Annotated in this window: 56 protein-coding genes (2 of these 56 only partly in view); 37 read left to right on the top strand and 19 right to left on the bottom strand. The window is 60.6% G+C overall.

All coding sequences use genetic code 11. From position 1 onward, the window contains the following. On the top strand, nt 1-1736 hold the 3' portion of the coding sequence (htpG, locus tag HJ583_RS10060; RefSeq protein ID WP_170021786.1) for a molecular chaperone HtpG. The gene continues 184 nt to the left of window position 1, outside the view; 1736 of the gene's 1920 nt are visible here — the last part of the coding sequence; the start codon falls outside the window, past its left edge; the stop codon is at nt 1734-1736. 210 nt (nt 1737-1946) lie between these two features. After that, nucleotides 1947-2096, top strand: coding sequence for a hypothetical protein (locus tag HJ583_RS10055; protein ID WP_170021785.1), 150 nt, complete (start codon nt 1947-1949; stop codon nt 2094-2096). Nucleotides 2097-2107: 11 nt separating this feature from the next. Here the strand turns inward: HJ583_RS10055 and HJ583_RS10050 are convergent, their stop codons facing one another. Then, entirely contained in the window at nt 2108-2356 is a 249-nt protein-coding gene (locus HJ583_RS10050; RefSeq protein WP_101942485.1) for a SemiSWEET transporter, read from the bottom strand. Nucleotides 2357-2426: 70 nt separating this feature from the next. Next, the gene (locus tag HJ583_RS10045) at nt 2427-3038 is read right to left on the bottom strand and encodes an HNH endonuclease (RefSeq protein WP_101942486.1); all 612 of its coding nucleotides are present in this window, start codon (nt 3036-3038) and stop codon (nt 2427-2429) included. 64 nt (nt 3039-3102) lie between these two features. Between HJ583_RS10045 and HJ583_RS10040 the strand changes: the two genes are divergently transcribed. Then, nucleotides 3103-3738: an energy transducer TonB gene (locus tag HJ583_RS10040; protein WP_170021784.1), complete on the top strand. Its 636-nt coding sequence runs from the start codon at nt 3103-3105 to the stop codon at nt 3736-3738. Nucleotides 3739-3753: 15 nt separating this feature from the next. Here the strand turns inward: HJ583_RS10040 and HJ583_RS10035 are convergent, their stop codons facing one another. Together HJ583_RS10035 and HJ583_RS10030 are read right to left on the bottom strand one after the other, a co-directional pair. Beyond that, a complete protein-coding gene (locus HJ583_RS10035; RefSeq protein WP_170021783.1) occupies nt 3754-4935 on the bottom strand; it encodes a HAMP domain-containing sensor histidine kinase in 1182 nt (393 codons plus the stop codon). Between the two features lies 1 nt (nt 4936). After that, nucleotides 4937-5620: a response regulator transcription factor gene (locus HJ583_RS10030; RefSeq protein WP_170021782.1), complete on the bottom strand. Its 684-nt coding sequence runs from the start codon at nt 5618-5620 to the stop codon at nt 4937-4939. 244 nt (nt 5621-5864) lie between these two features. On the opposite strand from HJ583_RS10030, the gene HJ583_RS10025 reads away from it, so the two are divergent. Together HJ583_RS10025 and HJ583_RS10020 are read left to right on the top strand one after the other, a co-directional pair. Next, a complete protein-coding gene (locus HJ583_RS10025) occupies nt 5865-6377 on the top strand; it encodes a Spy/CpxP family protein refolding chaperone (protein ID WP_170021781.1) in 513 nt (170 codons plus the stop codon). Nucleotides 6378-6862: 485 nt separating this feature from the next. Further along, nucleotides 6863-7498, top strand: a complete 636-nt coding sequence (locus tag HJ583_RS10020) for an EF-hand domain-containing protein (RefSeq protein WP_170021780.1) — start codon at nt 6863-6865, stop codon at nt 7496-7498. A gap of 78 nt (nt 7499-7576) precedes the next feature. On the opposite strand, the gene HJ583_RS10015 is transcribed toward HJ583_RS10020, so the two are convergent. Together HJ583_RS10015 and HJ583_RS10010 are read right to left on the bottom strand one after the other, a co-directional pair. Further along, the gene (locus tag HJ583_RS10015; protein ID WP_170021779.1) at nt 7577-9211 is read right to left on the bottom strand and encodes a methyl-accepting chemotaxis protein; all 1635 of its coding nucleotides are present in this window, start codon (nt 9209-9211) and stop codon (nt 7577-7579) included. Nucleotides 9212-9299: 88 nt separating this feature from the next. Continuing rightward, the gene (locus HJ583_RS10010; RefSeq protein ID WP_170022014.1) at nt 9300-9848 is read right to left on the bottom strand and encodes an NUDIX hydrolase; all 549 of its coding nucleotides are present in this window, start codon (nt 9846-9848) and stop codon (nt 9300-9302) included. 120 nt (nt 9849-9968) lie between these two features. Here HJ583_RS10010 and HJ583_RS10005 point away from each other — a divergent pair, with 120 nt between their 5' ends. From HJ583_RS10005 to HJ583_RS09920, 18 genes are all read left to right on the top strand, one after another. Continuing rightward, on the top strand, nt 9969-11549 hold the full coding sequence (locus HJ583_RS10005; RefSeq protein ID WP_170021778.1) for a GGDEF domain-containing protein: 1581 nt from the start codon (nt 9969-9971) through the stop codon (nt 11547-11549). Nucleotides 11550-11657: 108 nt separating this feature from the next. Continuing rightward, the gene (locus tag HJ583_RS10000) at nt 11658-13613 is read left to right on the top strand and encodes a sensor domain-containing diguanylate cyclase (RefSeq protein ID WP_170021777.1); all 1956 of its coding nucleotides are present in this window, start codon (nt 11658-11660) and stop codon (nt 13611-13613) included. A gap of 300 nt (nt 13614-13913) precedes the next feature. Next, entirely contained in the window at nt 13914-14228 is a 315-nt protein-coding gene (gene flhD, locus HJ583_RS09995) for a flagellar transcriptional regulator FlhD (protein WP_170021776.1), read from the top strand. 17 nt (nt 14229-14245) lie between these two features. After that, nucleotides 14246-14791 carry a flagellar transcriptional regulator FlhC gene (gene flhC, locus HJ583_RS09990; protein ID WP_170021775.1) on the top strand — a complete coding sequence of 182 codons (546 nt, stop codon included), beginning with the start codon at nt 14246-14248 and terminating at the stop codon, nt 14789-14791. A 230-nt stretch (nt 14792-15021) separates the two neighbouring features. Then, on the top strand, nt 15022-15876 hold the full coding sequence (gene motA, locus HJ583_RS09985) for a flagellar motor stator protein MotA (RefSeq protein ID WP_170021774.1): 855 nt from the start codon (nt 15022-15024) through the stop codon (nt 15874-15876). A gap of 33 nt (nt 15877-15909) precedes the next feature. Continuing rightward, nucleotides 15910-16968 carry a flagellar motor protein MotB gene (gene motB / locus HJ583_RS09980; RefSeq protein ID WP_170021773.1) on the top strand — a complete coding sequence of 353 codons (1059 nt, stop codon included), beginning with the start codon at nt 15910-15912 and terminating at the stop codon, nt 16966-16968. A gap of 15 nt (nt 16969-16983) precedes the next feature. Then, nucleotides 16984-17397, top strand: coding sequence for an Hpt domain-containing protein (locus HJ583_RS09975; protein ID WP_170021772.1), 414 nt, complete (start codon nt 16984-16986; stop codon nt 17395-17397). Continuing rightward, on the top strand, nt 17384-18391 hold the full coding sequence (locus HJ583_RS09970) for a CheR family methyltransferase (protein WP_170021771.1): 1008 nt from the start codon (nt 17384-17386) through the stop codon (nt 18389-18391). Before HJ583_RS09975 ends, HJ583_RS09970 begins: the two co-directional genes overlap by 14 nt. 7 nt (nt 18392-18398) lie before the next feature. After that, nucleotides 18399-19463, top strand: a complete 1065-nt coding sequence (locus HJ583_RS09965) for a protein-glutamate methylesterase/protein-glutamine glutaminase (RefSeq protein WP_170021770.1) — start codon at nt 18399-18401, stop codon at nt 19461-19463. A 120-nt stretch (nt 19464-19583) separates the two neighbouring features. Further along, nucleotides 19584-19889: an STAS domain-containing protein gene (locus HJ583_RS09960; RefSeq protein WP_170021769.1), complete on the top strand. Its 306-nt coding sequence runs from the start codon at nt 19584-19586 to the stop codon at nt 19887-19889. A 320-nt stretch (nt 19890-20209) separates the two neighbouring features. Continuing rightward, nucleotides 20210-21175 (top strand): chemotaxis protein, encoded by a 966-nt coding sequence (locus HJ583_RS09955; RefSeq protein WP_170021768.1) that lies wholly within the window; start codon nt 20210-20212, stop codon nt 21173-21175. A gap of 19 nt (nt 21176-21194) precedes the next feature. After that, nucleotides 21195-22142: a chemotaxis protein gene (locus HJ583_RS09950; RefSeq protein ID WP_101942504.1), complete on the top strand. Its 948-nt coding sequence runs from the start codon at nt 21195-21197 to the stop codon at nt 22140-22142. Between the two features lie 17 nt (nt 22143-22159). Then, a complete protein-coding gene (cheY, locus tag HJ583_RS09945; RefSeq protein ID WP_216821720.1) occupies nt 22160-22549 on the top strand; it encodes a chemotaxis response regulator CheY in 390 nt (129 codons plus the stop codon). Nucleotides 22550-22632: 83 nt separating this feature from the next. Continuing rightward, nucleotides 22633-23529, top strand: a complete 897-nt coding sequence (cheZ, locus tag HJ583_RS09940; protein WP_170021767.1) for a protein phosphatase CheZ — start codon at nt 22633-22635, stop codon at nt 23527-23529. Nucleotides 23530-23591: 62 nt separating this feature from the next. Beyond that, on the top strand, nt 23592-25520 hold the full coding sequence (locus HJ583_RS09935; protein ID WP_170021766.1) for a chemotaxis protein CheA: 1929 nt from the start codon (nt 23592-23594) through the stop codon (nt 25518-25520). Between the two features lie 141 nt (nt 25521-25661). Further along, the gene (locus HJ583_RS09930; RefSeq protein WP_170021765.1) at nt 25662-26927 is read left to right on the top strand and encodes an RsmB/NOP family class I SAM-dependent RNA methyltransferase; all 1266 of its coding nucleotides are present in this window, start codon (nt 25662-25664) and stop codon (nt 26925-26927) included. 12 nt (nt 26928-26939) lie between these two features. Beyond that, nucleotides 26940-28178: a mechanosensitive ion channel family protein gene (locus HJ583_RS09925; RefSeq protein ID WP_170021764.1), complete on the top strand. Its 1239-nt coding sequence runs from the start codon at nt 26940-26942 to the stop codon at nt 28176-28178. Between the two features lie 25 nt (nt 28179-28203). After that, complete coding sequence (locus HJ583_RS09920) at nt 28204-29034, top strand: mechanosensitive ion channel family protein (RefSeq protein ID WP_170021763.1); 831 nt, start codon at nt 28204-28206, stop codon at nt 29032-29034. Nucleotides 29035-29106: 72 nt separating this feature from the next. On the opposite strand, the gene leuA is transcribed toward HJ583_RS09920, so the two are convergent. Continuing rightward, the gene (gene leuA / locus HJ583_RS09915; protein WP_170022013.1) at nt 29107-30750 is read right to left on the bottom strand and encodes a 2-isopropylmalate synthase; all 1644 of its coding nucleotides are present in this window, start codon (nt 30748-30750) and stop codon (nt 29107-29109) included. A 209-nt stretch (nt 30751-30959) separates the two neighbouring features. Continuing rightward, nucleotides 30960-31100, bottom strand: a complete 141-nt coding sequence (locus HJ583_RS09910; protein WP_170021762.1) for a hypothetical protein — start codon at nt 31098-31100, stop codon at nt 30960-30962. Between the two features lie 132 nt (nt 31101-31232). Here HJ583_RS09910 and HJ583_RS09905 point away from each other — a divergent pair, with 132 nt between their 5' ends. From HJ583_RS09905 to HJ583_RS09885, 5 genes are all read left to right on the top strand, one after another. Beyond that, complete coding sequence (locus HJ583_RS09905) at nt 31233-31688, top strand: MarR family winged helix-turn-helix transcriptional regulator (protein WP_170021761.1); 456 nt, start codon at nt 31233-31235, stop codon at nt 31686-31688. After that, a complete protein-coding gene (locus tag HJ583_RS09900; protein WP_170021760.1) occupies nt 31685-32770 on the top strand; it encodes an HlyD family secretion protein in 1086 nt (361 codons plus the stop codon). Before HJ583_RS09905 ends, HJ583_RS09900 begins: the two co-directional genes overlap by 4 nt. Nucleotides 32771-32774: 4 nt before the next feature. Then, a complete protein-coding gene (locus HJ583_RS09895; protein ID WP_170021759.1) occupies nt 32775-34295 on the top strand; it encodes a DHA2 family efflux MFS transporter permease subunit in 1521 nt (506 codons plus the stop codon). A gap of 85 nt (nt 34296-34380) precedes the next feature. Next, nucleotides 34381-35793, top strand: a complete 1413-nt coding sequence (locus HJ583_RS09890) for an MBOAT family O-acyltransferase (protein WP_170021758.1) — start codon at nt 34381-34383, stop codon at nt 35791-35793. A gap of 152 nt (nt 35794-35945) precedes the next feature. Further along, entirely contained in the window at nt 35946-36989 is a 1044-nt protein-coding gene (locus HJ583_RS09885; RefSeq protein ID WP_235943822.1) for an SGNH/GDSL hydrolase family protein, read from the top strand. Nucleotides 36990-37004: 15 nt separating this feature from the next. Here the strand turns inward: HJ583_RS09885 and HJ583_RS09880 are convergent, their stop codons facing one another. Next, on the bottom strand, nt 37005-38063 hold the full coding sequence (locus HJ583_RS09880) for a hypothetical protein (protein ID WP_170021756.1): 1059 nt from the start codon (nt 38061-38063) through the stop codon (nt 37005-37007). Nucleotides 38064-38133: 70 nt separating this feature from the next. Next, entirely contained in the window at nt 38134-38340 is a 207-nt protein-coding gene (locus HJ583_RS09875; RefSeq protein ID WP_101942515.1) for a cold-shock protein, read from the bottom strand. Between HJ583_RS09875 and HJ583_RS09870 the strand changes: the two genes are divergently transcribed. Continuing rightward, entirely contained in the window at nt 38339-38617 is a 279-nt protein-coding gene (locus tag HJ583_RS09870) for a hypothetical protein (protein ID WP_143707410.1), read from the top strand. The two genes, HJ583_RS09875 and HJ583_RS09870, sit on opposite strands and share 2 nt — an antisense overlap. Here the strand turns inward: HJ583_RS09870 and rquA are convergent. Continuing rightward, nucleotides 38586-39329 carry a rhodoquinone biosynthesis methyltransferase RquA gene (rquA, locus tag HJ583_RS09865; RefSeq protein ID WP_217423363.1) on the bottom strand — a complete coding sequence of 248 codons (744 nt, stop codon included), beginning with the start codon at nt 39327-39329 and terminating at the stop codon, nt 38586-38588. The genes HJ583_RS09870 and rquA overlap by 32 nt on opposite strands. A gap of 164 nt (nt 39330-39493) precedes the next feature. Between rquA and HJ583_RS09860 the strand changes: the two genes are divergently transcribed. Further along, nucleotides 39494-41722, top strand: coding sequence for a PhoX family protein (locus HJ583_RS09860; protein WP_170021755.1), 2229 nt, complete (start codon nt 39494-39496; stop codon nt 41720-41722). A 47-nt stretch (nt 41723-41769) separates the two neighbouring features. Here the strand turns inward: HJ583_RS09860 and HJ583_RS09855 are convergent, their stop codons facing one another. The 5 genes from HJ583_RS09855 to HJ583_RS09835 are packed head-to-tail and all read right to left on the bottom strand — an operon-like array spanning nt 41770 to nt 47731. Beyond that, a complete protein-coding gene (locus HJ583_RS09855; RefSeq protein ID WP_170021754.1) occupies nt 41770-44241 on the bottom strand; it encodes a sensor histidine kinase in 2472 nt (823 codons plus the stop codon). After that, entirely contained in the window at nt 44238-45254 is a 1017-nt protein-coding gene (locus HJ583_RS09850; RefSeq protein WP_170021753.1) for a TRAP transporter substrate-binding protein, read from the bottom strand. The genes HJ583_RS09855 and HJ583_RS09850 overlap by 4 nt, the downstream gene beginning before the upstream one ends. A gap of 17 nt (nt 45255-45271) precedes the next feature. Further along, nucleotides 45272-46057 carry a transporter substrate-binding domain-containing protein gene (locus HJ583_RS09845; RefSeq protein ID WP_170021752.1) on the bottom strand — a complete coding sequence of 262 codons (786 nt, stop codon included), beginning with the start codon at nt 46055-46057 and terminating at the stop codon, nt 45272-45274. Beyond that, a complete protein-coding gene (locus tag HJ583_RS09840; RefSeq protein WP_170021751.1) occupies nt 46054-46869 on the bottom strand; it encodes a transporter substrate-binding domain-containing protein in 816 nt (271 codons plus the stop codon). Before HJ583_RS09840 ends, HJ583_RS09845 begins: the two co-directional genes overlap by 4 nt. A gap of 40 nt (nt 46870-46909) precedes the next feature. Beyond that, nucleotides 46910-47731, bottom strand: coding sequence for a transporter substrate-binding domain-containing protein (locus HJ583_RS09835; protein ID WP_170021750.1), 822 nt, complete (start codon nt 47729-47731; stop codon nt 46910-46912). Nucleotides 47732-47921: 190 nt separating this feature from the next. Between HJ583_RS09835 and HJ583_RS09830 the strand changes: the two genes are divergently transcribed. The 5 genes from HJ583_RS09830 to ftsB all read left to right on the top strand — a co-directional run bounded on the left by HJ583_RS09830 (nt 47922) and on the right by ftsB (nt 52516). Further along, the gene (locus tag HJ583_RS09830; protein ID WP_170021749.1) at nt 47922-49553 is read left to right on the top strand and encodes a CTP synthase; all 1632 of its coding nucleotides are present in this window, start codon (nt 47922-47924) and stop codon (nt 49551-49553) included. Continuing rightward, a complete protein-coding gene (kdsA, locus tag HJ583_RS09825) occupies nt 49553-50392 on the top strand; it encodes a 3-deoxy-8-phosphooctulonate synthase (RefSeq protein WP_170022011.1) in 840 nt (279 codons plus the stop codon). The genes HJ583_RS09830 and kdsA overlap by 1 nt, the downstream gene beginning before the upstream one ends. Then, nucleotides 50389-50682: a Dabb family protein gene (locus HJ583_RS09820; RefSeq protein WP_170021748.1), complete on the top strand. Its 294-nt coding sequence runs from the start codon at nt 50389-50391 to the stop codon at nt 50680-50682. The genes kdsA and HJ583_RS09820 overlap by 4 nt, the downstream gene beginning before the upstream one ends. 149 nt (nt 50683-50831) lie before the next feature. Then, nucleotides 50832-52121: a phosphopyruvate hydratase gene (gene eno / locus HJ583_RS09815; protein WP_170021747.1), complete on the top strand. Its 1290-nt coding sequence runs from the start codon at nt 50832-50834 to the stop codon at nt 52119-52121. A gap of 101 nt (nt 52122-52222) precedes the next feature. Beyond that, complete coding sequence (ftsB, locus tag HJ583_RS09810) at nt 52223-52516, top strand: cell division protein FtsB (RefSeq protein WP_101942526.1); 294 nt, start codon at nt 52223-52225, stop codon at nt 52514-52516. A gap of 32 nt (nt 52517-52548) precedes the next feature. Here ftsB and HJ583_RS09805 read toward each other — a convergent pair whose 3' ends face one another. The 3 genes from HJ583_RS09805 to HJ583_RS09795 form a co-directional block, all read right to left on the bottom strand. Next, nucleotides 52549-53061, bottom strand: coding sequence for a C40 family peptidase (locus HJ583_RS09805; protein ID WP_170021746.1), 513 nt, complete (start codon nt 53059-53061; stop codon nt 52549-52551). Nucleotides 53062-53144: 83 nt separating this feature from the next. Further along, complete coding sequence (gene dtd / locus HJ583_RS09800) at nt 53145-53582, bottom strand: D-aminoacyl-tRNA deacylase (protein WP_170021745.1); 438 nt, start codon at nt 53580-53582, stop codon at nt 53145-53147. Beyond that, entirely contained in the window at nt 53579-54106 is a 528-nt protein-coding gene (locus HJ583_RS09795) for a gamma carbonic anhydrase family protein (RefSeq protein WP_170021744.1), read from the bottom strand. The genes dtd and HJ583_RS09795 overlap by 4 nt, the downstream gene beginning before the upstream one ends. 305 nt (nt 54107-54411) lie before the next feature. Here HJ583_RS09795 and HJ583_RS09790 point away from each other — a divergent pair, with 305 nt between their 5' ends. Both HJ583_RS09790 and HJ583_RS09785 read left to right on the top strand, forming a co-directional pair. After that, nucleotides 54412-54816, top strand: a complete 405-nt coding sequence (locus HJ583_RS09790; protein ID WP_170021743.1) for a pilin — start codon at nt 54412-54414, stop codon at nt 54814-54816. An 87-nt stretch (nt 54817-54903) separates the two neighbouring features. After that, on the top strand, nt 54904-55068 hold the 5' end (the start) of the coding sequence (locus HJ583_RS09785) for a hypothetical protein (protein ID WP_170021742.1). It continues 1725 nt past the right edge of the window; the window shows 165 of its 1890 coding nt (coding positions 1-165); the start codon lies at nt 54904-54906; the stop codon falls past the right edge of the window.

Below are 55068 nucleotides of genomic sequence, written 5' to 3'. Positions count from 1 at the left end.
TCGAGAGCGACTCCGAACTGAAGATCCGTGTGCGCTTTGACAAGCCTTCGCGCACGATCACGATTTCGGACAACGGCATCGGCATGAGCCGTGAGGAAGCGATCAACCATCTGGGCACCATTGCCAAGTCCGGCACCAAGGAGTTCTTCTCCAAGCTTTCCGGCGACAAGCAGAAGGATGCCAACCTGATCGGCCAGTTCGGCGTGGGCTTTTACTCGGCCTTCATTGTGGCCGACAAGGTGACCGTGCTGACTCGCCGTGCCGGTGACGCCGCCGAAGCCGGTGTGAAGTGGGAGTGCTCGATGGCCGGCGACGAAGCCGGTGAATACTCGGTCGAGCCCTACACCAAGGCCTTGCGTGGCACGGACATCATCCTGCACCTGCGCGAAGGTGAGGACGATCTGCTCTCCGGCTGGAAACTGCGCAGCATCATCCGCAAGTATTCGGATCACATCGTTCAGCCGATCCTGATGCAGAAGGAAGAGTGGAATCAGGAGAAGGCCGAGAACGTGGTGTCCGACGAAGAGGAAACCATCAACCAGGCCAACGCGCTGTGGACCCGCTCCAAGAATGACGTTTCGGACGACGACTACAAGGCTTTCTACAAGCATGTGTCGCACGACTTCGAAGACCCGATGGCCTGGAGCCATGCCAAGGTCGAGGGGCGTCACGAATACACCCAACTGCTGTATGTGCCCAAGCGTGCCCCGTTTGACTTGTGGGACCGCAATCCGCGTCACGGCCTGAAGCTCTATGTGCGCCGCGTCTTCATCATGGACGACGCCGAGAAGCTGTTGCCGCATTACCTCCGCTTCGTGCGCGGGGTGGTCGATTCGGCCGATCTGCCGCTGAACGTGTCGCGCGAAATCCTGCAGGAGAGCAAGGACGTCGACACCATCCGCGGCGGTTGCACGAAGAAGGTGCTGGGCCTGCTCGAAGACATCGCCGAAAACCGCAAGGACGACTACGCCGACTTCTGGCGCGAATTCGGCCGTGTGCTCAAGGAAGGTCTGGGTGAAGATTCCGCCAACAAGGACAAGCTGGCCGGCCTGATGCGCTTTGCCTCCACGCATACCGATACGGCGGATGAAGGCGTGTCATTGCGCGACTACATCGGCCGCATGAAGGAAGGCCAGGAGAAGATCTACTACGTCACCGCCGAGAGCTTCAACGCGGCCAAGAACAGCCCCCACCTCGAAGTCTTCCGCAAGAAGGGCATCGAAGTGCTGCTGTTGTCTGATCGCATCGACGAGTGGGCGATTTCCTATCTGACCGAGTTCGAAGGCAAGCAGATCGTGTCGGTGGCCAAGGGCGGCCTCGATCTGGGCGCGCTGGAAGACGAGGCCGAAAAGAAGAAGGTCGAAGAGCAGGCCGAAGAGTTCAAGCCGCTGCTGGAGAAGGTCAAGACCAGCCTGGGCGAGCGCGTGAAGGAAGTGCGCGTCACGCACCGCCTGACCGACAGCCCGGCCTGCCTGGTGGTCGACGAACATGAGATGGGCGCCAATCTGGCGCGTCTGCTGAAGGCCGCCGGCCAGAACGTGCCGACCTCGGCTCCGATCCTCGAGATCAACCCGGAGCATCCGGTGGTGGCGCGCCTGAAGAGTGAAGACAGTAAGTTCGACGACTGGGCTGCCGTGCTCTTCGATCAGGCCTTGCTGGCCGAAGGTGGCACGCTGGACGACCCGGCCACCTTCATTCGCCGCATGAACCAGCTGATGCTGGATATGGCGAAATAGTACGCGGAGGTCCCTTTGCCGGGACTGCCAGAAATGGAATGGGCCGCCTTGTGCGGCCCGTTTCATTTCTGCTGATGGCTGTGGTGGACTTCACGGCCAAGGGTTTTCTCCAGTGGTCAGGCGCCGTTTTGCGATGCAGCATTTGCACTCCAGAACATTCGCCGCGCAAGTGGCATACAAGCAGGCTACGGTCTGACAACGGAGAGAAGCATGAACCACGACAACGCACACGCACAGCACACGGAAGCCCTTGCCAGCAGTGAAATCGAACTGGAAAGGCAAGCCTATCTGGAGGAGTTGCAGATTGACAGCTTGCAGTTCGGGGTGGGGCGTGCTCTGGTGCCTGCGACGCAGGCCTGAGGCAGAGGCGCTCAGCCGAAGCGCAGCTTCATGATCAGGATGAACAGGGCCAGCAGCAAGGTGATGGCGTTGGCCACGATTACCGGCCAGGACAGGATGGCGATGCCATAGACCAGCCAGAGTGCCACGCCGGTCACGAAGATGCTGTACATGCCCAGTGACACCCCGTGTGCCGAGCGGGTCCGCCAGGTCAGCCAGGCTTGTGGTACGAAAGCCAGAGTGGTGCAGAAGGCAGCAAGGAAGCCGATCAGTTCAGTCATGGCGCGGCGGGTGCAGGGCGGCAGGCGAGGGCACGAGTGTATCAGGCAATCCCTGAGCCCTTCGGAGCGCTCAGCGCAGGCGGCTCTGGGCCGGCAGGTGATGGGCAAGGAAATCCATCTGGTCGGCGAGGATGCTGCGGTTTGAGAGAATCAGGTACTCGGCCTTGTTCGGCACATAAGGCGCGTAGAGCAACATCATCCGTGCCTGCTCGGGGGTGTGGCCGCCCTTGCGTTGATTGCAGCTGCGGCAAGCTGTTACCACATTCATCCAGCTGTCTGCGCCGCCTTGTGAAACCGGCTTGACGTGGTCCCGCGTCAGGCGGGCAGACTGCAGCTCCTGCCCGCAATAGGCGCAGACGTGGCGATCGCGATTGAATAGTTCGCGATTGGATAGTGGTGGCACTTGGCGCAGGGTGCGGCTTGAGAGTGCCCGCCCCTTGATGGCGATGATGCTGTTGGCGGTGATGATCGAGCGCACGCCGGTCTGGCGCGAGATGCCGCCGTGAAAGGTGAAACAGGCATCCCCGGCATCCCAGGCCACCATATTGCGCGCGTAGTAGAACAGGGCGTGCTGCCAGCTCACCCAGCGATGGGGTTGCCCCTGGGTATCCAGCGTGAGGATCAGGGGGCAGCGTTCGCGGGACAAGACACGGACTTCAGGGCGATGCTCGGGCGGACGCATGGAACGCTCCAGAGAATGAAACCTGCATGTTCCTCGGGACTACTCTTCCTACACGCTAACCGCCTTGGCCCGATTAAGCAATCCTTCCTCGCCGCGCGAGTGGCAGCGCCTGTGTCTGGGTGGTCTCGCGGCTTCATTGGTGCTGCACCTGTTGGCGCTGGATCTCTGGCGCGGCTTGGGCGGCCCAGGTGAGCGCCTGCCGGTGCCTGTTAAGGCGAAGCTGAGTCTGTATGTGGCGCCGCTTCTTCCTTCTCGCCCAGTGCAAGCTGCAGTGATCCCGCGGACCGAAACCACAGCAGCGATGCCCGGTCGTGAAGTGCGTGTCCCTGCTGCCAGGCATGGGGCGGCCGGGCTAGCAGTGGCGGCTGCTGTGCCGTTTGATTCGCCAGGTGTCGTGTCGCCAGAACCAAAGATCGCCCTGCGCCCCCTGAGCATGGCGGAAGCCAGGGTGGCTTACCGCCTGGCCTTGCTGATGGCAAACGATGAGCCCTGGCCCGCTCTGCCGGAGGCCGGTGTCTTGCTGGAGCTGGCATTGGGTGCGGATGGGCGTCCTGAAGCAGCGCGTCTTCTGCGTGAAAGTGGTGACGCGCAGATGGATCAGGCCTGGCTGCGACGCCTGCAGAGCGCGGCCCGTCGCGCAGAACTGCCGATAGCCCTGCAGGGCAAGGCTTTCGCGCTGGAGCTTGAGTTCCTGCCCTGAAACCCGCCGGGCGTTTTACGCGCTTGCTGTACTGGCCTGACTGATGGGCAGGTACATCTCCACGCGCAGGCCACCCTGTTCGCGATTGCTGGCGATGACCCGCCCGCCATGGGCTTCGATGATTTGCCGGGTGATTGCCAGACCAAGCCCGTAGCCGTCGTTGCTGCGGGCGTCTCCGAGGCGGACAAAGGGATCAAAGATGGTCTCCAGGGCTGACTGGGGCACACCAGGGCCGCAATCTTCCACCGTGACGCAGAGCTCTTCACCGTGGTTTTCTACGCCGACGCTGAGCGCGCTTGCCGGCGTGGTGTAGCGGATCGCGTTGCGCAGCACGTTCTCGATGGCCCGGTGGAGCAGATCTGCCCGCCCCTTCACAAGGCCCTGTGCTTCGCCCCCCAGCTCCACATGGCATTTCTTCGCTTCGGCTTCAAAACGGGCGTCTTCTACCAGCTCACCCAGCAGTTCGGGCAAGTCCACCGTGTCGTCGAGCTGACCACAAGCGCCTGCTTCAAGTCGCGACAGCGTCAGCAATTCCTCTACGAGGTGATCAATGCGGCCGGCTTCGCGCTCCAGCCTGGCCATGCTCTCCGGGGTTTTGTCCGGCTGCTGGCGGGCCAGATCGATGGCCAGCTGCATACGTGCCAGTGGCGAACGCACTTCGTGGGAAACGTCGTGCAGAAGCCGGCGCTGGTTGTGGACGAGCATCTTGAGTTGGGCCGCCGTGCGGTCGAACTCTTCGCCCAAGTCTGAGAGTTCATCCTGCCAGTGCAGCTTGTTGCGGGCCAGGCGGATGTCGAAATTGCCACCGGCCACGTCCTTGAAAGCCTTGCTCAGGCCCACGATGGGGCGAGAGAGATGGCGCGCCAGCAAGGCCGCGAAGAGCAGGCTGGCGATCAGGCCGATGACTGCGGGTTGCCAGGGCAGGCCACGTGGCCCGCCGGGGCGTGGTCCGGGCGGGAAGGGACGCTGGGATTCCGGTGCGTTTGTGCTTGCGCCCGGGGGGCGCGGTAGCGGCCCGCCGGGTCCGAAGGTCGGGGGCGGCCCCTCCGGCCGGGCACTGCCCGGCACGCTTGCCATATTCGGAGACTGATTCTGACGCGCCGCATGCTCAAGCCAGAACAGGAAGCCCACGCCCCAGCCCGTGAGCAGCTGGGCGAGGAAAATCGCCAGAAACAGTTTCCAGAACAGGCGCCCCATGTCAGCTCCGAATGAACTGATAACCCTGACGGAAGATGGTCTGAATGACCGAGCGGCCGTCTTCCTGTGGGCCCAGTTTTTCACGGATCTTTGACAGGTGCACCTCGATGCTGCGGTCGAACTTCTGCAAGGGCCGTCCCAGCCCTTGTTCGGACAGTAACTGTTTCGAGACGGTGTGGCCGGCATGACGGGCCAGCACTTCGAGCAGATTGAACTCGGTGCTGGTCAGCTCGAGAGCCTGATTGCGCCATTGGGCACGACGCTGGTCTGGCCACATGATGAGCTCGCCAGCGCTGACCGGCAGGCTGTCCGGCTCTTCCTGGGTGCCAGTGCGGCGCAGGATGGCGCGGATACGCGCGGTGATCTCGCGGGCCGTGCATGGTTTGGGGACATAGTCATCCGCGCCTTGTTCCAGGCCGACGATGCGGTCGATGTCATCGCCCTTGGCGGTAAGCATCAGTACCGGCATACGGCTTTGCTTGCGGATGCGGTTGAGCACTTCGATGCCGGACAGGCGCGGCAACATGATGTCCAGCACCGTGATCGCGAAATCGCCGCCAAGTGCTTTCTGCAGGCCGGCTTCGCCGTCGTTCGCGGTTTCCACGCTGAAACCTTCCTGCAGCAGGTATTCCTTCATCATTTCGACGAGTTCCAGATCGTCGTCCACCAGTAGTACCCGGCTCATCGCAAACCTTCTGAATCAATCATTTGATGAACTCATGATAGCGAATGCGGCGTCAGCCGCCGGTTAATCCGCTGCAGCTTTTAATCATTTTTACGAAGCCAGAAGGCCGATTGCCAGAGAGGCTTATGACACCGTTTTTAGTGTTTTTACGGCTGCTTGAGGGGGCTTAACAGTGCTGGCCCCGAGAATGCTCTCCATGCCGCCAGCCATGGCAGCCCCGTTAAACCCCTATAAGGAGTCTGTCATGTCTGCAGTCAAAAACCTTTGGCGTAGCCTGATGCTGGCCAGTCTGTGTACTGCCCCGGCTGCCTTTGCCGAAATGCCGCCGATGCGTGCTCCGCACGAAGCCTTCATGCCTGGCATGGGGGCTGCCGCCTTGCCACCGCGTGCGGCATTGGAGCAACTCGATCTGAGCGAGGCCCAGCAAGACAAGTTGTTTCAGCTTCATCACCAGCAGGCTCCGGCCATCCATGCCCAACGCAAGGCCGAGCGCAAGGCGCATGAGGCCTTGCAAGCCCTGATCGGTACGGCCGAGTTCACGGCCGCAAAGGCCCGCGAACTGGCTCAGGCTGAAGCTCAGGCTCGTGCCGAACTGGTTTTACTGCAGGCCCAGGCAGAGCATCAGTTCTTGAGCCTGCTGAGCCCTGAGCAGCGCAAGGCGCTCGATTCAGGCCGGGCGCGTGACCCGGGCAGGCCCGGCGAAGGACCGCGTGGCGGCGGCGATCAGCCGCCAGCCCCGCGCGGTGAAAGGCGCTGAACTTTTCCTGAGCCTCTTCCGGGTGGCTGACGTGTTTCATGCAGGCCCGGGATAGTCTTTTTTGGCAAGCTCAGCCCCCACTACTCCTCCCGGTGGGACCTCCCTGTCTTGTCACTTGAGCCACTCCTGCGTTCTGCGCCGGAGTGGTTTTTTTTGCTTTCGTCGGCAGTCCTTGCCGGTCATGGCTGGAGCCTGTTCTAAAAGGCGGACTGCGCCGGCCGTGCGGATATTGCCGTCCCTCTGGAGAGCGGCAAAAGCTGCCGCCGGAGGTCGGAGCGAAGTGAAGAAGCGGGCCTGAAAGCAGCGCACAAAGCTGTTTTCTTGAGGAGTTTTTAACTGGCTTAACGCCGTTCGCTCAAAAAACTGTGTGTTGCTGGCCGATAAATTGCCATGGGGAAGACATGCTCACGCCCGTCTTTCAGATGGGCTGGGCTGCGCGGCCGGCGTTTGTCGGTCATCTCTTTTGAAGACGCAAGGAGCACATCATGATCAGTGGTCTTGGCAGCAGCATCAGTTCGATGGCCAGCAGCCTGTTTGCGCGGCTGGACACCAAGAGTCAGGGGTATATCGAGAAAACCGACCTGCAATCGGCGTTCGAGCAGATTTCCGGTGCGAGCGATGCCGATGAAATTTTCTCGGCGCTGGATGGCGACAGCGATGGCAAGCTTACCGAGAGTGAGCTGACCTCAAGTCTGACCAAGCTGGCCGAGGAGCTTGATAACCAGTTCAATGCAATGCGCATGAGTGGTGCCATGGCCGGCATGGGTGGGCCTGGCGCAGCGGGCGGGATGCCCCCCCCTCCACCGCAAGACGATGAAGGCTTTACCCAGGATGAGCTGAGCGCTCAGCTGGAGGAGATCGGCAGCACCGATAGCAAGCGCTCCAGCCTGATTTCGAGCATCGTTGAAAACTTCGATCAGGCCGATACCGATGGCAACGGCAAGGTGAGCCATAGCGAAGCGATGGCTTTCGAGCAGGAGAGCGGGGCGGGCGGCAGCGATTCGACTCAGGCGAGCGGTAATAACGAGTTTGCCGTGATGTTACGCATGATGCAGCTGGCGCAGGCGTATGGCGCTTTCGGTCAGAGCACGGAAACAGCCAGTGTCTCCGAGGTGGCTTGAGGCCGTTCAGCCTGGCAGGGCACAAGAAAAGGCCGGAAGCCTGCCAGGACTTCCGGCCTTTATTCATGGGTAGAGGGTTTAGCGACCGAGCTGGAAGTGGCTGACTGAGCCCAGCATGTCGCGTGCGATGTCCTGCAGGTTGCGCGCAGCGTTGCCGGTACTGGCGGTGCTGGAGTTGAGCTCTTCGGCGTGTACTGCAACTTGTTCAATCCGGTTGGCTACGTCAGTCGAGGCGGTGGCCTGTTCGCGCAGGCCGTGGGAAATTTCTTCCACCAGATCCGCTACTTTGCTTGCCAGCTGACGGATTTCATCGACCGAGCTGCCAGCCTGACCGACCAGCTCTTCGCCGGTGTCCACCGAGCCGACGCCGCTTTCTATGCCGGTTACCGCTTCGCGCGTGGAGCGCTGGATGTTGGCGATCATCTGAGTGATTTCGGACGTTGAAGCCGCTGTGCGCTCGGAGAGTTTGCGTACTTCATCGGCCACCACTGCGAAACCGCGCCCCTGTTCGCCGGCACGGGCGGCTTCGATTGCTGCGTTGAGCGCGAGCAGATTGGTCTGATCAGCGATGTCTTTGATCACGGTGACAATGTTGGAAATTTTGTCAGACTCGGCTTCGAGGACTTCGATTTTCTGGGACGCGTCGCGCACGATATGGGCGATGCGTTGGATTTCGCTGACGACCTGATTGAGTTTGCTTGAACTCGCTATCGCTTGCTGGTCGGCAGCACTGGCGAGCTTGCTGGCGTCGTCGGTGCTACGCGAGACGTGCGCGATCGAGACAGTCAGCTCTTCCACATTCGCGGCAATGGCTGAGGCGGCTTCGCTTTGCGTACTGCTGCTCAGCTCTGTTTGCTGAGCTGCTTCCGCCAGTTGTTGGGACGCATGCGAGACGCCCTCGGCCTGCTCGCGCATCCGGTTAACCATGCCGTGCAAGGCGCCGCGCATTTCCTCCATGGTGCTGAGCAGCTTGCCCATCTCATCGCATCCGCGCGCTTCGATGCGGATACCAAGGTCTCCGCCAGCGATGCGCCGGGCGATGCTGACCAGGGATTCCAGAACATGCGAGACCCGCTGGGCGAACCACCATGAGAAGGCAATGGCAATCAGGGTGGCGAGGATCAGCGCGCCCCAGGCCAGACTGCGTGCCTGGGTGGCCTCGCGGATGGATTCTTCGCCCTGCTTCTGGCCGGCTTCGAGGACCATGGCGCTGAGGGCATCGGTCTTGTCACGCAAGGCATTGGCCTTGGCGACCCATTCCTTGCGACGCAGGTTCTGGGCGGCCTCTTCATCACCTGCCTTGATCTTGGCAACGCCTTCCTCGACGACTTTCTTGTATTCACCGGCGCCCGCCCGCACCTCGTCAAGCAGTGCTTTTTCTTCGGCGCTGTTCGCGAAGGCCGCATGTGCTTCAATGGTTTTTTGTACTTCACCATCGAGTTGCTGAAGGGATTGTTCCAGCTTGGCGCGTTCCTCCGGAGTCCCGGGCAGCATGTATTCGAGGCTGCGCACGCGATAGCGCAAGCGCATTTCGCTGACCTTGCCAGCCGATTTCATCGCCGGTACCGAAGTGTGGGCAAAATAGGCGACATCTTCGCCAAGGCCACCTATACGGAAGGCGCAGAAGAGCAGGGCAGCGATCAGGATGCCGCTGCTGATGACGAAATTGACCAGAAGCTTGTTGCGGAACTGAAGATCTTCAAACCAGCGCATGATGGCTCTCCGTTTCGGGCGTAGCCCGCCGTAACAAGCGGGTTCTTACGCGCTTTACGGCAGAGAGCAGTTCTGGCTTTAGGGCCCGTCAGGGCAGGTGGGCTGTGCCGGGCAGAAGCGTTTCTTCGCGTTGGGTGAAGCAGCCGCGGCGGCGATCCTCGAAAAAATTTCGCAAACTCAGGCTGATCGAGCGGAAGGCGATCTCATCCCATGGAATCTCTTCTTCTGAGAAGAGGCGGGTTTCCAGCGATTCCTCACCCGGGTGAAAACCGGTATCCAGCAGGCGGGCACGGTAAATGACGTGGACCTGATTGATATGGGGAATGTTGACGAGGGTGTACAGGCCTTGCAGTTCGATATTGGCGCAAGCTTCCTCAAAGGTTTCGCGGCAGGCTGCTTCGGCAAGGGTCTCGTCGGCTTCCATGAAGCCCGCAGGCAAGGTCCAGAATCCGAGGCGTGGCTCGATGGCACGGCGGCACAGCAGGACCTTGTCTTCCCACACTGGCAGACTGCCAACAACGAGCTTGGGGTTCAGGTAGTGTACTTGGCCGCACGACGGACACACTTGGCGTGGACGGTGATCGCCGGGCGGAATCTCGGTATTGACCTTGCTGCCGCAAGTGCTGCAATGGATGATGGGAATGTTCATGGCGGGGACTCGATGAATGCGTTCCGGATAGCCGGCCGGCGGAATACCCTGATTGTAACTGTTCGCTAGATCTACAATTTTCAGCTTGTAGCTAAAAAAGCGGGTCGCATGACTAAACGCCGTGATATTCACGATGCCTGGAATGAAATGGTGCTGGCCTGGAAAATGGTCTGGCAGGCGAGTCACGACCTCGAATTCTGGGCTGCCTTCATGCTCCATTGCGATCGCTTGCATGGTCTTGCACGCGAACAGGGTCTGGTTGAACTGGAAGTCGCCTTGCGTCCTTTGCTGGGCATGCTGGCTGGACTGGCGGATCCGGGAGAGGCGCAGAAATCCCAGGCCGATTTGCTCTTGCCCAACGTATTTGCCGCCGTGCGCGATGCTTGCAGCCTGACGCCGCGTCGTAAGCAGAGTGATCTGACGATTGGTGAAAACGAAGGTCTGCCACTGGTGATCGTGTTGACCCCCGAAGTGGAGAGCATGGCCGAGTTGCTCCTGCAGATGGAGAACTACGGCTACAGTTTCCGGGTATTTTCCGATTTCATGGGTGGCATGCAGTTCGCGCTGGCGCAGCGGGCGGTGACGGTATTGATCGATCTGCCAGCGCAGGTTGATCTGCAGACCCGAGCCCTGATCCGCCAGGCCAATCAGGCTGGCCTGAAGTGGTTTGCAATGTCGCAGCAAGGGGATTTTCATCTGCGTCTGCAGGCGGTGAGGCTGGAAGCCCAGGGCTTTTTTCAGTTGCCCCTCACGGTCAGCACGCTCGTGGATGCACTTGATCCGCTGGCCTACCCGGCGCGCGAAGAGCCCTACCGGGTCATGATTCTGGATGATTCGGCCACCGTGCTGGCTTCGGTGAAGAAGGCGCTGGAGCCGATGCCCAATCTCAGCCTGCGGGCGATCCGCGAGCCCGACCGGGTGCTCGAGACGCTGCTGGATTTTTCGCCGGATGTGCTGCTGCTGGACTTTCACATGCAGGACTGTACCGGCCTTGAAGTGGCAAAAATCATTCGTCAGAACAAGGCTTTTGAATCCATTCCGATCGTTTATCTGACCAGCGAAACGAGTGTCGAAATCCAGCTCGAAGCGATGCGCCATGGTGGTGATGACTTTCTTACCAAGCCGATCAGCCAGGCCCAGCTCGTGAATACCGTGATGGCCAAGGCCGAGCGCTATCGCAGCCTGCGCAAGATGATGGTGGAAGATAGTCTTACCGGCCTGTTCAATCATGTGAAGACCAAGGCCTTGCTGCAGCAGGCGCTGCTTCAGGGCGAGCGTCAGGCGCTGCCGGTGTGCTACGCGATTCTTGACATCGACCATTTCAAGCGTGTGAACGACAGCTACGGTCATGCTGTGGGGGACCGTGTGCTGCGGACTCTCGCGCGCTACCTCAAGCAGCGCCTGCGCCGCTCCGACGTGGTGGGGCGCTACGGCGGCGAAGAGTTTGCCATCGTGTTCTTCGACGCCACTCTGGAGCAGGCGGAAGAGCGTCTGAACAGCATCCGTGAGGGGTTTTCGCGGATTTATCATGCCTATGATGAAGGCATTTTTTCGGTGACTTTCAGCGCGGGCCTCGCGCATTTTCCGGCCTATACCCATCTGATGGAGCTGATGGTGGCAGCCGACACCGCCCTGTATGCAGCCAAACGGGCAGGGCGTAACCGGGTCGGGCGGGCCCCCGCGGGCTAACGGGATTCTGCGGTCAAGCTTCGGCGCATTCTGTCGTTAACCGGATCGATTGCTTGCGCTGGCCATGAGTGGCCGGCTTCAACCCGGTTTGCAGGACTCCGACTTTTCATGGCTCCCCCGATCGACGTTTCCCGTTTCGAACAACTCAAGGCTTCCGGCGATCTGCCCTCACCCAAGGGCGTTGCCCTGGCCGTGATGCGCATGACGCAGCTGGATGAGTGTTCGATGGCAGAGCTTGCCCAGCTCATCCGCACCGACCCCGCTTTTGTCGGCCGCCTCATCAAGGCTGCCAATGGTGTGATCGGCTATGGTCGTCGTCCGGTCGTGTCCGTGCAGGATGCCCTCACCGTGCTGGGTATGCCGGCCGTACGCAATATGGCTCTGGGTTTTTCGCTGCTCAACAATCACCGCAGCGGCGCTTGCGAGGGGTTCGACTACGGTCGCTACTGGTCCACTTCCTTGCTCTCTGCAGTGGCCCTGCAGGCGGTTACTTTGCGCACCCGGGTTGCTGCGCCGGACGAAACCTATTGTGTGGGCTTGCTGGCAAGGGTCGGCGAGCTGGCGCTGGCGACACTCTACCCGCACGACTATGCCGTCATCTGCCACGATGCGCAGGGCGACATCGCCCGCCTGCTGGCGCTTGAATCGCGCAGTTTTGCCATGACCAATGCTGAGCTCGGTGCCGCCATGCTGGCGGACTGGGGCTTGCCGCGTCTGTTTACGGATGCAGCCTTTTGTGTGGCCTCCGGCCTTGAGAGTTCGCATCCGGAAGGCTCGCGTGACGCGACCTTGAGCCTATCGTTGAGTCTTGCGCGCCAGATGAGTGCCCTGTGCATGGCGCCCGAGGCTGAGCGTCCGGCCATGATGCAAAGCCTCAAGATGGCTGGTTCGCGCTTGTCCTTTGATGAGGAGGCCGTTGCCGTACTGGCGGATGGCGTGGTGGCTGAGTGGGTGGAGTGGGGCGCTTTGCTCCATGTGCATGCGGAGCAACTGCCTCCCTTCGAGCGCCTGTTGCGTCCGCCGAGCCCTCCGCTCTCTGTTGCGGTTGAAGCCACAACTTCTCCTGACGGGGCTTCGCCAGTGTCACGTGCTCTGCGGGTGCTGCTGGTGGATGCGGTGGCTGAGGTGCGCCAGGAGTTGCGTCAGGTTCTGCTGGAAGCAGGTTATGAGGTGGCTGAAGCCAGCGACGGCTTTTCGGCGACCGAGCTGGCGCTCGATTTTTGCCCCGACATGATGCTGCTTGGCTGGCAGATGCCTGATGTGAGCGCCACCGAGCTGCTGCTCACCTTGCGCAAGACGCGCATCGGGCGCGGCATTTATGTGCTTGTGATGGGCGATTGCAACAGCGAGGAAATGGCGCTGGAGGCTTTTGATGCCGGCGCCGACGACATGCTGGCTAAGCCTGTGGCACATCGTCTGTTGCTGGCTCGGCTGAGCGCTGGCAAGCGCCTTTCGTCCCTGCATGGTGAGATCGAACAGGATCGCGAGGAAATCCGTCATTTTGCGGCCGAGCTGGCGGTGAGTAATCGCCGCCTGCAGGAGGTCGCGCTGACCGATGCGCTGACTGGCTTCCCCAATCGTCGTTTTTTCAGCGAGCGCCTGGTGCAGGAGTGGGCGGCTTCGTTGCGCAGTAAGCGTCCATTGGCCTGCATCATGCTGGACGTGGATCACTTCAAGCAGATCAATGACACCTATGGTCACGACGCGGGCGACTCCGCCCTGCGCCAGGTGGCGGTAGCGATCCGCAGCGCGGTGCGCACCCATGATCTGGTTGCGCGCATGGGCGGTGATGAGTTCGTGGTCCTCTGTCCGGACTCCAGTATTGAAGCGGCCATGGTGTGTGCTGAGCGGGTGCGCCGTGCTGTAGATGAGGCGCAGCTTTCCTCCGGTCTGATGCATCTGAAGCTGAGCGTGAGTGCCGGGGTGTCCTGTCGGGATGCTGCCATTCCCGATGCCGAGAGTCTGCTCAAGCGTGCAGACCAAGGCCTTTACATGGCCAAGCAGGCTGGCCGGAACCGGGTGGCTGCGCCGCAGTTGCGCCCGACAGGCAGTGGTATGGCCTGAATGCTGGAAAACCGCCTGCGGCGGGCCGCCGTTTGCGGACTGGAAAAAATTTCACAGGCTGCCCTAAAGTTCTGCCTGGCCCAGTCGTAAACCCGAACACTAAGGCCGTAAAGTCGCTTCGATCTGCCCTTCCGTACCCGTCTGCGCTTGGCATGTAGGTAGCATTCCTACATGCCTGCTGTCGTCTATTGCTACAGCATTTTCCGACGCTGCCTGATTGGTTGTCGCCCCCTTGCGGGCCACAATGCAATCCCATAGAGCCCGAAAACAGGGCTTCTTCAAAACGCAGTGGAGGTGATCATGAAAATGGACGTGAGCAGCGAAATCCGGGAACTCAATCTTTCCTATCTGATGCTGTCCCAGCAGCTGATCCAGGCTGATCGTGCAGGTGCAATGTTCAAGCTCGGCATCGGTGAAGATGTTGCCGACATCATCCAGAATCTTTCTCCAGCGCAAATCCTGCGCATGGCCTCCAGCGACATGCTGCTGTGCCGCTTCCGTTTTGACGACTCCCTGTTGCTGAATCTGCTTGGCAACCATGGCCGCGAGAATGCAGCTGCACGCATCCACGCCACCATTCTGGCCACCACCAAACCGGTCGAACATCTGGCCTGATGGCCTGGGAGACTGTCATGCGGATGAAAAGTCTGGTTCAGGATGCGCAGGAGACCCAGCTTGCGATCGAGATGATCGAGTTGGGCGCCCGCATGCAGATGCTGGAGTCGGAAACCGGCCTGTCGCGTGAGCGATTGCTCAAGCTCTACAAGGAAATCCGTGGCGAATCACCGCCCAAGGGCATGCTGCCCTTCTCCACGGACTGGTTCATTCCATGGCAGCAAAACGTGCATGCCTCCCTCTACATGTCGCTGCGCGGCTTCGTGACCCAAAATACCGGCCTGCAAGGCCTGGCCGCCACGCTGCAGGCTTTCCGTATGTATCGCGAACAGGTCGAAACCAATGATCTCGAGCAGGTGCTGAGCCTGACCCGGGCCTGGACCCTGGTGCGTTTTTTCGAAGCCAAGATGTTGCAGCAAAGCCGCTGCACGAAGTGTGGCGGCAGCTTTGTCGCTCATGCGTTTGACCCGACTCACGATTACGTCTGTGGCCTGTGTCATGTACCGGCCCGTGCAGGCAAGGGCAAGCGCCCGATGCGCGACACTCGCAGCGCCGTCGCCTGAGATCATTTCTCCTCCCTGTTTCCCCGGCTCTGCGCAGGCAGGGCATTGCAAGCCGCTGGCAGGTCCAGCGGTTTTTTTTGCCCTTCGGATGCGTCAAGTTTTGCGCACTGGGGCCGATACCCATACTGGTCCGGGCAAGTTTCTGTCGCCCGGGTGATGCGGCAGGTTCGGGGGCGGGTAGTGAGCCCTTCGTCCAGTCGGTTTGATTCGTATCGTACAAGGCTCCCGCGATGCTCCTGATCGTTGGCTATGTGATCATTCTTGCGGCTTCCGTCGGCACTTATGCGGTGCACGGCAGTCTTGCCGCGCTCTTCGTTCCGCTGGAGTACATCGCTATTGTCGGCCTGACCATAGGTGGCCTGGTGGCGGGTAACTCGATGCGCAACACCAAGGCTGCGCTGGCTGCGTTGCCGACCCTCTTCAAACCTTCGCCCTACAGCAAGGCCTTCTACATTGAGCTGCTGGCCATGCTCTTCGAGATCCTGGCGAAAGTGCGCAAGGAGGGCCTGATGTCGATCGAAAACGATATCGAGAATCCGGATTCCAGCCCGATATTTTCCAAGTATCCGGCTTTCCTGCACGACCACCATGCTGTCGAATTTCTCTGCGACTACCTGCGCATGATGGTGGGCGGCAATCTGAATGCCTTCGAGCTCGAAAACCTGATGGACATGGAAATCGAGACCCACCATGCCGAAGCACATGCGCCAGCCCATATCTGGTCCAAGACTGGCGATGCCACACCGGCCTTCGGTATCGTGGTAGCCGTGATGGGGGTGGTGAATGTGATGGGGTCTGTGGGTGAGCCACCGGCGGTGCTGGGCAAGATGATTGGTGGCGCACTGGTGGGTACCTTTCTCGGTATTTTGGTGTCCTATGGTTTCGTGGCGCCGATTGCCTCGCAGCTGGAGCAAAAGTGCGAAGAGGGTGCCAAGATTTACCAGTGCATCAAGGTGGTACTGCTGGCCAGCATGAGTGGCTATGCGCCTCAGGTTGCCGTGGAGTTCGGACGCAAGGTCTTGTTCTCGTCGGATCGTCCAGGCTTTACCGAGCTGGAAAGCGAAATCAAGAGTCGCAAGAAATAAGCGGCATTCCGGCATACCAGGGGCACAGGGGCCATGAGCGGCGACAATCAACAACCCATCATCGTCAAGCGCATCAAGAAAGGCGGCGGCGGTGCGCACGGCGGTGCCTGGAAGATCGCCTATGCGGACTTCGTGACGGCCATGATGGCATTCTTTCTGCTGATGTGGCTGCTTGGTTCGACGACCAAGGGCGACATGAAAGGTATTGCGGATTTCTTCCAGAATCCGCTCAAGGTTTCGCTGGCAGGGGGCCCCGGCTCCGGTAGCGCGACCTCACCGATCCAAGGGGGGGGGCAGGATCTCACCAAGTCTGTGGGCCAGATTGCCAAGAGCAGCTATCAAGAAAGCAAGAAAATCAATGAAGTGAAGGTCGCTCCGGTCGATTCACAGACGGTTGCGGGTAATGCTCAGGAGCTGATGCCCGATAGCAAGGCGCAGATGGACAAGAAGGCCATGCAGGAGGCGCTGGAGAAAGAGGAGCGCCTGCGCCTGCAGGATGTGAAGGCCAAGCTTGAGGCGGTGATCGAGGCTTCGCCAGACTTGCGCCAGTTCAAGCGCCAACTCTTGCTGGATCTCACTTCTGAGGGCTTGCGCATTCAGATCGTGGATGAACAGAATCGGCCGATGTTCGATTCCGGCGGGGCTGAGATGAAGCCCTACACCAAGTCCATCGTGCGGGCGATTGGTCAGGTGCTTAATCAGGTCGAGAACAAGGTCAGTATCTCCGGCCATACCGATGCCGCCCAGTATGCCGGCGGCAATCGTGGCTTTTCCAACTGGGAGCTATCTGCCAACCGCGCCAATGCCTCGCGTCGCGAGCTGATTGCTGGCGGTATGGATGAAGGCAAGATCATGCGGGTTGTAGGCCTTTCGTCCACTATTCCGCTGGATCGCAGCGATCCCTTCAACCCGATCAACCGGCGCATCACGCTGATCGTGATGAACAAGCGCACTGAGGATGCGATGCGCCAGGAGGGCGGCAGTCTGGATGTTCAGGCCGATCAGCCCTTGGAGCCGGCGCCGATCGTAGAGGGGGCACGGCAGATTCTGGATCCCGCAGCCGGCATTCCGCAGTTGCCGCGCCGCCGCTGAGAATGGGGGCTGAGGATGGAAATCGATCTGAGCCGCTACCTGCCACAGTACTTCGAAGAGTCAGCCTCCTGTGTGCAGCGGCTGACTGAGAGTCTTGAGCATCTTCTGCAGGATGGATGGGATGCGGCCACGGCGGACGCTGCATCCCGGGCTGCGCATTGCATCAAAGGCAATAGTGGCGCTTTCGGGTTCAACGAGATCGGAGCCTTGGCGGCCGAGCTGGAATATGCCTTGCGTCATGCAGGGAGGGGGTATGACACGCAGAATGCTGCGTTCATTGCCGATTGCCATGCAGCACGTCAGCTGCTGGAGAAACTACTGGATGCCCGTTTGCGAGGGCTGGGCATCGATGCAGGTGCAGCGCAGGCTGCGGCCATCCAATTGCAGCGTTGGCAACTGCAACAAGGAGTTTGCAATGATCGAGCGTAACAAGCCTGGCGCATCTGGCCTTGGCGGCCTTGCTTCCACCACTCCGGCCCGGGCCAGTGTCAGCGCTGCTTCGCGACCGTCGGCGTTGCCTGTCGGGGGGGGCGCTGCCGGTGCGGCGTCCCGTGCACAGATCAACGATACGCTCAAGCGGATTGACACGGGCGGACGTGAATTCGAGTTTACTGCGCAGGATTTCGAACGGGTACGTAGCCTGATCTATAAGCACGCAGGCATATCGCTGTCGCCCGTGAAGCAGGACATGGTTTATAGCCGCCTCGCGCGACGTTTGCGGGTGCTCAATCTCAAGCGCTTCACCGAATACCTCGATCACCTCGAGCGCAGTGGTGGCCCTGCCGAGTGGGAGGCTTTCGTCAATGCGCTCACCACCAACCTGACTTCTTTTTTCCGCGAGGCACATCACTTCGATCTGCTTGCGGAGCAGATGCGCAAGAGTCCCGATCGCCGGCCTTTCCGCATCTGGTGCAGTGCAGCATCTACCGGTGAAGAGCCGTACTCGTTGGCGATCACCGCCTGCGAAGTCTTCGGCAACAATCCGCCGGTGGAAATCATCGCCTCTGATCTTGATACCAATGTGCTGGCGCATGGTCAGAAGGGCATCTACACCGCCGACAGGGTTGAACGCCTGAGTCGTGAACGGGTGCAGCGTTTTTTCCTGCGCGGCACCGGTGAGCAGGATGGCCATGTGCGAGTACGCCCCGAACTCACCCGCCTGATTACCTTCCGTCAGATCAACCTGCTCGATCCTAAGTGGGCGTTGCGTGAGGGCTTTGATGCGATCTTTTGCCGCAACGTGATGATCTATTTCGATAAGCCCACGCAGTACAAGATCCTGGAGCGCTTCGTTGGCTTGCTGCAGCCAAACGGCTTGATGTACGCAGGGCATTCGGAGAACTTCATCCATGCGGCCAAGCTCTTCCGTTCCCTCGGTCGCACTGTCTATGCCCGCGCGGACCAAGCGGTGAGCAAGCCCTGAGGCGCTCATGACAAGCAAAACCCGCGTGCTGGTGGTGGATGATTCGGCCCTCATGCGTTCCTTGCTGGCCGAGATCATCAATGCTGCACCTGATCTTCAGGTGGCTGGTACGGCGCGTAACGCTCAGGAAGCCGGCACCCTGATCCGGGCGCTGCGGCCCGAGGTGATCACGCTCGACGTAGATATGCCGGGCATGGATGGAATCGCTTTTCTCGAGCAACTGATGCGCAGCGACCCGATGCCGGTGGTGATGGTGTCTGCGCTCACCGAGCGCGACTCCGAAGTTGCCTTGCGAGCACTCGAATTGGGCGCTATTGACTATGTATCAAAACCCAAGCTTGATCCACTTGCTAACATTCATGCCTGCGCCAACGAAATCTGCGAAAAAATCCGGATAGCTCGGCAGGCCCGCAGACCTGCCCGTCCTGTTGCGGGAGCTGGCCAGCGCCTGGCAGGGCGCTCGATTTCGCTGGATGTGCACCTGCCCGCGAGGGTATTGCAGGAGCGTCTGGTTCTGATCGGTGCGTCCACGGGAGGGACGGAAGCGCTGCGAGCATTGCTCACGGCGCTACCTGAGAAAATGCCGGGCATCCTGATCGTGCAGCACATGCCGGAGATGTTTACCGGCTCGTTTGCGCGGCGTCTTGACGGTTTGTGTGCCCTGACGGTGAAAGAGGCTGACGATGGTGAGCCGGTCAAGCCCGGTACGGTTTATATTGCGCCCGGCCACTCGCACTTGCTGGTGCGGCGGGCAGCGGGCGGGTTTCGCTGCGAGCTCTCGCGTGAATCGGCAGTCAATCGTCACCGACCGTCGGTTGATGTACTGTTCCACGCCGGCGCACGTGAAGTCGGCAAACATGCCGTCGGCGTGATGCTGACCGGGATGGGTAAGGATGGTGCAGCCGGAATGCTGGAGATGCGCAAGGCAGGCGCCTGGAATATCTGTCAGGATCAGGAAAGTTGTGTGGTGTGGGGGATGCCGCGTGAGGCTACGCTGAATGGCGCAGCTAATGAAATAGCCCCTCTGTGCGAGATTCCCGCACGGGTGATCAATAGTTTGCGTGGCACGTAGGCACCCGGCTGGGCATAATGTCTCAAGCTGCGGCGGCAGATGACGTAATCGGCCAGTAGGTACAGGCGCTGTGCGTGCCAAATTTGAATTTGAACAGCTTGGAGTAACGGGAGAATCTCGATGGAAGCTCAAGTCACGGTAAATGATTCGCAAGCAGTGCTGCGACTGGGAGGGCGCTTCGATTTCAAGGCGCACCGTGAATTCCGCGATGCGGTGGATAGTCTGCTCGGACAGGCTGGCAGCAAACCGCTGCAAGTGGACCTGGGAGACGTGTCCTACCTCGATAGCTCGGCGCTGGGCATGCTGTTGATGCTGCGCGACAAGGCCAAGGCTGCCAACAAGGATGTGGCGTTGGTTGGCGTGAAGGGCAGTGTGCGTCAGGTGCTTGATATCGCTAATTTCTCCAAGCTTTTCTCTATCAGCTGAGCGTCCTGCCCAGTTGAAAGCCTGCCCTGCGGCGAAAGCCTGCGGGGCGGGGCAGTCCTCCTGCCCTGAAGTTCCGGCTGTTTTTTCCCTCTCAAGTTGTTTCCGGTGCGACCGATATTCATTCGGTGCGTTGAGCCTTTCCGTGCCCGGCGCATCGCACCCGGCGTGGGTGGCTTCATGGCAGGCAAGGCTCGCAGCGCGTTGAGCGGTGCCGCTTCTGACCCACTCAAGTTCATCCGCCGGGTGCCGTAAAACCCTCAGGGGCAGCGCTCTGGCTCATCCAGTCAGAACGCGGCGGACAAGAACACGTGGAGAACACCATGTCGGAATTGCTGAAGAACATTGATGCACGTACGCGGCTTGCCGGCACCAACAAGCTGGAAATCCTGCTTTTTTCACTCGGTACCGATGTGCGCACCGGGCGCAAGGAGAGCTTCGGCATCAACGTATTCAAAGTGCGTGAGGTGATGCGTACGCCGCCGATCACTGCGGCACCGGAGATGCAGGATGGCGTGGAGGGGATGGTGTCCCTGCGTGGCCAGCTGGTGCCGATTGTGGATCTGGCCAAGTATTGCGGGATTGATCCGGATGGCAAGCGCGAGATCATGATCGTGACCGAGTACAACGGCCACACCCAAGGTTTTCTGGTCGAAGCAGTGGATACCATCCTGCGTCTGGACTGGGAGCAGATGCGCATTCCGCCGGACATGATGACCAGCCGCATGGGTGGTTTGGTGACCGCCGTGACCGAACTCGAAGGCAATCGGCTGATCATGATGCTGGACGTCGAGAAAGTGCTGGCTGAGACCACCAAGATCGACGATGACTATCTCTTCAAGGACATTCAGCCGCTCAAGCGCGATTTCACCGTGCTCTATGCGGATGATTCCTCCGTGGCCCGCAAGCAGATCGAAAAGACGCTCGATGCGCTGAACGTCAAGCAAATCGCGGCGGTCAATGGCCGGGCGGCCTGGGATGAGCTCGAACGCATTGCTAAGCATGCCGAGCTGACCGGCCGCAAGGTGTGGGAGATCCTGCATCTGGTGCTGACTGATGTCGAGATGCCGGAAATGGATGGCTACATCCTCACCAAGAAAATCAAGACCGACCCCCGGTTTGATGGGGTGCCGGTGCTGATGCACTCCTCGCTTTCCAGCAGTTCGAACCAGACGCTGGGCAAATCTGTCGGGGTGGATGGTTACGTGCCCAAGTTTGAGCCGCATCGTTTGGCGGGCGCGGTTCGCGCCATGCTGGCACCGGAAGAAAACCCTGAGGCTCTGGCCTGATCGATAGCAAGGGATCGTCATGGAAAACGCAAACCCCAATCTGCTCGAAGCCGTAGATGCCCGCACCAAACTGGCGGGCTCCAACCGGATGGAAATCCTGCTCTTCGCGCTTGGTACCAATGAAACCTTCGGTATCAACGTGTTTAAGGTGCGTGAGGTTTCCAAGACGCCTTTCATCACCCGTGCGCCCAATATGCCAACCGGGGTGGAAGGTTTGATCTCCTTGCGCGGCAACGTGATTCCGGTGCTGTCGCTGGCCAAGATCCTTGGCATTGCCAAGCCGGGACAAGGTCTGGGCGGTTCGATGATGGTCACTGAATACAGCAAGCGCACGCTTGGCTTCTTGGTGCATGACGTGGATCGCATCATCCGGGTCGAGTGGGACAAGGTGCGCCAGCCCGAAAACATGGCCGGCACCACTCAGAACTACATTACTGCGATCACCGAACTGGCCGATGGCAAGCTCGTCTCCATTCTCGATGTGGAGACCATCCTTTCGCAGACCTTCGGCGAGGCTCCGGTGGGGCAGATCATGGCGCTGGACCGCGATGTCGAGGTCAACATCTTCTTCGTGGATGACTCGGCGATTGCACGCAAGAAGATTGCCGAAGTGCTCGACAAACTCGGCGTTCGCCATAAGCACGCGCTCAATGGTCTGGAGGCTTGGACGCGGCTCGATGGCATGGCCACTCACGCGCAGCAGCAGAAGCGCCGCCTGAGCGACGAGATCAGCATGATTTTGGTGGATGCCGAAATGCCCGAGATGGATGGCTACGTGCTCACCCGCAACATCAAAAACGACCCGCGCTTCGATGGCATCCCGGTCGTCATGCATTCATCCCTCTCATCCGAGGCTAATCGCTCGATGGGCAAGGCGGTAGGGGTGGATGCCTATGTTGCCAAATTTGATGCAGAGATACTGGCCGAGACTTTGCGCCCGTATCTTTTGAAGGCCTACAAGGACTAATCCGGAGAAAACCAATCATGTCCGATCCGAAAATGAAATTCCTGGTGGTGGACGACTTTTCGACAATGCGTCGGATTGTGCGCAACCTCCTCAAGGAGTTGGGATACACCAACGTCGATGAGGCGGAAGACGGTGTCGTAGCCATGCAGAAACTCACTGCAGGGGGGTTCGACTTTGTGGTGACCGACTGGAACATGCCCAACATGACCGGTATCGAGTTGCTCAAGGCCATTCGTGCCAATGCCCAGCTCTCGCATCTGCCCGTGCTGATGATTACTGCCGAGGCCAAGAAGGAGAACATCATCGAAGCGGCCCAGGCCGGCGCCAGCGGCTACATCGTCAAGCCTTTCACGGCGGCGACCCTCTCCGAGAAGCTCGGCAAGATCTTCGAGAAGATGGGCAAGTGAGCCTGCATTCAGGCGATACATCGCGAGCCTGTACGGGGACTCCCCGGCTCGCAGCGGACTGAAAAGACTTAGGAGCCGATACCATGGCCAAACGGCTGAAAGCGGACGAATCTGGTGACAACGACGAACTGCAAGCGCTGTTCGATTCGATAACGGACACTGCCGAACCGGCTGCTGCGCCGGTGAGCCCAGCGGTAGCGAAGGCAGTTGCACAAGTAGTCAAGGATGAAGGGGATTCTGATGACTTGCAGGCGCTGTTCGACAGCGTTGCGAGTGGTGGTGCGGCTGTCGCGACCGCACCGGCAGATCCGGTAGAGGACACGGTCAATCTGAAGGAAGTGGTGGCGGCGGCGTCCAGCATGTCGCCCGAGGAGCGACATCAGCAGGCTTTCCTGCAGATCGGTCAGCTTACGCGCTTGCTGCACGACACCATCCGCCAGCTCGGTTATGACCGAATGCTGGAGGAGACCGCCGAGAAGCTGCCTGACGCACGCCAGCGCCTCTCCTATATCTCGCAGATGACCGAGCAGGCCGCTAGTCGCGTGCTCAATGCTACTGACATTGCAAAGCCGATTCAGGATCGCATCGAGACGCAATCCAGCGAGCTTGGTTCGCGCTGGTCGAAGCTCTACAACAAGGAGCTGTCCGTGGCGGAATTCAAGCTGCTGGCTGCCGATACGCGCAGCTTCCTTGATCAGTCAGCGAAAGACAGCAAGATCGTCAACGAGCAGCTGCTTGAAATCATGATGGCGCAGGACTTCCAGGATCTCACTGGCCAGGTCATCAAGAAGATCGTGGACATGGCCAGCAAGATGGAGAACGGCCTGCTTAAGGTGCTGATCGACATCATGCCGGAGAGCAAGCGGGTGGCTGCCGAGGATGGTTTGCTCAATGGCCCGGTGGTCAATGCCGAAGGGCGAGAAGACGTAGTTACCAGCCAGGAGCAGGTCGACGACCTGCTCGACAGCCTGGGGTTCTGAATGCCGGTCATTACATGTACCGGGCACAGGTTTGATTCATCAGCACACAACCGGAGTCAGCCATGAGCGATTTCGCGGGAATGGAAGATCTGTTGCAGGATTTCCTGATTGAAGCCGGGGATCTGCTGTCCGGGGTCGATAACAAGCTTGTCGACCTTGAGCGCAATCCCAATGATCTGCATCTGCTCAACGAGATCTTCAGGGGTTTCCACACCATCAAGGGCGGTGCGGGTTTCCTGAATGCAGCTGAACTGGTGACCCTGTGCCACCTGACAGAAAACCTGTTCGACAAGTTGCGAACGGGGGAACTGAAGGTCGGCCCCGAGATGCTGGACGTGATTCTCGGTGCCACTGCTGCCGTGCGTTCCATGTTCGGTGATCTGGAGCGTGGCCTGCAGCCCGCGGCGGCTGAGGCTCAGTTGCTTGAGCAACTCAAGCAGGCGCTGGCAGGAACTCTCTCCAGTGCTCCGGCTCCCGCCAAGCCAGTCGCTGCGCCGGCGCCGGCACCTGTAGCCAGCGTGCCAGCAGTGTCCTCCGGTGGTAATGATCCGGATTGGAATGCCTACTACCATGCCGTGACCGGTGTTACGCCGGCAGGTGAGGGTGGCTTGCCGGAAATTCCTGTCACTGCGACAGCAGAGGATCCGCACCTCAATGAAACAGTGGCAGCCGAGATCATTCAGGCTGCTGTGGGGCGGCGTTCTACCGACAAGCCAGGTTATCAGGGCCCCCCGGGAGGGCGTCGGGAGGGCGAGCGCCAGCGCGACAACTCGATTCGTGTCGACACCTCGCGTCTTGATCAGGTGCTCAACCTCTCTGGCGAGATCGGCCTGACCAAGAACCGGCTCACGGCCTTGCGCAGTGACATTCTCAACGGCAAGAACGATACCGATACCTTGCATGCACTCGATCTGGCGGTGAGTCAGCTCGACCTGCTGGTTTCCGATCTGCAGAATGCGGTCATGAAGACGCGGATGCAGCCGGTGGGCCGCCTGTTCCAGAAGTATCCGCGGATTGCTCGAGATCTGGCCCGCTCGCTGGGTAAGGATGTCGAGATGATGCTGGCTGGCGAAGATACCGAGATCGACAAGACCATGATCGAGGATCTCTCCGACCCGATCATCCACCTGATTCGCAATGCAGTGGATCACGGCATCGAGTTGCAGGCGGAGCGCATGTCCTGCGGTAAGCCGGAGAAATCCATCGTGCGCCTGGAAGCTCGTCAGGAGGGCGACCACATCGTGATCGTGGTCGCGGACGACGGACGCGGCATGAGTGCCGAGCGTTTGCGCGCCAAGGCTCTGGAGAAAGGCCTCATCTCGGATGAAGAAGCCAACACCATGGATGAGCGGCAGAGCTTCAACCTCATCTTCCTGCCGGGCTTTTCGACTGCCAGTACCGTCTCTGACGTATCCGGCCGTGGCGTGGGCATGGACGTGGTACGCACCAACATCCAGAAACTGAATGGCTCCATCGAGATCAAGTCGGTGTTGGGCAAGGGCACCGAGTTCGTCATCTCGCTGCCGCTGACCCTGGCCATCCTGCCGGTGCTACTGGTTTGCCTCGAAGATCAGCCGTTCGCGGTGCCGCTGTCGATGGTGCGCGAAATCCTGCCGATCGAGCCGAAGGAAGTCCAGGAGTTGGGCGGGCGCGCCACCATGGTGGTGCGCGGCGAGGTTCTGCCTATCGTCACGCTGGCCGCTTTGCTGGGCTGGCCGCAGGAGCGTGTGCCGGAGTATGGCGTGCTGATGCAGTCGGCCGAACAGAGCTTCGTGCTGGCAATCGACTCCTTCGCCGGGCGTGAGGATGCGGTAATCAAGTCGCTGGACGATTTCCGGCCCAAGGGCGTGGCAGGTGTCACCACCTTGTCGAATGGCCAGATCGTGCTGATTCTGGACATGAAGGAACTTCTTGGCGGTATGGGCGAGCAGAAGGTGGCTACCCGAGCCCAGCTTCTGCTGGAGCATCGCCAGATCGCAGCTGCAGCCTGACAGGTCGGACCTGTCCGGACAGGGAGGAGGCGGGCTTGCCCGCCTTCTTTTTTGCCCGGGATTTGCGCGATCGCAGCGGATGCCGGGTGCGATGCACATCGCGGTTGGCGGGAATGCGCGTACAAATGGGATAATCACGACATGACTACGAATATCACCTCCGCTCAACTGGACGCAGCCTCCGACGTGCTCGAAGACGTGCTGCGTTTCCAATCCCCCGCTGACAGCGTGCTGTCCGGTTTTTTCCGCGCCAACAAGAAGGCTGGCGCACGTGATCGTGCCTTCATAGCAGAGGCCGTGTACGGTGTGCTGCGCAATTTGCGCCAGCTGCAGGCCGTAGTGGGCGAATCAGTGCGTGCCCGCAAGCTCGTGCTGGCCTGGCTGATCCGTGTGGAAGGCTATTCGCAGCGCCACCTGAATCCGCTGCTGTCGAAGAACGAGTCAGACTGGATCATCGAAGTGAAGTCCACCGCCTGGACTGCAACGACGCTGGGCGAGCGAACCAATATGCCCGACTGGCTTGCGACGCGTCTCGAAGCTCAGTTTGGTGAAGAGAAACTGCTGGCTTTGTCCGCAGCTTTTAATCGCCCCGGTCCGCTGGATCTGCGCGTGAATCCGCTCAAGGCCGAGCGTGATGTTGTGCTGGCGCAGTTTGCCGCCGAAGGCATCGTGGCTACGGCGTGTACTTACTCGCCGCTGGGCATTCGTCTGGAGAGCAAGATTTCGCTGCAAAAGCATCCGCTCTTCCTTGATGGCAGCCTCGAAGTGCAGGACGAAGGCTCGCAGCTGCTGGGCTTCCTCGTGGCGCCCAAGCGTGGCGAGATGGTCACTGATTTCTGTGCTGGCGCGGGTGGAAAGACCCTGCTGCTGGGCGGGCTGATGCGCTCCACCGGCCGTCTGTATGCCTTCGATGTGTCCGAGAAGCGTTTGCAGAAAGCCAAGCCGCGTTTGGCGCGTGCGGGGTTGTCCAATGTCCATCCGGCCGCCATCGACCATGAAAACGATTCGCGCATCAAGCGTCTGGCCGGCAAGATGGATCGCGTGCTGGTTGATGCGCCGTGCAGTGGTTTCGGTACCTTGCGTCGCAACCCGGATCTGAAGTGGCGCCAGACAGAGCCCGGAGTGATCGAGCTTACCGAGAAGCAGGCCAGCATCCTTACAGCGGCCTCGAAACTGGTGAAAAAAGGTGGTCGTCTGGTGTATGCCACCTGCTCGCTGCTGGATGTCGAGAACGATGTGGTTGTGGATGCGTTCCTGGCAGCGCACCCGGAGTTCAAGCAGATTTCTGCCACCGAAGTACTGGCCCAGCAGAAAATCGTACTGGATACCGGTGAGCGCTTGCGCCTCGATCCGCTTACGCATGGCACGGATGGCTTCTTTGCCGCTGTGTTCGAGCGCGTGGCTTGAGGGTCGTCCTTAATGAATAGTTTGCTGGCCGACATTCTGAGCCTGTTCCAGCAGCCGGCCGCGCTGCGCGAACTGGGCATGATTGGCGTGTTGCTGGTGACTGCGGCATTGTTCGCGCGCGGTGTGCGCGGGCAGATAAAAGGGAATGCCGCCGCGAGCGGCATGCGTCAACTGGCCTTCCCGCTGCTGGGGGTGCTGTTGTTGAGCATCATGCGCTTCGTGGCCCACCACAATGCTTGGCCCCTGCATTTCGTAGCGGTGGCGGTGCAACTGCTGTGGGCCATGGCGGGTATCCGCATGGCAGTGTTCGCCGTGCAGCATGCGTTCCCCAAAGCTCTCTGGGTTCGCAGTTTCGGGCGCAACATCGCCGCACTGGTATGGTGTGGCGTAGCGCTGGATCTGGTGGGTATCCTGCCTGAGATGATTGCCTGGCTGGATGGCTTCGTCATCCCGCTTGGCAAGAGCCACATCACGCTGTGGGGCGTTTTCCAGGGCGTAGCCTCGGTGTTCGGCTCACTGATTGTGGCGCTGTGGCTGGGTGGTGTGATCGAAGCGCGCTTGATGCAGGCCGGCGGGCTGGATTCGAGCGTGCAGGTGGTGCTCTCGCGGGTGGCCAAGGCGCTGTTGATCCTGGTCTCCATCCTGGTCGGTGTTGAACTGGTGGGGCTGGATCTCACCGCCCTCTCCGTGTTCAGTGGTGCGCTGGGCGTGGGTCTGGGCTTGGGCATGCAGAAGATCGCCAGCAACTATGTGTCCGGTTTCATCATCCTGCTCGATCGCTCGATCAAGATCGGCAACCTGATCCAGGTCGGCAACGAGCGGGGCGAGGTGCTTAACATCACTACGCGCTACACGGTGCTGCGAGCCCTGACTGGCGCGCATTTCATCGTGCCGAACGAGGTACTGGTCGGCTCGGTGGTACAGAACGATTCCTTCGTGGATCCGAAGACCCGCGTGGCGGTGCAGGTACAGGTCGCTTACGGAACCGACGTTGAGCGTGTCTTGCCCATCCTGGAAGAGATTGGCAGGAAGCCAGAACGTGTGAGGCAGGAGCCGGCGCCACAAGCCTATCTGGTGTCGTTTGACGAGAGTGGCATGACGCTCGAGCTCGGCGTATGGATTGCGGATCCTGGTAGCGGCACGCTGGGCCTGCGCTCAGATCTGAACCGGGCCGTGTTGCAGCGCTTCCGTGAGGAGGGTATTGAGATTCCCTTCCCGCAACGCGAAGTGCGCGTGCTGAATCCGGCCTGATCCTTTTATTCCAAGGTGCTTCCTGATGGATAAATCACTGGCCATGCTGGATCAGGTGCAGACGGTTGTCGTGACGCAGGCCGTCAGCTTCGGGCCCAAAGTGCTCGTTGCGGCGATCATCGTCGGTGCCGGTTTCTACGCCGGGCGCTGGGCCGGGAAGATGCTCAAGCGCTCGCTGATGCGCATGAAGCTCGAACCAGACCTTGAGCTGCTGCTAGTGCGTGTGATGCGTATCGCGGTGCTGGCGCTCTTTGGTGTGATCGCGCTGCAGAACCTGGGCGTACAGCTCCTGCCGCTGATTGCGGGGCTGGGTGTGGCTGGGGCCGGCATCGCACTGGCCATGCAGGGTCTGCTGTCCAATCTGGTTGCGGGTCTGACGATCATTTTTACCCATCCGTTCCGGATCGGAGAGTACATCAGCGTTGTTGGCGTGGAAGGCATCGTGAGCGACATCAGCCTCTTCAACACGGTGCTGACGCATGCCGACCAATCCCGCGTGGTGGTGCCCAATCGCAAGCTGGTCGGCGAAATCCTGCACAACTATGGCCATGTGCGCCAGCTGGATCTAGGCTTGCAGGTTTCTTACGAGTGTGAGCCTGCCAGCGTGTTGGCAATCGTGCGTGAAGTGTTGCAGGCCAATCCTGCTGTGCTGGCCGAACCTGCTGCGGTCGTGCAGGTTTCCGCGCTGGAAGACAATGGCATTCGGATTGCCGTGCGGCCGTGGGTGGCTGTCGGGGATGTAAGCCGGACTGGCGGCGAAATCAATCAGGCCTTGCTGGAAGTCCTGCGTGCCCGAGCCATCCGGCTGGCCCTGCCGCAGCGCGAAGTGCGTGTACTGGGTGCCGGGCAGGGCTGAAGTGCGCCAGGAATGTCGATTCCCGGAAGCCGGCTGAGGCAGCACCTCATGCCGGCTTTTTTGTGATCTGGTTCAGGCGGCCCGGTTGAGGGCCGAGATCAGTGCGCGCAGGGATGCCTCAACGATGCTGGTCGAACTGCCGGCGCCGAAGAGGGTGCCGGCTCGGCCCGGTACTGTGATCTCTACAAAAGCCATGGCGCGTGCATCCGAGCCGCTGCCAATCGAGCGTTCCTCGAAGCTGTGGATTGCGGCGGCAGATCCGATGGCGTCCAGCGCGGCGGCCAGCGGCCCGTTGCCGCTGCCGGCGAGGCTGCGCGCCTCGCCTTGCCATTCCACATCGAGCGTGATGCCGTGGCGCTCATGGCTCTCGTCGAGACGATGGTTCACGAGGCGTAGGGGCGATTCCGCTTCCAGATATGAGCGGGTGAACAAAGTCCAGATTTCGGCTGGCGTCATTTCGGCGCCCGTGTCGTCCATGTGTTGCTGCACTACGCCCGAGAATTCGACGAGCATGCGACGCGGCAGGGCGAGGCCGTAAGCCGTTTCGAGCAGCCAGGCGATGCCGCCCTTGCCGGACTGGCTGTTCACCCGGATCACCGAATCGTAGCTGCGGCCCAGATCGCGCGGATCGATCGGCATGTAGGGAACTTCCCACAAGGCGTCGTCCTTCTGCACCGCAAAGCCCTTCTTGATCGCATCCTGATGCGAGCCGGAGAAGGCGGTGAACACGAGATCGCCCACATAGGGATGGCGCGGATGAATCGGCAGGCGGGTGGATTCTTCGACGATGCGCGCGACTTCGTTGATGTTCGAGAAGTCGAGGCCGGGATCAATGCCCTGGGTGTAGAGGTTCAGCGCAAGCGTCACGAGATCCACATTGCCGGTGCGCTCGCCATTGCCGAAGAGGCAGCCCTCGACACGATCCGCGCCGGCCATCACGGCGAGTTCGGCGGCAGCAATAGCCGTGCCGCGGTCATTGTGCGGATGCACCGAGATGATCGTGGCGTTGCGCCGCGTGAGGTGGCGACACATCCATTCGATCTGGTCGGCGTAGACGTTGGGCGTAGCGCCTTCCACGGTGGCCGGCAGATTGAGGATCATCGGCCGCTCGCGCGTGGGCTGCCACACATCGGCCACGGCCTCGGAGATTTCGAGCGCGAAATCGAGTTCGGTGGAGCTGAATACTTCCGGGCTGTACTGGAACACCCATTCGGTTTCAGGCTGGGCGGCGGCGAGTTCCTTGATCTTTCTGGCGGCGTTCACCGCGATCTCGATGCAGCCAGCGCGATCCACGCCGAACACGGTGCGGCGGAAGACCGGCGCGGTGGCGTTATACACATGCACGATGGCACGCCGCGCGCCCTTGAGTGACTCGAAGGTGCGCTCGATGAGATGGTCGCGCGCCTGGGTCAGCGCCTCGATGGTCACGTCCTGTGGGATGCGGTCTTCTTCGATGAGCCGGCGCACGAAGTCGAAATCGGTCTGCGATGCGGCCGGGAAGGCGACTTCGATTTCCTTCAGCCCCACGCGGCAGAGCATGGCGAAGAAGTCGATCTTGGTGTCGACCGACATCGGCTCGAAGAGCGCCTGATTGCCGTCGCGCAGATCGGTACTCATCCAGATCGGGGCGCGACTGATGGTCTTGCCCGGCCATTGGCGGTCCGGGAGATTGATCGGGGCGAAGGCGGTGTACTTGCTGGACGGGTTCTTCAACATCGACATGATTTTTACTCCATTGCTGTTCCGGTTAGGGGCGGTGGCCAGAACGGGACAGCGGGCGGCCACGGCTTCGAGGCCCGCTATCCGGTGCGCAGTCGCAGCAGCAAGGTGTGAAGAGTCATGTCAAAAACCGTGATGGAGGCGTGCAAAAGCACAAGGCCTGCAGGGGTGCAGGAAGGTGAAGCGCAAAGCGAGGGGAGAGGGTCTTATCTGCGCGTGCGGCGCAGCAGACGCGGGTCTTGACGCAGACGCAGCGGTTGCAGGCGACGAGCCTGACGCTGGCGACGGGCCATGAAGGCCAGACCAAGGGAGAGAAGCAGAGCGAGGGCAAACAAAAACGTAGCCATGACTGAACCATATCGCCTGCCACGCAGGCGCGTCAAGCGCGGCGCGATTGGATTTTGCAATCTGTTTGATTTGCTGGCTGGACAAATACATGGCTATGCTTATCATAAGCAAAGCTTACTATTTACTTCGCCATGAATTCTCAGGAAGAACGCCTCGGCTTTCTCGTGACTGACGTTGCCCGCTTGATGCGGCAGATCTTCGCCCAGCGTATCGACGGCGACTCCCTGACGCTGGCGCAGGCTCGCGCACTGGTGCAGATCGCCCGCGAAGAGGGTCTGCGTCAGGTCGAATTGGCCGAGCGCCTGGACGTGCAGCCGATCACCCTGGCGCGCGTGCTGGATCAGCTGGAGGCCGAGGGGCTGGTGGAGCGTCGCGCGGATGCTGCGGATCGGCGCGCCTACCTGCTCTTTCTCCGGCCGGCCGCCGAGGCACATCTGGCGGACATCCGCCAGCTCGGCGAAGCCTTGCAAAGTCACGCCCTGCGCGGCCTTGATGCCGCGCAGATCGAAGTCCTGTATTCCGTGCTGCACGTCATGCGCAGCAATCTGGCGCAGCTGCGCCATCAGCAGAAAGACGACGCTTCATGAGTCACACATCCGAGTCCGCCGAAATTTCCTCCGTCACGCCGCTAACCCCGCAGGAGCGTGGTCGCCGCGTGAAACGCATGCTGCTGCTGTTGGGCTTGCCGCTGCTGGCCGGCTGCGTGGCGCTGGTGATCTATCTGCGGGGTGGGCGCGCGGTTGAGACGGATAACGCTTATGTGAAGGCCGACAAATTGTCGATCAGCGCCGAGGTGGCCGGGCCGGTGAAGGAAGTGCTGGTGCGCGAGAACGACGAAGTCAAGCTTGGGCAGCCGCTGTTCCGCCTTGATCCTGAGCCCTTTGCCGTGGCTGTGGCCAAGGCTGATGCCAAGCTGGCTCAGGCTCGCACCGATCTGGCCGCCCTCAAAGCGGCTTATCGCGAGAAGCAGGCCGAAATCAATGTGGCCCGTACGCGTTCGAGTTTTGCGGCCAAGGATCAACAGCGCCAGACCGATCTGGCGGCGAAGAACTTCATCCCGGTGTCCAAGCTCGATGATTCGAAGCAGGCTGCCGCGCTCGCCTCGCAGCAGGTGATTGCGCTGGAGCAGGATCTGCACCGGATTGCCGAGAGCCTCGGCGGCAGCGTGGATCTGCCGGTCGAGCGCCATCCTTCCTGGCTCGCGGCGCAGGCCGAGCTGGCCCAGGCACGTTTGAATCTGGCGCGTATCGAGGTGAAGGCGCCTGTCGCAGGCACCGTCAGCAAGCTGCCCAAGCCGGGCCAGTACCTCGCTGCGGGGGCAACAGCGATGTCGCTCGTTGCAGGCGGAGAGCTGTGGATCGAGGCGAATTTCCCTGAAACCGATCTGACCCATGTGCACCCGGGGCAGCCGGTCGAAGTCCGCGTGGACACCTTTCCGGATCAACGCTGGCTTGGCACGGTAGATAGCCTGTCCCCGGCCACGGGAGCCGAGTTTTCCGTGATCCCGGCGCAGAACGCGACGGGCAACTGGGTCAAGATTGCCCAGCGCGTGCCGGTGCGTATCCGCATGGAGCCGCAGGCCGGGCTGCCCGCCCTGCGCGCCGGCCTGAGCGCCACGGTAGAGATCGAGACCGGACATAAGCGACGCCTGCTGGGCTTCTCGCTGTAAGCCGATGAGTTTGCAGGCAGTACAGCCGGAAGCCCCGGAAAACACGCATCGCGGCCTGATCACCGTGGCGGTGATGCTGGCCACGATCATGCAGGCGCTGGACACCACCATCGCCAACGTGGCGCTGCCGCACATGCAGGGCGCAATGGGCGCAACCCAGGACCAGATTTCCTGGGTGCTGACTTCCTACATCGTCGCCTCGGCCATCTTCCTGCCGCTCACCGGTTTCCTCTCTGCGCGCTTCGGGCGCAAACGCCTCTTCCTGTGGTCGGTGGTGGGTTTCACGCTGACTTCGATGCTCTGCGGGGCGGCGCAGGATCTGACCCAGATCGTTGTTTTCCGGCTCTTGCAGGGCGTGTTCGGGGCCGCATTGGTGCCGCTGTCGCAAGCTGTGATGCTGGACACCTATCCGCGCGAGAAGATCGGCGCGGCCATGGCGCTGTGGGGCATGGGCGTGATGATCGGGCCGATCCTCGGGCCGAGCCTCGGTGGCTGGCTCACCGAGTACTACAATTGGCGCTGGGTCTTCTACATCAACCTTCCCTTCGGCATTCTGGCCTGGCTCGGGATCGCGGCCTATGTGAAGGAAACGCCGCTGGACCGCAGCCGGCAGTTCGACCTGCTGGGCTTCGTGCTGCTGGCGATTGCGCTCGGTGCGCTACAGATGCTGCTGGACCGTGGTCAGTCGCTGGACTGGTTCAACAGCGCCGAGATCGTGATCGAGACCGGGCTGACACTGCTGTGTGCCTATCTCTTCGTGGCGCACATCTTCACTCATGATCACCCTTTCATCGAGCCGGCCCTGTTCCGCGACCGCAACCTGTCGGTCGGACTGATTTTCGTGTTCATCGTGGGGGTATTGCTGCTATCCACCATGGCCCTGCTGCCGCCTTTCATGCAGAGCCTGATGGGCTACCCGGTAATTGACGTGGGCCTGCTGCTGGCGCCGCGCGGCTTCGGCACCATGTTTGCGATGATGGTGGTGGGCAAGCTGGTGGGGCGCATCGATGCGCGCCTGCTGATACTCTGCGGTCTGGGGCTGACAGGCTTCTCGCTGTGGGAGATGACTCACTTTACGGTCGATGCGACGGGCTGGATGATCGTCAGCACCGGCGTCGTGCAGGGCATGGGCTTCGGCTTCATCTTCGTGCCCTTGTCCACCCTGACCTTTTCCACCCTGGCCCAGCGCTACCGCACCGAAGGCACCGGGCTTTACAGCCTGATGCGCAACATTGGCAGCTCGATCGGCATCTCGGTTGTGACCACCGCGCTGGCGCAGAATGTGCAGGCCAATCATGCCGCGCTGGCGGGCTTCATCAATCCATTCAGTGAGCCCTTGCGTCAGGCTGTGGAAGCGGGTGTGTACAACCTGTCGACGCCGGCCGGCCTCTACAGCCTGAATGCCGAGGTCACGCGTCAGGCCAGCACACTGGGCTACCTGCAGGACTTTCGCCTGATGATGTGGGTGACCGTGTTTGCCATGCCCCTGGTACTCCTGTTGCGGCCGGTGGCACGCAAGCCCTGAAACGGAAATCCTGGCGGGCCTGCTTGTGGGCTGGCCGGCTTTGGTAAGATGCCGCCTCGCTTCACCTTGCCCGCAAGCCCGCCGCATGCTGTTTCCCACCGTTGAATACGCACTGTTTTTCCTGCTCTCGCTGGGGCTGGGCTGGGGGCTCGTGCGCTGGCACCGGGGCCACAAGCTGGTGTTGCTGGCGCTGAGCTATGTGTTCTACGGTTTCTGGGATTGGCATTTCGTGCCCATGCTGTTCGTGCTCTCGTGCTGGGCCTGGGCCTGCACGCGCGGCATTCAGGGGCGCCGTCTGCGCCGCCTCTGGTTGATTCTTGGCGTGGCCGGCAGTCTCGGGCTACTGGCGCACTACAAATACAGCGCCTTCTTTCTTGAATCTGTGGTGGATCTTGCCGCGCTCGCCGGCCTCAAGCTGGAAATGGCCGTGGCCACTCCGATGTTGCCACTGGGCATTTCCTTCATGTGCTTCCATGCCATCTCGCTGATGATGGATGCGTGGCGCAGGAAGCTTGCCGACAAGGTCGATTTCGCCGATTCACTGCTGTATGTAGCCTTCTTCCCGCAGCTGATAGCCGGCCCCATCCTGCGCGCTTCACACTTCCTGCCTCAGCTGAAAAAGCGCCCGGACCCCACTCGCATCGAGACCGGCCGGGCCTTGCTGCTGATCGTGGCGGGCCTGTTCAAGAAGGTGGTGCTCGCCAACACCCTGGCGACTCTGCTGGTCGATGACGTGTTCGCGAATCCTGCCGCCATGAGTGCCAGCCAGGTGCTGCTGGGCATCTACGGTTACGCGGCCCAGATCTATTGCGATTTCTCGGGCTATACCGACATCGCTATCGGTTGCGCCTTGCTTTTGGGCTACCGTTTCCCGCTCAACTTCGATTCGCCCTACAAGGCCGCGTCGCCGCAAGAGTTCTGGCGACGCTGGCACATTTCGCTGTCCAGCTGGTTGCGCGACTATCTCTACATTCCGCTCGGAGGCTCACGCAAGGGCGCCTGGCGGACCCGTCTGAATCTCTTCGTTACCATGTTGCTGGGCGGGCTGTGGCACGGCGCAGCCTGGAACTTCGTGTTATGGGGCGCCTGGCATGGTTTGCTACTGGCGGGGCATCGCCAATGGGAGGATTTCTGGGGGGCTCGCGCGGCGGACTGGCGACGTTCGGGGTGGTGGAAGTGGTGTGCCCGCCTGCTGTGTTTTAACGCCATCTGCCTGGGTTGGGTGTTGTTCCGTTCGGGCAGCCTGAGCGAGGCGCAAGCGGTGCTGGCACAGCTCTGGCAGGGTGAGTGGACAATGAATCTACCGCTGGGGCCGCTGCTTTGTGCTGCTGCAGGCATCGGTCTGCAATATCTGCCGGAGCGTTTCGAGTTGCGTCTGCAGATTGGCGCTTTGCGCCTGCAGCCCTTGCTGCATGGTGCGGTGTTTGCGCTGGCCTTGGTGCTGATTGAAGTGTTGGGCCCCAGTGAGCCTGCCCCCTTCATCTATTTCCAGTTCTGAAATTGGCTCATGACCCCAGCGCGAGATAGTGATCGCTGCGCATGCGCTGCTCGAAATTCTGATCGACCAAACTACACTCCGGTTTCTCCCCAGTCCTTCGCTGCGCTGAGCACCTCTTGCTACGCTTCATGAACAGATTTGAGTCAATCTTGATGCCACGCCGTTTCGACAAACTTCCGCGCATGTTTCTGACCCTGCTGGCCGCCATGCTGGTGGGGCTCGTGCTGGAGGCCGAAGGCCTCAAGGTATGGGCTGAGCGGCTCGAAGTCGGCCCGCTTCGCAGTGTGGCCGAGCCGGTGACACAGTTCTGGCACGAGACGGCCCAGGTGTTCGGTGCTGAGGTGCCGAGACGTCTGGCGCTGGCCGGCAAGGCGAGTTTGGCAGACGGTTTCAGTGGTCAGCCCACGCTTTTGGTACAGCGCGATACGCCGGAACCTGTCGTTCCTGCAGCGCTGCAGTCCGAGCCCGCTTCACCCACTGCACAGACCTCAGAGCCGCTTGTCGCCGCCTCAAGGCCTCTGGCTTCGGCAGCACCCGCCGCGCAGCGCCCGCTTGCTGCACCCTCCGGAACCCAGATCGTGCTGGCCGGGGATTCGATGATGGCCGTGGGTCTGGCCCCCACGCTGCGGCGCGGGCTGGGGGACGGCCAGAGCGTGCGCATCATCAAGGCCTATCGTTCTGGTACCGGCTTGGCTCGTCCGGAGGTGTTCGACTGGCTGGCGCAATATCCGCAGATGCTTGGCGAGACGCGTCCGGCCGTCGTGATCTGCTCGCTCGGTGCGAATGACGGGCAAAACGTGCAACTCGGCAAACAGGTGCTGGAATTTGGTTCGCCCGAATGGGATGCCTTTTATCGCGCGCGCCTGACGGCCTACCTGGACCTTCTTACCCGCGACAACACCCGGGTGTTGTGGGTCGGCATGCCGGTGATGCGCGCGCCTTCCTTCGCTCGCAAGATGCAGCACATGAATGCACTAGTGCAGGATGTCCTGAAGGCTTATCCGATGGTCAGCTGGCTGGATCCAAATCCTGCCCTTGGCCAGGAGAAGGGCAGCTTTGCGCAATTCCGCGCGAATGAGCGCGGCAAGCTGATCAAGCTGCGGGCGGATGATGGCATCCACATGACCGACGATGGTGCGCTCTTCCTACTACCCGGTATCCGCAGCTGGCTGGAGCAGCAATTGCCCTCGGCCTGAGGGCTTTCACTGCGCTCAGGAGCAGGGGTCTTCGATCTCGGCTTCCTTGTAGGGCTGGCCCCCCGGCCAGTAACCGAGGAAGCGGTTCTCGGCCGCGTTGCGGCTGAAGAGCTCGCCTGGGAATTCGCCGCCATCCACATAATCGAGCAGGCGCATCGTGAGGCGCCAGTAGCCATAGTAATCAAGCAGGTTCAGTGAGCCTGAAGGCTCGAACTCGCTGGTGCCTGCAATCTGTGTGGTAATCGGGCGGCGCGAATCCGGAAAGTCATAGCGGCTGTCCGGCGCACCGGGTGAGCCATGGCCGGCCGTGATGCGGCGCTCGCCGTCGCTGTCGGACGGGAACAGGATCAGGTTGCGGCGACTGGCGGGTAAATGACATAGGCGTTCAGCCAGCGCGCGCCCAGTTGGCACGCCGATGCCGGTGTCGGCCGCGCCGGTGGCGATCACTACTGGCAGGTCGGCTGGCAGGCGTTCGACTGGGCCAATGATGCTTTGTGCGCGCTCGCCCTTTGCTACGTGATGGGCATCGCCGGGTGCCAGCAGGAGCAGGGCGCGCGGCGCGGGCAGGCCGAAACTGGTGGGCTGCAGGGCGATGTTGAGGGAGATGCTGCTCCCCATCGAGAAGCCCCAGTAGAGTGTGCGACTGCGATCAATGAGGCGCGGATAGCGTTTCTCGGTTTCTGCCAGTGCGTTTGCTGCCGCTTGGGCGGCGAGGCGGGTGACGGCCTGTGGCGCGGTCTGGTCGCCATCCTGATAGACCGGATAGATCAATACGGCACCACGGCGAACCACAAGATCAATCAGACCGCCGAAATTCTTCGGATTCATGCCCAGCCAGCCGTGCTGAAAGAGTACTAGCGGCAGGCCACGCAGGCCGCTCGCGTCCGGCATGAACACATAGGCGCGGGCAGGGCCTTCGCCAACACTGAAGACCTGTACGCCGGAGTGGATACGGCGTGTTTGCCAGGCTTCCGGGCTGTAGCGGGCTGCGAGTTCGGGTGAGGCGCTGGCTGGCGTGGCAAGGCTGAAGCCAAGCAGGATGAGCAGGGCGAGTGGCTTGAAGAATTGAGGCATGGTGCGTTATTCCGGTACAAACAAAAAAGCCCGGCAGCGCCGGGCTTTTCAGGCAATCAAGCGTCCGCGATTACTCTTCGGGACGAATGTTCGAAGCCTGCTTGCCCTTCGGGCCTTCGGTGATGTCGAAGGCGACACGCTGGTTTTCAGCCAGGGTACGGAAACCCTTGGACTGAATTGCGGAGAAGTGAGCGAAGAGGTCCTCGCCACCGCCGTCCGGCGTGATGAAGCCAAAACCCTTGGAGTCGTTGAACCACTTGACGGTACCAGTTGCCATGTTTGAAGCGTCCAGAAAAAAAGTACAAAAAACCGGGCCGGGCCCGGCATGGACGAGAATCAAGGAGGAGGGGGATTACTACTGGCGCGCCGCAAGTAGCGGGCACTGCGATAAAACCACTGCAACACTGCTTGAAAATCGTGTCCGGGACTATGGAGATTTTGAAACTGCTTGGCAAGCGTTTTTTCGCGCCCGGCAGATCAATGGCTCCTACTTGCCCGCTTGGGCAGAAAGCTGGGCTGGCCTCATGATTGAGGGGGTTTCCGGCGCACGCTGACGATCTGGTATACCCCGCCGAAGATGCTTTCCTTATGCCAGCTGAAATCAGCGGCATGGGATGCGAAATGCGAGATCTCGTGATTCCACAGTGCTTCGGCAAAAGGCTCGAGCAGGCGGTTGACCCACTTGAGGATGTAACGGACAGGTTGCCAGCGAGCGGGGCGGTGGTAATCGACGAACAGCACTTCGCCGTGCTCGGGCATCTGCGCCAGCATGTTGTCGACGATGCGGCGTTTCCAGTCGTCCGGTACTTCGTGGAGCAGGAAGAAACTGCAGATCAGATCGTAGGGGTGGCCGTCTCCATGATGCAGGGCTGCATCCTGGCGGATCACGCGCGCCCAGGGTAGGGCGCCGATCTTGCGTTTGCCGTGGGCGATCTGGATCGGCGTAATGTCGGTCAGGTGGAAGGCACCTTGGCTGCCAGTGCGCTGCGCCGCTAGCTCAACCAGATCGCCATACACATGCGCCACTTGCCAGACCCGCATGCCAGGCTGGATGCGGGAGAGGTAGCGACGCATCAGGCGACGATCGTTACCGAATAGCAGGGTCTTGACCACGAGATTGTGATCAAGCCAGCGCACCCAGGCCGGGTCGACATAGGCCCAATCATAGACATCGGTCATGTAACTCGGCATTTCGGGAGAGGCTGGCGGGATGTGGCGGGGGCTTGCTGCATCCCGCTCGGCTGTTTCATAGGTGGTATCGATCATAGCGTGAAACCTGTTGCGAACCCGGGAAACGATAGCAGCGGCTAATGAATACAGTCTTGCGCTGGACCAAATCCGGCTGACTCCGGGCTTCATCTGCCTGAAACATGCGGGCCATAGCATCCGCCCGGTTTCAACCCGAACAAAACAGAGAGCAACAGAGAGCCATGAACAAACCTGCAGAACACATTTCGCCGCTGGATCCGGATGACATTGGTTTCAACACCTCTGGCAATGAACACATTCAGGACGTGCTGGGTGCCCGCCGTTCCTTTCTGAAGGGCAGCGCTGGCGCCGCGGTTGCGTCACTCTTTGGCAGCCTCGGGCTGGCTGCCTGTGGTGGTGGCAGTTCCACCTCGGAAGCGGCTGCCGCTGTCGTCAGTTCTTCGTCCTCTGCGGCTTCCTCGGCAGCCGCCAGTTCTGCTGCAGCGAGCTCTGCGACCACCAGCCTGCTGGGTTTCACCCCGGTGGCCAAGAGCCTGGCGGATGTGTTCACCGTGCCGAGTGGCTATACCGCCACGGTGATCTATGCGCTGGGCGATCCGCTCAGCGCTGCGACGCCCGCTTTCAAGAACGATGGCACGGATAGCGATTTCGAAAATCGCGCCGGTGACTGCCATGACGGAATGGAGTATTTCGGCCTTTCGGCAGCGGGCCTGCCGGATCAGAGCAGCAGTGATCGCGGCTTGCTGGCCATGAATCACGAGTACATCAACCAGACCTTCCTGCACGCCAGCGGCCCGACCTCGGGCACGCGACCGGCTGCCGAGGTGGACAAGGAAGTGGCTGCGCACGGAGTCTCCGTGGTCGAGATCAAGAAGACAGGCGGCAAGTTTGCGACCGTGCAGTCCTCTTCTTTCAATCGTCGTGTCACTGGCCTGACCGAGATCGAGATTGCTGGCCCGGCTGCCGGCCATGCCCTGCTGAAGACGAAGTTCTCGCTCGACGGCAAGAAGACTCGTGGCACGCTGAACAATTGCGGCACCGGCAAGACCCCCTGGGGCACGCTGCTGACGGGTGAGGAGAACTGGTCCGGTTACTTCAAGCGCGCCAGCGGCGATGATGCCCTGCGCGACGCGAAGAGCGTGACTTCGCTCAACCGTTACGGCCGCAAGCAGAACACCAGCAGCCGTTATGGCTGGGAAACCGCGGGGGCGGACGACAAGTACGCACGCTGGAACATCAGCGTCACGGGTGGTTCTACCGATGGTTCGGATGACTATCGCAACGAGCTCAATGGCCAGGGCTACATCACGGAAATCGACCCCTACAGCAAGAGCGCGGTGGTTCGCAAACGCACGGCTCTGGGGCGCTTCAATCACGAGGCAGCGGCTGTTTCGAAGCCTGTCGCAGGCAAGCCTCTGGCGGTATACATGGGCGACGACGCCCAGAACGAGTACGTTTATAAGTTCGTGTCGGCTGCCAACTGGGATGCTGCGGATGCAAACCCGCTGGACCGTATCGCCACCGGTGACAAGTACCTGAACAACGGTACCCTTTACGTGGCGAAATTCAATGCCGATGGTTCGGGCAGCTGGCTCGAACTGTCGCTGGGCAACAGCACTGTCAAGAACTACGCGACTTACGCTTTTGCCGATCTGGGCGATGTGGTGATCAACGCCCGTTTGGCGGCGGATGCGGTGGGGGCGACGAAGATGGACCGTCCTGAATGGTGCTCGGTGAATCCTGCCAATGGCGAGGTCTACTTCACCATGACCAACAACACGAGCCGTACGGCAGCCACGGTGGATGCGGCCAACCCACGCGCTTATACCGATACCAAGGGGGCTTCGACGACGCAGAACGGCAACGTCAACGGTCACATCATCCGCATCGCTGAAAGCTCGGCCAATCCGGCTGCCACGAGCTTCAAGTGGGATGTGTATGCCTTTGGTGCCGAAGCGACTGCTGCCGCGGGCGTGAATCTTTCCGGTCTGGATGACAGCAATGACTTCTCCAGCCCGGATGGCCTCGGTTTCACTCAGAGCAGCGGCATCTGCTGGATCCAGACCGATGACGGCGCCTATACGGATGTCACCAACTGCATGATGCTGGCGGCATTGCCGGGCACAGTGGGTGATGGCGGTGATGTGAGTGTCACCAGTGGCAGCACCACGCTTACGACCAAGATGGGTGCCAAACCTGGTACCAAGCTCAAGCGCTTCCTGGTCGGCCCCTACGATCAGGAGATCACCGGGGTATGCGAGAGCCCGGATGGCAAGACCCTGTTCGTGAATGTGCAGCACCCGGGGGAAGGCTCTGTCGTGGCCAATATCGCGGATCCGAGCAAGTACACTAGCCAGTGGCCCAGCAACGCGGGCTATGGTGCTGGCAAGCGTCCGCGCTCGGCGACCGTGATGATCACCCGCAATGACGGCGGCCTGATCGGCTCCTGATCGCAAGTGCTGGTGCAAAGCCGGAGCCTGTAGGGCTCCGGCTTTTTTTATTGGTTCGGCGGGCGGAAATCGAGTGCTGTGGCAGTCGCGGGGGCGCCGTGCACATTGATGACATCTTCGTCTGTCAGAGGGGCGACGAGTGGAATGTGGATGTAGAAACAGGTGCCGCCACCAGGTGAGCTGATGAGCTGGATCTGGCCGCCAAGCAGGCTGGTGACGATGTTGTAGACGATGTAGAGCCCGAGGCCGCTGCCGCCCTGGCCGAGGCGGGTGGTGAAGAAGGGGTCGAAGACGCGGCTCTGTTTCTCCGGCGGGATGCCAATGCCGTTGTCGGAGAGCATCAGCACGATTTCATGATCGCCCGTCTGGCTGGCCGAAATGATGATTTCGCCGCTCTCGCCCGGTTTGAAGGCGTGCACGGTGGAGTTGGTCACGATATTGCTCACCACCTGATCCAGTGGCCCAGGGTAGCTGTTCAGGCGCAAGCCTTCAGGAATGTCGATGGTGATGCCGTGATGCTGTTTGCGCAGGCCCGGTGCGAGTGTTGCCACCACTTCCTGCACCGTTTGCAGGAGATCGAATTCGCGTCGCTGGGCACTGGTCTGGTCGACGGCCACCTGCTTGAAGTTGGACACGAGGGTCACGGCGCGTTCGGCGTTGCGCTCGATCAGCCGGCAGCCCTCTTCGCACACATGCATGAACTCCGCGAGATCCGAGCGGCGCAGGCCGCCGGCTTCGACCAGTTTCTGGATTTCGTGTACCTGGTCGCGCAAGGAACTTGCCGCAACCAGCGCATTGCCCAGTGGGGTATTGAGTTCGTGGGCAACGCCTGCCACCAGATTGCCCAGCGAGGCCAGCTTCTCGCTCTGTACGAGCTGCTCCATGGCCTGCGAGAGCTGCTCGTTGGAGCGTTGCAGTTCGGCGGTGCGCTCGGCGACGCGCTGCTCCAGCGTCTGGTTGAGGCGTCGCACCTCGGCTTCGGTGGCTTTCTGCGCCGAGATGTCCTTGGCCGTGCCGCGGTAGCCGCGAAATTCGCCTTTCAGCCCGAGGATAGGCTCACCGCTGGCCAGCAGATGGATGACCTTGTTGTCCGGTAGAAGCAGCGCGAACTCGAAGTCGCGGAAGGCCTGATGAGCCTCCACCGTGCGCCGATGGGCCTGCCACTCCTCGCGGTAGCCGCTGATGCGGGGGTTCTCCCAGGCGCGGATGCCCAGCGAGAGAACGTTGCGGGCCAGCAGATCGCCGGCGCGCTGGCCCGAGAAGGCGGTGTACTGGCAAAGCTCGTTCTGTTCCCAGAAGAAGTCGCTGGACATGTCCGACAGCGATCGGAAGCGCCCCTCGCTGTCACGCAGGGCCTGCTCGGCGAGCTGGCGTTGCTGCGAGCTCTGGCGAAAGTCGCGCAATGCGCCGGCCAGACGCCCCAGTTCGTTGCTGCCTACATCCGGTACCTGCGGGCTGAAGTCGCCACCCGAGAAGGCTTCCACGGTGCGTAACAGGGCCGCGAGTGGCTCGCGGATGGAGCGTGCCACGAGGGTGCCGAAAAGCAGAGTGATGGCGATCACCAGCAAGCCGAGCAGGATGGCAACGCTGTTGATGAAGGCCAGCCTGCGGGTGTAGTCGGCCCGCAAGGCCTGCTCGATACTGGCGTAACGGCTGTCGATCGAGCGTGCGGCACTGGCGATCACCGACTGGCTGGCCTCGATCTTGTGTTCCATGATGTTGGCGCGGTTGGCGTAGGCGCGTTGCAGGCTGCCGAGCCCGGAGATCATGGTGTGGACGCGGGCCTTGAGCTCCTGCAGGGCGCGTCGCTCGATATCGGTATCGGCGAGCGGTTCGAGCACCGGCGCCAGCTGAGCGACACGCTCAAGCGAAGTGCGGGTGGCGAGGCTGATATGAGTCTCGCGTTTGGCGTAGTACGCGTTCATCTTCAGCAGCGAGTCGTTGAAGGCCTGGATCAGCGACAGTGATGCCGGCCCGATCAGGGTCTGCCCTTTGCGCTGGGTGCTGCTGTTGAGCACCATGGTGAGCAGCCCCGCCGCTTGCTGGCTGGGCTCGAGCAGCTGGGTCTGGTAGGTCTGGTCGATCTCGGTGTTGATCTTCTTGAGCTCGTAGTAGCCGGTCATGAAGGTCTGCAGGGCATTGCGCAGCAGGGTGACGCTTTCGGCGTAGTCGCTTTTCTCGCGGGCCTTGGTGTTCAGCTCGATGAACAGTTGCTCGGTGCTGCGATCGATCTGGTGCATCAGCTCGTCATCCGAGGAGCCCAGGTATTGCCGGATGCCGGCCTGCAGGCGCGCGGTTTCGGTATTGAAGTGTTGCAACTGGCGCTGCTGCGTGTTGAGTTGCTCGATGGCATTGAAGTAGCCGTCCTTCACGATGCCGCTGAGCAAGCTCAGCAGCAGCAGCAGCAGCAGCCCGCCCACATTGAGCAGGGTCAGGTACTGCAGGCGGCGCTGGATGGGCGTGGCGCGCAGCCAGACCTGCAAACGTTCGCGAAGTTTATCGGCGATCGGGAGCGTCATTTGACGGCGCGTATCCTCTTGATCAGATCCTGTTGTGGCGGGCTGCCTGTGAATTGAGCGTACAGGGGCTGTACGGCTTCGGCAAACCGGGCCAGCTGCTCGAGTGGCAATTCGATGAACTTCACGCCAGCGAGGCGCAGGGTGGCTTCAACCCGCTCCTCGCGCTGCTGCCACATGTCGCGCATCATCGGTACCGATTCTGCGGCCGCGGTCCTCAGCAGGGCTTGCTCGGTGGGCGTGAGCTTGTCCCAGCTGATCCGGGAGACGACGAGGACGTCAGGCGTCATGGTGTGACGGCTGAAGGTGTAATAGGGCGCGTGCTTGTAATGCTCGGTGCTGGCGTAGGACGGCAGGTTGTTTTCGGCCGCGCTGATCAGTCCGTTGCTGAGTGCGTTGCCGGTTTGCGAGAAGGGCAGCTTGACCGGCTTGGCTCCCAGCTTTTCGAACACCGCCATCGACAGATCTGAGGGCTGAACCCTGATTTCCAGATCCTTCAGGTCTTCCAGGCGCTGAACGGGTTTCTTGCTGGAGTACAGGTTGCGGGTGCCTGAATCGTAGAAGGCCAGGCCGATGAGGCCGTAAGCACGCAATGAGTCCAGTACTTCGCGGCCGATCGGGCCGTCCAGCACCTTGTGCTGATGCTCGCTGTCGCGGAACACATAGGGCAGCGAGAGCACTCGTGTCAGTGGAGAAAGTCCGTCCAGTGCCTGTGCGCTGATCCGGTTCATATCCAGCTCGCCGCTCTGCACCAGGCGCAGCAGCGGGGCCTCGTCACCGAGCAGGCCAGACGGGAAGACCTGGATCGCCAGCTTGCCGGCACTGCTTCTGCTCACTCGTTGGTGCATGAAGAGCATGGCCTGGACGGTTGGATAGTCTTCCGGATGAACATCCGCAGCGCGCAAGCTGCGCACGCCACCGGTGTTTTCCAGCGCCTGCAGCGTCGGGCTGGCGAAGAGGCAGGCCAGGAGCAGGCTGGTGAGCAGGTGTTGGAGGCTGCGGGTGGGCAGGCGCATGGGCGGAGAGTCCTTGGTCAGCGGATGGCAGGACGCAGTTCGGCAGGAAGATCGCGCTGATGGTGGCGGCGATAGATGTGGTTGAGGCTGCCATCACGCAGACGGTTGCCGAGCCAGCCATTGACCTGTTCGCGGAGTGCTTTCTCCTGCCGTGGCAGCCCGATGGCGAGATCGAACTCTTTCTGCACGAATTTTTCTTCAAACAGCGCCTTGCCGGCTTCGCGGTTGATTTCGTCAAGCACGGCGTGCTGGCTCGAAATGATGTCGACCTTGCCTTTGACGGCCGCTGTGATCAGCTGGGCGTCGCTGTCGAATCCCTGGATGACAGACTGTCCGGCGTATTGAGCGAGGAGGGCGGCGTTTGAGCTCTTCAGGGTTACGCCGATACGCTTGCCGGCGAGGTCTGGATAGCTGCTGATGGCTTGTCTCGGATGAGCGGCGATGATGGTGTAGAGGCGTGCGTAAGGGATCGAGAAGCTGATCTGCTGTTCCCGCTCGGGGGTGATCGAGAGACTGGAAATCACCATGTCCACTTTGCGGGTTTCCACCGCGCTGACCCGCTCCGCATTGCTCAGCGCAACAATCTGCAACTCCAGCCCCCAGTCGCGTGCCAGCAGGCGTGCCGTGTCAACATCCGAGCCTTGCAGGCTCTGCTGCGCGTCCAGATAGCTGAAGCGGGGTACGCCAACGGCGATGCCTACCTTGAGCTTGCCAGCCTGGCGAATCTCGCTCAGCAGGTCGGCCCGGCCAGGGCTGCTGAGCAGCAAGGTGAGGGCACCGAGCAGGACAAGGCTTTTCTTCATGGCAGGATTTTTCCTTTCGGCCGCACCGGCACGATCGAAGCAGGCAGAGCATGGCCGTGGTGCTTGCGGTAAATGCTGTCAAGACTGCCGTCCTGAAGCCGGCTGACCACCCAGGCATTCACCCAGTCACGCAAGGGCTTCTCGCCCTTGGGCAGGCCGATGGCGATATCAAATTCCATCTGGGTGAAGTGCACTTGCAAGGGCTGGCGGGGTTTCAGGGCGTTTGTCTTTTCGACGATGCTTGCCGGGGCTGACATGATGTCGAAATCTCCGGCCAGGTAAGCCTCGGCGAGGCGATCATTCTCCGGGTATTCGATGATCCGGGCTCCTGGGGCATTACTGCGCAGATGTGCGAGGTTGGAGCTGGCCGCAAGGGCGCCCACCGTCTTGCCGTTGAGATCCAGCATCGATGAAAGACGCATTTTTGCCGGCGCGGCGATGACGACGGCGATGGTGGCGTAAGGCACGGAGAAGGCAATCAGGCGCTCGCGTTCTGGGGTGATCGAGAGTGCTGAGAGCACTAGGTCAGCACGCCGCTCCTGCAACACGCTGATACGTTCCGCGTTGCCAATGGATACGAGTTCCAGGCGTGCGCCCAGGTCCTGTGCCAGCAATGCGGCTGTTTCGGGGTCGGAGCCGGTCAGCTTGCCCTGTGCCGTATGGAAACTGAAAGGTGGCACCTCCCCGGCGATGGCAATCCGGACGCGTCCGCTGGAGCGGATATCCGCCAGCAATTCGCCCCTGGCGGGCAAGGTGTTCAGCAGACTCAGACAGTTCAGAACAATGCTGAAAATTATGTGCGGGCAGTGCATGGCGTGTTCCTGAGGCAACATAGTGCGGCTGGGCTGGGCGTCATGAAGGCATTCTGGCCGTGGGCAAGGAGGCGGGCAGGATCGAGTCAGGCAGCGAACGGCCATGATGGCGGCGGAAAATCTCGTTGAGCTGGCCATTGCGCAGATTCTCGCCGACCCAGGCGTTGATCCAGTTGCGCAGGCTCGCATCTTCCTTGCGAATGCCGATGGCGACCGGATATTCGCGCTGGATGAATTTTTCCTCGATCTGGCGCTGGGCGGGCAAAAGCCGATTGAGCAAGGTAATCGACGCGCGCTGGCAGGAGATGATGCTGAACTGTTGACTGAGAAAGGCCTTGAGCAGGGCGGGCTCATCGTCGAACTCAATGATCCGGGCTTGGTTGGCGTATTGTTTGAGCAGCGCTCCGTCCGAAGTGTTACGGCCAACGCCGATACGCTTGCCGGCAAGATCTCGATAGCCATTGATGGTTTCTGTGGGCGGAGCGCCGATCACCAGGGCGATTGAGGCGTAAGGCAGGGAGAAGGCGATCTGTTGCTCCCGCGTGGGCGTAATCGAAAGCGCGGAGATGATGATGTCGGCGCGCCGCTCGAGCAGAGCGGTGATTCGCTCGGCATTGCTGACGACGACAAATTCAGGTTTCAGGCCAAGATCGCGTGCTAGTTGGCGGCCGGTGTCGGCATCGGAGCCGCTCCAGCCCAGGTTGGGGTCAAGCTGGCTGAAGCTCGGCAGGCCGTTGATGATGGCGATGCGAAGCTTGCCGGACTTGCGGACCTGTTCGAACTGATCAGCATGGGCAACTGGCGCCGCGAGGAGGCCGAGCAAGCTCGCCGCCAGCATCCAGGCGCGGAAAATACTGAACATGAGGCCTTGTCTCCTCCCTCTGCGGGGCTTTGTTGTGGTTTCACGCCTACGGTTTAACGACCTTGTAGCGTCGGGCTTGAGCGACGCAGTGGGCTTTCCGGCCGAGCTGTCTACCGCTGCCAATTATGGCTCGGTTTGAGCAGCCGGGCCGCTCTGCGGTATCATTCCCATTTCCCGCTCTGGTACTCCCATGACCAAGTACGTTTTCGTCACGGGCGGTGTCGTGTCCTCGCTGGGCAAAGGCATCGCAGCGGCCTCACTCGGGGCCATCCTGGAGTCACGCGGCATCCGCGTCACCCACCTCAAACTCGACCCCTATATCAACGTCGACCCGGGCACCATGAGCCCTTTCCAGCACGGCGAAGTCTTCGTGACCGAAGACGGTGCGGAGACCGACCTTGATCTTGGCCATTACGAGCGCTTTACCAGCGCCAAGATGACCAAGCGCAACAACTTCACCACCGGTCAGATCTACGACACCGTGATCCGCAAGGAGCGCCGCGGCGAATATCTGGGCAAGACGGTGCAGGTGATTCCGCACATTACCGACGAGATCAAGGCTTCGATCAAGCGTGGCGCCGAAGGTGCCGATGTGGCGATCATCGAAGTTGGCGGTACGGTGGGCGATATCGAGTCCCTGCCTTTCCTCGAAGCCATCCGCCAGATGGGTATCGAGGAAGGGCGCAGCAATACCTGTTTCATGCACCTGACGCTGCTGCCTTACATCGCGACGGCAGGCGAGCTGAAAACCAAGCCGACCCAGCACTCGGTCAAGGAGTTGCGCGAAATCGGTATTCAGCCGGATGTGCTGCTGTGCCGCTGCGATCGCGAAATTCCGATGGAAGAGCGACGCAAGATTGCACTGTTCTGTAACGTGATGCCGGAAGCCGTGATCGAAGTGCAGGATGCGGACTCGATCTATAAAGTGCCAGGCATGCTGCACGAGCAGATGCTGGACGAGATCGTCTGCCACAAGCTGGCGATCCTGGCCAAGGCGGCCGATCTGTCGATCTGGGAGAAGCTGGTCTACGCGCTTGAAAATCCGCTGCGCGAAGTCGATATCGCCTTTGTGGGCAAATACGTCGACCTGACCGAATCCTACAAGTCCCTGATCGAAGCGCTGAAGCACGCCGGCCTGCATACCGAGAGCAAGGTCAATCTGCACTATCTCGATTCTGAAGACATCGAGAAGAACGGTTGTGACGTGCTCAAGAAGATGGATGCGATTCTGGTGCCGGGCGGTTTTGGCAAGCGCGGCACCGAGGGCAAGATTGCAGCGATCCGTTTTGCTCGCGAGAATAAGATTCCCTATCTGGGCATTTGTCTGGGCATGCAGCTGGCCACCATCGAATTCGCCCGCCATGTGGCCGGGCTGGAAGGCGCCAACAGCACCGAATTCGAGCCGCAAGGCCCGCATCCGGTTGTGGCTCTGATTACTGAGTGGCTGGATCGCGAAGGCCGGGTCGAGACGCGCAGCGAAGGTTCTGATCTGGGCGGTACCATGCGCCTTGGTTCGCAAACCTGTCCGATCAAGGCCGGCACACTGGCAGCCAGCGTTTATGGTGCCAAGGTGACCGAGCGCCACCGCCACCGCTACGAAGTGAATAACGTCTATGTGCCCAAGCTTGAAGCGGCCGGTCTGGTCATTTCAGCGCGCACACCGACCGAAAACCTTCCGGAAATCATGGAGTTGCCGAAAGATCAGCATCCTTGGTTCATGGGCGTGCAGTTCCACCCGGAATTTACCTCCAACCCGCGCAACGGCCACCCGCTCTTCATCGCCTATGTGAAGGCAGCCATTGCTCAACGTGAGGGCAAGTGATGAAACTCTGCGGCTTTGATGTCGGGCTGGACAAGCCTTTCTTCCTGATCGCAGGCCCCTGCGTGATCGAGTCGCGCGAGATGGCGCTCGAAACAGCGGCCGAGTTGAAGGCAATCACCAGCGAGCTGGGGATTCCCTTCATCTACAAGTCGAGCTTCGACAAGGCTAACCGCTCTTCGGGCAAGAGCTTCCGTGGCCCGGGCATGGATGCCGGGCTGGAAATTCTCGCCGAAGTGCGCGCGACCCTGAACGTGCCGGTGCTGACCGATGTGCACGATGAAGAAATGATCCCGCGCGTGGCTTCCGTCGTCGATGTGCTGCAGACGCCGGCCTTTCTGTGCCGCCAGACCGACTTCATCCACGCCGTGGCCACCTGTGGCAAGCCGGTGAACATCAAGAAGGGGCAGTTCCTGGCTCCGGGCGACATGAAGCAGGTCGTCCTGAAGGCCAAGGAAGCCAATGGCGGGCTGGACAACATCATGGTCTGCGAGCGTGGCGCTTCCTTCGGCTACAACAATCTTGTCTCTGACATGCGCTCGCTGGCGATCATGCGCGAGACGGGCTGCCCGGTCGTCTTTGATGCGACCCACTCGGTCCAGTTGCCGGGCGGGCAGGGGGACAAGAGTGGTGGTCAGCGTGAGCATGTGCCGGTGTTGGCGCGTGCCGCCGTGGCTGCCGGCATTGCCGGCCTGTTCATGGAAACCCACCCGAACCCGCCTTGCGCGATGTCTGACGGCCCGAATGCTTGGCCGCTGGGCAAGATGCGTGAGCTGCTGAGCACGCTCAAGGCGATAGATGCCGTGGTCAAGCAGCAGGGTTTTGCAGAGTTGGGCCTGTGATTACTCACGTTGTCCTGTTCAAGCTGCTGCCGGGCTTTACGGCCGACAGCGCGCCGGTGCAGGCCTTCCATGCGGCCATGCTTGAACTGCCGGGCAAGATCCCGCTGATCAAATCATGGTCGTGTGGCTTCAATACCGTGCCGGATGCCCAGGCCGCGCACTATGTGCTGGTGGCCGGGTTTGAGAGTCAGGCGGATCTGTTTGCTTACTTTGAGCACCCGGAGCACGTCGCCGCGGTTTGTTGTCTGGATGGCGCCGCTGAGCTTCTTTTTGGCGATATTGCTGCCTGAAAGTACGGTGAGTCTGTGTGTAGTCAACCGGATGAAACCTTGATTGCGTAGAATTACGCGGTTTTTGGCTGACTGGCGCACCCCCTGCGCCGGTGAGCAAGCCCGGCGCAAGCCGGAACTCATTGAATCGATTAACAAGGGAAAAACACATGAGTGCAATTGTTGACGTGATCGCCCGTGAAATCCTCGACTCCCGTGGCAACCCCACCGTTGAAGTCGATGTGCTGCTTGAATCCGGCGTGATGGGCCGTGCTGCTGTGCCGTCGGGCGCTTCCACCGGCTCGCGTGAAGCCATCGAACTGCGCGACGGCGACAAGAGCCGTTACCTGGGCAAGGGCGTGCTGAAGGCCGTTGAGAACGTCAACACCGAAATCTGTGAAGCCCTGGTTGGCCTGGACGCTGAAGAGCAGACCTACATCGACCGCGTGATGATCGAGCTGGACGGTACCGACAACAAGGCTCGCCTGGGTGCTAACGCGCTGCTGGCTGTGTCGATGGCCGTGGCCCGCGCTGCGGCTGAAGAAGCCGGCCTGCCGCTGTATCGTTATTTCGGCGGCTCGGGTCAGATGACCCTGCCGGTGCCGATGATGAACATCATCAACGGTGGCGCACACGCCAACAACAGCCTGGACTTCCAGGAATGCATGATTCTGCCGGTGGGCGTGCCGACCTTCCGTGAAGCGCTGCGCTGTGGCGCCGAGATCTTCCACAATCTGAAGAAGATTCTCGACAAGAAGGGCTACCCGACGACCGTGGGTGACGAAGGCGGTTTCGCCCCGAACGTTTCCGGTGCTGTCGAAGCGCTGGAACTGATCATGGAAGCCATCGCTGCTGCGGGCTACGTGCCGGGCAAGGATGTGATGCTGGGTCTGGACTGTGCTGCTTCCGAGTACTACAAGGACGGCAAGTACGAAATGCACGGCGAGAAGCTGTCGCTGACTTCCGCTCAGAACGTTGATTTCCTCGCCAGCCTGGTCGACAAGTTCCCGATCATCTCGATCGAAGATGGCATGGCTGAGCAAGACTGGGATGGCTGGAAGCTGCTGACCGATGCGCTCGGCAAGAAGATCCAGTTGGTGGGCGACGATCTCTTCGTGACCAACACCAAGATCCTGCAGGAAGGCATCGACAAGGGTATCTGCAATTCCATCCTGATCAAGGTGAACCAGATCGGCACCCTGACCGAAACTTTCGCAGCCGTGGAAATGGCCAAGCGCGCCGGCTACACCGCCGTGATCTCGCACCGCTCGGGCGAAACCGAAGACAGCACCATTGCTGATATTTCGGTGGGTCTGAACGCTGGTCAGATCAAGACGGGTTCGCTGTCCCGTTCGGATCGTGTTGCCAAGTACAACCAGATCCTGCGCATCGAAGAAGATCTCGGCGAAATCGCCGTGTATCCGGGCCGTGCTGCCTTCTACAACCTGCGCCTGAAGTAATTCGGCGTCGGAACTAGCAGGTACAATCAGGGCGCACTGCGGTGCGCCTTTTTTTTGTATCTGTTTCAGCCCCACACTCGCCGACCACAGACTCCCAACTCATGCGCTGGCCTGCCCTGATCTTTTTAGCCCTGCTGCTTGCCCTCCAGTACCCGCTCTGGTTCGGCAAAGGCAGCTGGCAGGATGTACGCGAGCTTCAGACGCGTCTGGAGGCGCTACAGGAGGCTAATCAGCAACTGGAGCAGCGCAATGCTGATCTCGCGGCAGAGGTCAAGGATCTGAAGTCGGGATATGAAGCAATGGAGGAAAAAGCGCGCTTTGAGCTCAATCTGGTCAAGCCCGGCGAGGTTTTTGTGCACATCCCGGACGAGCCTGTCACGGCAGTTGGCCGCTGAGCTTGCGTTTTGGTTGATGCCGCCAGAGAGCGTCAATCAAACAGAGTGCGTGCGCTGGTAAAGCGCTGGGCGTAGTAAGCCATGTCCAGCCGGTCGATGCGGACCTTGCCACGCGTAGAAGGCGCGTGTACGAAGCGCCCGTCACCCAGGTAAATGCCCATATGTGAATAAGGTTTGCCGCTGGTGTTGAAGAACACCAGATCCGCAGGCTTGAGTTCCTTGCGTGCCACCTCACGCGTCTGCGCTGCAATCTGCGCGGCATTGTGCGGCAAGCGGCGGCCACTGGCTTTCTCTACCACCAGACTCACCATGCCGCTGCAATCCAGTCCAGCTTCCGGATTGCGTCCACCAAACTGGTAGTTGGTTTCGAGCAAGGCCATGGCCTGCAGTACGATCTCGTTGGCGGTTTGCTGATCTTCGAATCGGAGGTGAGCGGGGCGCTTGTCCTCCACTGAGGGGCGGGGCGTGGTGGGCGCGGACGGCGTGGTTGAGCAACCAGCAAGCATTGCCAGCCCAAACGCCAAACCCAAGAGCGTCAGTTTCATGCCGCACCGTTCTTGAGACTTTAGTCTTGAAGTTTGGCGACAGCTGCCGAGGGTAGGAAGAGAGCGAAATTCCACCGCCATCATCACACCTCCAGCCAGAAAGTCACGGGTCCATCATTGACCAGACTGACTTGCATATCGGCACCAAACTCACCTGTCGCCACATCCGGATGAGCTGTGCGGGCGAGTTCCACGAAATGATCGAAGAGCTCGCGTGCTTCCTCAGGCGGGGCGGCTGGCGTAAAGCTTGGCCGCGTGCCTTTCTTGGTGTCGGCCGCAAGCGTGAATTGGGAAACCAGCAGCAGGCCACCGACGGTGTCGCTGAGCGAGCGATTCATGCGTCCAGAGTCGTCACCGAACACGCGATAAGCGAGCAGCTTGTCCAGCAGGCGGCGCGCGCTGTTTGCGTCATCTGCTCGCTGAATGCCGATCAGGGCGAGCAGTCCTGGGCCGATTTCACCTGTCAGGCGGTTTTCAACATGAACCGAGGCCGAACGGACTCGCTGAATCAGCGCAATCATTCGTCGATCCGGCGCAGACCTTTGCGAAAGCGGGCTGCGTTCTCAACGTAATGGGCGGCTCCTGCTTCGATGCGGGCCACTTCCTCGTCCGTCAGCTCGCGAATGATCCGCCCGGGCGTTCCCACTACGAGCGAGCGATCAGGAATCACCTTGCCCTCAGGAATCAGTGCCTTGGCGCCGATCAGGCAATGCTTGCCGATTACCGCGCGGTTGAGGATCACGGCGTTCATGCCGATCAGGGTCCCGTCACCCACGGTGCAGCCATGCAGCATGGCCATGTGGCCGACTGACACGTTCTTGCCGATCGTGAGCGGAATTCCTTCGTCGGTATGCAGGATCGCGCCATCCTGAATGTTGGAGTTCGCCCCCACCGTGATCGGCTCGTTGTCGCCACGTAGGATGGCGTTGAACCACACGCTTACGCGCTCCCCTAATTTGCTTCGGCCGATCACTTGGGCCGAATCGGCGACCCATGCATCCTTGCTGAGTTCTGGTTTCTGGTCATCCAGGGCGAAAACTGCCATTTCGGAGATCCTTGATTTATCTATGCTTGCTGCGCTGCAGCCAGCCGCAATCATATCAGCGCCAACGCCTTGGACGGCATGATTGGCGGTATTCAACAAGCCCAAGCTGACGCCTAGCGGAGGCTAACTGACGAAATTTGTCATCTGGAAAGATTGGAAGATAGTGTTGATATGCCTTTGGTGTTGTGGGTGATTTTTTAGTTGTATGATTTTGTTGATGATTTTTTATTTTTATTCGAGTTGGCATGAAGCTGGCTTGTAGAGGCTAGCGGAATCCCTCCGTATTCTTCCTCAAGGAGATCACTATGAAGCGTATTCAACAGGGCTTTACCCTGATCGAACTGATGATCGTTGTTGCGATCATCGGTATCCTGGCTGCGGTCGCACTGCCGGCTTACCAGGATTACACCAACAAGGCCAAGGTTTCTGAAATTGTGCTGGCTGCGAGCTCCGCACGTACCTGCGTGACTGAAATCGTTCAATCGACCGGCGCCAGTAATCTGGATTCTTGTGCCAGCAGCTTTTCATCGACCAAGTATGTTGGTAGTTTGACTGTTGGCGCCACGGACGGCATTGTGACCGCATCGGGCCAAGGCTTGGCGGAGGCGGTTACTATTACGCTGACCCCGACGATCAGCGGAAGTACGATTTCGCAGTGGGTATGTTCGGGTACTCCCACCAAGTGGATGCCGGGCTCTTGCCGCGGCTAAGCTTGATGTGAGAAAAGAAGGCGGCTTCGGCCGCCTTTCTTTTTGACAGTGCCAATCGGCGCGTAGCGTCTTTATTTTTAGCTAATCATGTCAAAGCTTACCGTGCTCCCCCGCCTTGCCGGGCTTCTGTTGCTTGCCTTGTTGCTGGTCTATCTGCATCCTTATCATGGACTCCGGCACGATTCGATTTTGTATCTGGGGCAGGCCCTGTTGCGAGCACGGCCGGATGAGTTTGGTCTGGATCTATTTTTT

The organism is Uliginosibacterium aquaticum (assembly GCF_012972705.2).
Taxonomy (GTDB): domain Bacteria; phylum Pseudomonadota; class Gammaproteobacteria; order Burkholderiales; family Rhodocyclaceae; genus Uliginosibacterium; species Uliginosibacterium aquaticum.
Note: the sequence above shows the minus strand (reverse complement) of the source record. Positions and strands in the feature narration are given on the sequence as shown.

Excerpts from the sequence above, each read along its gene's own strand:
- HJ583_RS10055 (WP_170021785.1), top strand. The coding sequence starts at position 1,947 with ATGAACCACGACAACGCACACGCACAGCACACGGAAGCCCTTGCCAGC.
- HJ583_RS10050 (WP_101942485.1), bottom strand. The coding sequence starts at position 2,356 with ATGACTGAACTGATCGGCTTCCTTGCTGCCTTCTGCACCACTCTGGCT.
- HJ583_RS10045 (WP_101942486.1), bottom strand. The coding sequence starts at position 3,038 with ATGCGTCCGCCCGAGCATCGCCCTGAAGTCCGTGTCTTGTCCCGCGAA.
- HJ583_RS10035 (WP_170021783.1), bottom strand. The coding sequence starts at position 4,935 with ATGGGGCGCCTGTTCTGGAAACTGTTTCTGGCGATTTTCCTCGCCCAG.
- HJ583_RS10030 (WP_170021782.1), bottom strand. The coding sequence starts at position 5,620 with ATGAGCCGGGTACTACTGGTGGACGACGATCTGGAACTCGTCGAAATG.
- HJ583_RS10025 (WP_170021781.1), top strand. The coding sequence starts at position 5,865 with ATGTCTGCAGTCAAAAACCTTTGGCGTAGCCTGATGCTGGCCAGTCTG.
- HJ583_RS10020 (WP_170021780.1), top strand. The coding sequence starts at position 6,863 with ATGATCAGTGGTCTTGGCAGCAGCATCAGTTCGATGGCCAGCAGCCTG.
- HJ583_RS10015 (WP_170021779.1), bottom strand. The coding sequence starts at position 9,211 with ATGCGCTGGTTTGAAGATCTTCAGTTCCGCAACAAGCTTCTGGTCAAT.
- HJ583_RS10005 (WP_170021778.1), top strand. The coding sequence starts at position 9,969 with ATGACTAAACGCCGTGATATTCACGATGCCTGGAATGAAATGGTGCTG.
- HJ583_RS10000 (WP_170021777.1), top strand. The coding sequence starts at position 11,658 with ATGGCTCCCCCGATCGACGTTTCCCGTTTCGAACAACTCAAGGCTTCC.
- flhD (WP_170021776.1), top strand. The coding sequence starts at position 13,914 with ATGAAAATGGACGTGAGCAGCGAAATCCGGGAACTCAATCTTTCCTAT.
- flhC (WP_170021775.1), top strand. The coding sequence starts at position 14,246 with ATGCGGATGAAAAGTCTGGTTCAGGATGCGCAGGAGACCCAGCTTGCG.
- motA (WP_170021774.1), top strand. The coding sequence starts at position 15,022 with ATGCTCCTGATCGTTGGCTATGTGATCATTCTTGCGGCTTCCGTCGGC.
- motB (WP_170021773.1), top strand. The coding sequence starts at position 15,910 with ATGAGCGGCGACAATCAACAACCCATCATCGTCAAGCGCATCAAGAAA.
- HJ583_RS09975 (WP_170021772.1), top strand. The coding sequence starts at position 16,984 with ATGGAAATCGATCTGAGCCGCTACCTGCCACAGTACTTCGAAGAGTCA.
- HJ583_RS09970 (WP_170021771.1), top strand. The coding sequence starts at position 17,384 with ATGATCGAGCGTAACAAGCCTGGCGCATCTGGCCTTGGCGGCCTTGCT.
- HJ583_RS09965 (WP_170021770.1), top strand. The coding sequence starts at position 18,399 with ATGACAAGCAAAACCCGCGTGCTGGTGGTGGATGATTCGGCCCTCATG.
- HJ583_RS09960 (WP_170021769.1), top strand. The coding sequence starts at position 19,584 with ATGGAAGCTCAAGTCACGGTAAATGATTCGCAAGCAGTGCTGCGACTG.
- HJ583_RS09955 (WP_170021768.1), top strand. The coding sequence starts at position 20,210 with ATGTCGGAATTGCTGAAGAACATTGATGCACGTACGCGGCTTGCCGGC.
- HJ583_RS09950 (WP_101942504.1), top strand. The coding sequence starts at position 21,195 with ATGGAAAACGCAAACCCCAATCTGCTCGAAGCCGTAGATGCCCGCACC.
- cheY (WP_216821720.1), top strand. The coding sequence starts at position 22,160 with ATGTCCGATCCGAAAATGAAATTCCTGGTGGTGGACGACTTTTCGACA.
- cheZ (WP_170021767.1), top strand. The coding sequence starts at position 22,633 with ATGGCCAAACGGCTGAAAGCGGACGAATCTGGTGACAACGACGAACTG.
- HJ583_RS09935 (WP_170021766.1), top strand. The coding sequence starts at position 23,592 with ATGAGCGATTTCGCGGGAATGGAAGATCTGTTGCAGGATTTCCTGATT.
- HJ583_RS09930 (WP_170021765.1), top strand. The coding sequence starts at position 25,662 with ATGACTACGAATATCACCTCCGCTCAACTGGACGCAGCCTCCGACGTG.
- HJ583_RS09925 (WP_170021764.1), top strand. The coding sequence starts at position 26,940 with ATGAATAGTTTGCTGGCCGACATTCTGAGCCTGTTCCAGCAGCCGGCC.
- HJ583_RS09920 (WP_170021763.1), top strand. The coding sequence starts at position 28,204 with ATGGATAAATCACTGGCCATGCTGGATCAGGTGCAGACGGTTGTCGTG.
- leuA (WP_170022013.1), bottom strand. The coding sequence starts at position 30,750 with ATGTTGAAGAACCCGTCCAGCAAGTACACCGCCTTCGCCCCGATCAAT.
- HJ583_RS09910 (WP_170021762.1), bottom strand. The coding sequence starts at position 31,100 with ATGGCTACGTTTTTGTTTGCCCTCGCTCTGCTTCTCTCCCTTGGTCTG.
- HJ583_RS09905 (WP_170021761.1), top strand. The coding sequence starts at position 31,233 with ATGAATTCTCAGGAAGAACGCCTCGGCTTTCTCGTGACTGACGTTGCC.
- HJ583_RS09900 (WP_170021760.1), top strand. The coding sequence starts at position 31,685 with ATGAGTCACACATCCGAGTCCGCCGAAATTTCCTCCGTCACGCCGCTA.
- HJ583_RS09895 (WP_170021759.1), top strand. The coding sequence starts at position 32,775 with ATGAGTTTGCAGGCAGTACAGCCGGAAGCCCCGGAAAACACGCATCGC.
- HJ583_RS09890 (WP_170021758.1), top strand. The coding sequence starts at position 34,381 with ATGCTGTTTCCCACCGTTGAATACGCACTGTTTTTCCTGCTCTCGCTG.
- HJ583_RS09885 (WP_235943822.1), top strand. The coding sequence starts at position 35,946 with ATGCCACGCCGTTTCGACAAACTTCCGCGCATGTTTCTGACCCTGCTG.
- HJ583_RS09880 (WP_170021756.1), bottom strand. The coding sequence starts at position 38,063 with ATGCCTCAATTCTTCAAGCCACTCGCCCTGCTCATCCTGCTTGGCTTC.
- HJ583_RS09870 (WP_143707410.1), top strand. The coding sequence starts at position 38,339 with ATGTTTGAAGCGTCCAGAAAAAAAGTACAAAAAACCGGGCCGGGCCCG.
- HJ583_RS09875 (WP_101942515.1), bottom strand. The coding sequence starts at position 38,340 with ATGGCAACTGGTACCGTCAAGTGGTTCAACGACTCCAAGGGTTTTGGC.
- rquA (WP_217423363.1), bottom strand. The coding sequence starts at position 39,329 with ATGATCGATACCACCTATGAAACAGCCGAGCGGGATGCAGCAAGCCCC.
- HJ583_RS09860 (WP_170021755.1), top strand. The coding sequence starts at position 39,494 with ATGAACAAACCTGCAGAACACATTTCGCCGCTGGATCCGGATGACATT.
- HJ583_RS09855 (WP_170021754.1), bottom strand. The coding sequence starts at position 44,241 with ATGACGCTCCCGATCGCCGATAAACTTCGCGAACGTTTGCAGGTCTGG.
- HJ583_RS09850 (WP_170021753.1), bottom strand. The coding sequence starts at position 45,254 with ATGCGCCTGCCCACCCGCAGCCTCCAACACCTGCTCACCAGCCTGCTC.
- HJ583_RS09845 (WP_170021752.1), bottom strand. The coding sequence starts at position 46,057 with ATGAAGAAAAGCCTTGTCCTGCTCGGTGCCCTCACCTTGCTGCTCAGC.
- HJ583_RS09840 (WP_170021751.1), bottom strand. The coding sequence starts at position 46,869 with ATGCACTGCCCGCACATAATTTTCAGCATTGTTCTGAACTGTCTGAGT.
- HJ583_RS09835 (WP_170021750.1), bottom strand. The coding sequence starts at position 47,731 with ATGTTCAGTATTTTCCGCGCCTGGATGCTGGCGGCGAGCTTGCTCGGC.
- HJ583_RS09830 (WP_170021749.1), top strand. The coding sequence starts at position 47,922 with ATGACCAAGTACGTTTTCGTCACGGGCGGTGTCGTGTCCTCGCTGGGC.
- kdsA (WP_170022011.1), top strand. The coding sequence starts at position 49,553 with ATGAAACTCTGCGGCTTTGATGTCGGGCTGGACAAGCCTTTCTTCCTG.
- eno (WP_170021747.1), top strand. The coding sequence starts at position 50,832 with ATGAGTGCAATTGTTGACGTGATCGCCCGTGAAATCCTCGACTCCCGT.
- ftsB (WP_101942526.1), top strand. The coding sequence starts at position 52,223 with ATGCGCTGGCCTGCCCTGATCTTTTTAGCCCTGCTGCTTGCCCTCCAG.
- HJ583_RS09805 (WP_170021746.1), bottom strand. The coding sequence starts at position 53,061 with ATGAAACTGACGCTCTTGGGTTTGGCGTTTGGGCTGGCAATGCTTGCT.
- dtd (WP_170021745.1), bottom strand. The coding sequence starts at position 53,582 with ATGATTGCGCTGATTCAGCGAGTCCGTTCGGCCTCGGTTCATGTTGAA.
- HJ583_RS09795 (WP_170021744.1), bottom strand. The coding sequence starts at position 54,106 with ATGGCAGTTTTCGCCCTGGATGACCAGAAACCAGAACTCAGCAAGGAT.
- HJ583_RS09790 (WP_170021743.1), top strand. The coding sequence starts at position 54,412 with ATGAAGCGTATTCAACAGGGCTTTACCCTGATCGAACTGATGATCGTT.